Consider the following 56466-nt stretch of genomic DNA (forward strand, 5'->3'; position numbering starts at 1 on the left):
TTTTTCTTTTTTTTCTTTGCGGGGAGGAGGGGGGGGGTTTCTTTTTTTTCTCCTCTTCTGTCTTCCCCCCCCCGCTACTCCCTTCCGCCGGGAGACAGGAGACCTGGGTATGTGCGGACGCTTCGTCATCGCGGGGAACAAGGCCGACCTCATCGACGCGTTCGATGTCGACGAGTCGCTGGAGGACGAGATCGAACCCTCGTGGAACGTCGCACCCACGAACACCGTCCAGCTCGTCGTCGAGCGGCTCGATCCGGACACCGGGGAGCTCACGCGGCGGCTCGAACCCGCGCGCTGGGGCCTGATCCCCTCCTGGGCGAAGTCCGCAGCGGTGGGTGCGCGCATGATCAACGCCCGCAGCGAGACTGTCCTGGAGAAGCCGTCCTTCCGGGCGGCCGCGCTCAAGCGCCGCGGGCTCGTCCCGGCGGACGGGTACTACGAGTGGCGGAAGAACGACGACGGCTCCAAGACCCCCCTCTACCTGCACGACCCCGACGGTGCCGCCCTCGGGTTCGCCGGGCTGTACGAGTTCTGGCGGGATCCCGCGACGGCGTCGGAGGAGCACCCGCAGGGGTCCTGGGTGGTGAGCTGCACCATCATCACCCGCCCGGCGAGCGATGCCCTCGGCGAGATCCACGACCGCACACCGGTGATCGTGCCGCCCGTGCTGCGCGGCGACTGGCTCGACCCGCGCAACGACTCCCGCCCCGCCGTCCAGGAACTGCTCGACGCCATCCCCGATCCGCACCTCGTCCCCCGCCGCGTGGGGCCCCGTGTCGGCTCGGTACGGAACAACGGCCCGGACCTCATCGAGCCCCTCCCGGGCGACGTGACGGCCGACGGCGAGCAGCAGATGCTCCTCTAGCCGCACGTACCGCTCCGTTGCTCGTGTTCACCCATGCCCGTCGTCATCTCCGTGCCTTCCGGGAACGCTCCGGACGCGCGTCCGAAGCGGCACCGCCGTCGTGTCCTGTCCATCCGGCTCCCAAGCTAGCGACGCGCGCGGGATAAGGGAAGTCCACGGGACCGCTCTGGTGCTCCCCTTGTTGCAGCGCGCCACCGCGCCTAGGGTCGGACGCAGGTGACGACGGAAGGAGAGGCATGATCAGGACGGATATCGCCCCGGGGATCCATTACCTCGAGCATGCGCGGACCAACGTCTACCTGGTGGAGGACGACGACGGCGTCCTGCTGGTGGACACCGGCCTGCCCCGCTCGAGGGCCCTGCTGCTGCAGGCACTCTCCCGCATCGGGAGGACCGTCCAGGACATCCGCGCCGTCGTCCTGACCCACGGTCACTTCGACCACGTGGGCACGGCGGAGCACCTCCGGACGAAGTACGGGATCCCGGTGTACTGCCACCCCGACGACGCCTTCCTCGCCGCCCATCCGTACAGCTACGAGCACGAGCGTTCCCCGTTCCTGTATCCGGTGCGGTATCCGCGCGCCATCCCCGGCCTGCTGCGTATGAGCGCCGCGGGAGCCCTTGCCGTCAAGGGAGTTCCGGACACCCTCCCGCTCACTCCCGAGGCCGCCGCAGCCCTGCCCGGTTCGCCACTCCTGGTCCCGACCCCCGGTCACACGAAGGGCCACTGCGCCCTGCACTTCCCCGACCGCGAGTCCGTGATCAGCGGTGACGCACTGGTGACGCTCGACCCCTATACCGGCCATCCCGGCCCGCAGGTCGTCGCGCGCGCGGCGACCGCCGACACCGCGACCGCCCTGCGCTCCCTCGAGGGGCTCCGCTCCACCGGGGCCCGGACCGTCCTGCCGGGCCACGGCTTCCCCTGGAGCGCCGGCGTGGACTCGGCTGTGGCGCAGGCTATCGAAGTCGGCGGCCATTAGGCGCCCTCCTCGTGGCGACACCCGGCGCGGCCCGGGGCGATACGCTGGGCGCATGGGCTGGCTGAGGCATTCCACGGTTATGGGCTTCGCACGGGGCACGGTCAAGCGTGCAGCGATCGCGCTCCTCTCGGCGCAGGCGGTGGTCATCGCAGGACTCGTCGGCGTCGATACGTACCAGAAGCGCCAGCGCACCAGGCGGGACGGCTTCCCCCAGCCGGGGACCTTCAGGACGACGATCGCCGACACGGACACCACGGTCTACACCTACGGGGAGGACCTCTACGACGCCATGATCGCGGCCATCGACAGGGCCGAACACCAGGTCCTGCTCGAGACCTACATCTGGAAGGGCGACGACGTCGGCACCCGGTTCCGGGACGCGGTGAACCGTGCCGCGGAGCGTGGCGTGAAGGTCTTCGTCATCTACGACGGGTTCGCCAACCTCGTGGTCAACCCCTTCTTCTACAGATTCCACCCGCTCGTCAACACCTACCGCTTCCCGGTGGTCCGTCCGTCGATCGTCTTCACGAACATCCGCGGTACGGGCTTCGACCACCGCAAGGTGCTCGTGGTGGATGACGAGGTCGGGTTCGTGGGCGGATACAACATCGGCTCGGACTACGCGACGAAATGGCGCGACACCCACCTCGAGATCCGTGGGCCGTCGGTCTGGGAGCTCCGGGAGGCGTTCGTCAGTTTCTGGAACTTCCGCGCCATGCCGCGCCGGCCCGAACTCCCCGACCTCAGCGCCTCCTTCTGGGAGCCGCGCATCCGTGCGGTGAACAACATCCCGGCCAACCTCGTGTTCCCGATCCGCGGCGTCTACCTCGATGCGATCAACCGCGCCGAGCGGCACATCTTCATCACGATGGCGTACTTCATCCCCGACCGGCAGATCCTCGAAGCCCTGCTGCGGGCGAGCCGCCGGGGCGTCGACGTGCGCGTGATCCTGCCCGAGGACTCGAACCACGTGGTCTCGGACTGGCTGTCCCGCGGCTTCTACTCGGCGATGATCGGCGCCGGGGTCCAGATCCTGCTGTACCAGAACTCGATGATCCACGCGAAGACGGCGACGATCGACGGCGAGTGGAGCACCATCGGTACCGCCAACATCGACCGCCTCAGCCTCACCGGGAACTACGAGATCAACCTGGAGATCTTCGACCGCGCACTTGCGGCGACCATGGAGGAGATCTTCGCGGTGGACTCCTCCAACTGCCGGCTGCTGAGCCGCGAGGAATGGGAGAGCCGGCACGTCGTGGCCCGGGTCAGCGAATTCATCCTCGCTCCGCTGCGCCCGTTCCTGTAGTCCCGGACCCCGTCCGGCCCGGCGCGGAGAACCGCTCCAGGTATCCGTGCTGGGAGGATTCCACGTGCCCGGCCATGAGCCGCTCCGCCTCGGCCTCGTTCCCTGCGTCGATCGCCGCGAGAATTCCCCGGTGCTCGCTCCAGGACTGCTTCCCGCGGTTGTCGACGTCGGCTGCGTAGAGCCACTCGATCTTGCCCGAGATCTGCCGGAGGAGCGCGGCAAGCGATGCGCTGCCGCTCAGTTCGGCGACCCCCAGGTGGAAGCGGATGTTCAGTTCGGGCAGGTCCGCGAGGGCGTCGTCGGCCACGGCCCGGTCGCCGTCGTCGAGGATCTCCGCGAGCGCGCGCCTCGCGGGGAACCATCCGGTGCTCGGCGCATCGGCCACGAACTGCGCTGCCGCCCGACGTGCGGCGCGGCGTGCGATGGTCGCTTCGATGACGCGCCGGACGGCGAACAGGTCCTCGGCGTCGTCGAGCGGGATCTCCGCCACCGTGGAACCGGCGTAGGGTCTCGATTCGACGAAGCCCTCCGCCTCCAGCGCCCGCAGTGCCTCCCGCACGGGTACGCGTGACACGCCGTACTTGGCGGCCAGCGCGGCCTCCGTGACCCGGGCGCCCGGGTGCAGGACGCCGAAGATGATGTCGTGGCGGATGGCGTCGAGGACGCGCTGGGGCGCTGCGGCGTCCTGCTCAGGCCGCATCCGCAGCGCCCGTCCGGTGGTCAGCGTCCTGCGGCATAGCCCTGTGCTCCCCTGGGGTTGGCGGCGGCGGACAGCACGCCGGTCTCGGGGTCCCTGGTGACACAGGACAGCCGGCCGAGGGCCCAGTCCCCCGCCCGTGTGATGACGTGGCCCCGGCGCTCCAGGTCGGCGATCACGTCCTCGCCCAGCCGGTCCTCGACGACGGCACCGCCCGGTTCCCAGGTGCGCGGCCAGAAGGAGCCGGGGATGGACGTGGTGTGGAGGGACGGTGCGTCGATGGCCTGCTGCGGCGTGTACCCTCCGACGATGGTGCGGAGGATGTAGAGCAACTGCCACTGGTCCTGCTGGTCGCCACCGGGTGATCCGAGGGCGACGACGGGCTTGCCGTCCCGCAGGATGAGCGTCGGGGTGAGCGTGGTACGGGGCCGCTTGCCCGGCTGCAGGGTGGACGGCGCCCCGTCCTCCAGCCAGGTCATCTGCAGCCGGGAGCCGAGGCAGAACCCGAGCTCGGGAATGGCGGGTGAGGACTGCAGCCACCCTCCGCTCGGCGTCGCGGAGACCATGTTGCCCTGCGAGTCGACGACATCGATGTGGCACGTGTCGCCGCGCGTCTCCCCGCTGCGCGAGACGGTCGGTTCGCCCACTCCGGCGAACCCGCTGCCGCCGGCGAGGGCGGGCGGGGCGTAGTCGACCCGGAGCGGAGGAGTGAAGGGGTCGACGCCAGGGACCCTTCCTGGCCGGAACTCGAGCGACGCCCTATCCCCGATGAGGGCACGCCGCTCGGCGGCGTACTCCTGGGAGAGCAGGTGGTCCAGCGGGACGTCGGCGTCCCCGTAGTAGGCCTCCCGGTCGGCGATGGCCAGCTTCTGCGCCTCGAGGATGGTGTGCGCGCCGATCCCGGTGGACGGGTCGAGGCGCTCGTCGTCGAACCCGTCGAGGATGGCGAGGGTCTGCAGCAGCGCCGGGCCCTGACCCCAGGGCCCGGTCTTGGCGATGGTGTACCCGCGGAACTCGAGGGTCGTCGCCTCCTCGTACCCGGCTTCGAAGCCGGCGAAGTCCTCGACGGTGAGGACGCCCGCGTGGTCCAGCCCGGAGGAGTGCCGGTGGGGCCTCCGGACGAACTCGGCGGCCGCCTGGGCGACGAGCCCTGTGCGCCACTCGAGACGGGCGGCGTCGATGCGCTCGGCCCGCGTGGCGCCGTCGGCCGCCGCGCCGACCAGGGACCCGAGGACGCGGGCGTATGCCTCGTTCCGGATGACCTCGCCCTCGCGTGGCGGCCTGCCCTCGGGCATCCAGAGGGCCGCCGACGTGGGCCAGTGCTCGGTGAAGAGGTCCGCCACGGCGGCGATGGTCGCTCCGACGCGGCCGAGGACGGGGTGGCCGTCGCGGGCATAGCCGATCGCGAAGGCCAGGACATCCCCGAGCTCCCACGTTCCGTGGTCGCGCAGGAGGACCAGCCAGGCGTCGACGGCGGCAGGGACCGCCGCGGCGAGCGCACCTGCGCCCGGGACGAGCTCGAGCCCCTCGGCAAGGTAGTGCTCGCGGGTCGCGGCGGCCGGTGCCGGGCCCTGACCCATGAGTACGACGGGCCTGCCGGGCTCCTCGGCGGTGGCGAAGACACCGGTCATGTCACCTCCCGGTCCGTTGAGGTGGGGTTCGACCACATGCAGGACGAACGCCCCGGCGACGGCGGCGTCGAACGCGTTGCCGCCGCGTTCCAGCACGGCCTGCGCCGATGCCGTGGCCAGCCAGTGCGTCGATGCGCTCATGCCGAAGGTGCCCTGCAGGGTAGGTCGCGTGGTGAAGGAGGAAGGGGAGGTGTACGTCATCGGCTGCCTTTCGACGGGAGCGCCCGGGGCGATCGTGCGCAGCGGCGGGGGCGTTCTCAGGGGCCGGTGCGGATTGAATACAATCAACGGTACGACGATAGGCGTCGTATACATTCCCGGCAAGACTGCAGACGAGGGACATCATCGTGAAGAAGCGCGTGGCGACGGACCGGCTCCATCTCTGGCTCATGCTCGGCCTGACGTTCTCGACCGGCGTCATCGACGCCGTCGGCTACCTCGGCCTCGACCGCGTGTTCACGGGCAACATGACGGGCAACGTCGTCCTCCTCGGCATGGCCTTCACGGGTGGCACCGGCCTGCCCGTCCTCCGGCCCGCGCTCGCGCTCGCCTTCTTCATGGTCGGCGCGGCGCTCGCCGGCCGTGTCCTGCGGAAGGGGCCGGAGGGGTGGTCGGCCCGCACCTCGAGCACGCTCCTCACGGTGACCCTCGGACTGACCGCCCTCGCGGTGTACGTCGCGCTCGTCGACGTGCAGGCCGAGGAGGTGCTCGGCAGCATCACCACATCGGTGCTCGCAACCATGATGGGCATCCAGGCTGCGACGGCCAAACGACTGAAGGTCGCCGAGATCACCACCGTCGTGGTGACCTCCACCATCACGGGCCTCGCCTCGGACTCCCGGCTCGCCGGCGGGAAGAGTCCCTTCTGGGCGCGCCGTTTCTCCGCCATCGCGCTCATCATGGCCGGGGCCGTCGTCGGCGCCCTCACGCTGAAGGTGGACCTCTGGCTCGGCGTGGCCGTCTCCGCACTGCTCTCCGCCGTCGTCACCCTCCTGGGCCACCTCCGCCACCGTCGGGACCACAGGGAAGCCGTCGCAGGAAGCGCCAAGGAATCCGCACTACGGTAGAAGCATGGAACAGGTCGACCAGCAGTTTGAATTCCACCGTCTGGCCCGCTCGTGGCCGCAGTACCGGTGGTGGAAGCCGCTCCTCACGGCGCTGCTCGGAATCGCTTTCTACGTGGTCTTCACGGTGATCCTGCTGATCGCCGGAGCGGTCGCCGCACTCAGCACGTCGGCGGACGTCTCGCAGTACCTCGACGCAGCGGCGGCGATCGACCTGAGCGACCCGGTGATCTTCGCCTTCACCCTGGTCTCCCTGATCCTCATGATCCCTGCCCTCGCGCTCGCCGTGCTGGTCACCGGACCGCGGCCCCTCGGTCTGCTCTCGTCCGTGGCGGGCCGCATCCGCTGGCGCTGGCTGGGCCTGTGCGCCGCCGCGGCCCTGGCCGTGTTCCTGGTGAGCCTGGGCATCTCCACCGTTCTTAGCTTCCTCTTCCCGGAGGAGGCCGCCGCAGCGCCCGTGCAGCAGGACACGTCCACCCTGGTCGTCCTGCTGGCCCTCTCCCTCCTTGCCGTCCCGTTCCAGGCCGCGGCCGAGGAGTACGTGTTCCGCGGCTTCCTGATGCAGGCCGTCGGCGGCTGGCTCCGCCACCCCGCCTTCGCGATCCTGCTGCCCGTGCCGCTGTTCGTCCTCGGCCACCTCTACGATCCGCTCGGCCAGGCCGACGTCGCGATCTTCGCCGTCGTCGCCGGCTGGATCACCTGGCGCACCGGCGGCCTGGAAGCGGCCATCGCGGTGCATGCGATCAACAACATGACCATCTTCGTGCTCGGCGCCTTCGGCCTGGTCGACGTCAACTCCACCGAGGGATCCGTGAGCGGGCTCCTCGTGTCCGTGGCGACCCTGGCGGTGACCGCCGGTGTCATCGTCCGCCTCGCGAACCGCCGCGGCATCGACCGGACCCGCACGGTCGTTCCGCAGGCCCCGCTCGAGCACGCCTACCTCTCGTACGCCCTTCCGGCAGCGGGCGGGAGCGCGCCGTACGGGTACCAGGTACCGCCGGTTCGCAATCCCTGGGCACAGGAACTGCACCCGGAACAGCCGGGCGGCTACGATCCGGCGCAGTACGACCGCGCGCAGTACGCGCAGCAGCCTGCCGGCGTCGAGCCCTTTCCGGCCCCGACTGCCCCCATGGCCCGGCCCACTACCCCGCCCGCTGCCGCGCCGCGGATGACCCGCCCGTCGCAGGCGATGCCGGACGCCGTCGCCGGCCCGCCGGTCCCCTCGCCCCATGCGCGGGCCGCACCCGTGTCCTCCGATGGGCGCGTGCCATCGGGAGCCCCCGCGCCCCTCGAACCGCAGCGCCCGGCGGCGGGGTCGCATCCGGCCTTCCGGGACGACGGCGCAGACCGCCACCCCACGGGCCCTGCACATCCTCCGGGACCAGGGCATCCCTCCGGGACGTCGCACCCCACCGGCCCGGGGTACCCCGCAGCGGGCTGACCCGCAACGGTACCGGCCGGCCGCGCCGTCCCGCCTGTCAGCCCTCGACGCGCAGGCCTATGCTGTCGGCGAGGAAAGGAGCCAGCAGCTGCAGCTGGTACTCGTCGATCGTGGCGCCGCGCAGGCCGTCGAGGCCGCTGATACCCCGGAAGCTGCTGGTGCGGAGGTCGGCGTCCTTCAGCTGGGCGCCGTCGAGCGTGAGTGTGCCGATCGTGCAGTCCTGCAGGGCCAGCCGGGTTGCCCGCACGCCCGTGAGGTCCAGCTCTCCGATGATGCACCCGCTCACGAGCACATCCGTCAGCTGCGCGCTGCGGAAATTCACATAGTCGAGCTTGCCTCCGTCGAGATGCACACCGTCGAGCCGGCTGTCGTAGAGCTCCGCCGAACCCCACCGCGTGCTCCGCAGCGACGTCTCACGCCAGCTGCTCCGCGGAGCGCGGAAGACCGGGGCGAAGAGGTCGTCGACGGCGCATTCGATGAACCGCGCGCCGCGCAGCTCGGTGTCGTTGAGTGACACTCCCTGCAGGATGCATTCCTGCAGCGTGATCCCGGCGAGCTCCTCACCGTCGAAGGATGCGCGTTCATACAGCTCCCCTTCCCGGTGGTCGCCGTCGAGCAGGTGGGGCTCCTCGACCCGGGTGACGTCCCGCGGTGCCCGCAGGGAGAGTCGCGGGGCGATCGTGGCGCTCGCCCGTGCATTCCTGGCCATGGTCCCTCCGTCGTGACATCACGTCGTCCATCCGTCATCGGTGCGACTGCACCGGCTCGTCAGTCTAGTTGCGCCGTCCGGTGCGGCCGGCGCCGCGGCGCGGCTGCGCTGGGCGCGAACAGGCGTGGCCCGTGCTTTACTGGCATTCGTTCTTCCAGGGGGAAACAGATGGGCAGCGACCGCATGCAGAACACGCACGACCCGCGCTACGACGGGATCTACCAGCGCGGGAATCCTGCGGAGGCCGCGTCCAAAGCGGTGTCTCCCGCGCCGCACGCGCCGGCACTGCCCCGGCCGACAGAAGACACCGCTGCCCCCTCGGTGATCCGCGAGGTCGGATCCGAGGCACCCGGGCAGCCAAGGCTCATCCCGCCCCGCAATCCCTTCGACGTCTGGGCCTGGGTCGTCGCGGCCGTGCTCGTGGCCCTCGGGGTGTACTTCCTCTCGGCCCCGATGATCCACGAGCAGCAGTACATGGAGCAGCTCACCCTGGGGCAGATGGGCACGCCGTACAGCAACCCCTGGTTCAACTACACCGTCACGGCCGCCCCTCCCCTGATCTTCCTCGGCGTCGCGACCGCCGTCGTCCAGCTCTTCGTGCTCTCCATCCGCCACACGCTGCGTACCCGCTGACGGCCGGTGCCGGGGAGGCAGTGCTGCCGTCCCCGTAGGGTGGACAGCATGGAATCGCCGATCGAAAGTTACCTCAGGACCATCCACCGGGAGATCTCCGATCTGCGGGACGGGAAGCCCTACAGCACCATTCCGGCGATGGCGAACGTCGATCCCGACAACTTCGGCATCTGCCTGACCACCGTCGACGGGTACATGTACGAGATCGGTGACACCCGGGAGGAGTTCACCATCCAGTCGATCTCCAAGCCGTTCACCTATGGGCTGGCCCTGTCGGACCTGGGGATGGAGGCGGTCGATGCGAAGGTCGACGTGGAGCCCTCGGGCGACTCCTTCAACGAGATCTCGCTGGCACCGGGCAGCGGACGCCCCTCGAACGCGATGATCAACGCCGGCGCCCTGACGGCGACCTCGCTCGTCCAGTCCCGGGGCGGCAACACGCGCTTCCGGCGCATCGTGAACACCTACTCGCAGTTCGCGGGCCGGCAGCTGGGCGTCAACCAGGAGATCTTCCGCTCCGAGCTCGAGCACGGCCACCGCAACCGTGCCCTGGCCTACCTGCTGCGGTCCTTCGACATCATCGAGGACGATCCCACGCCCGTCATCGAGGACTACTTCCGGCAGTGCTCCGTGATGGTGAACTGCATCGACCTCTCCGTCATGGCGGCGACGCTCGCCAACGCCGGGCGGAACCCGCTGACGGGTGTCGAGGCGATGGACCTGTTGGCCGTCGAGAGGGTCCTGTCCGTGATGACCACCTGCGGCATGTACGACGACGCCGGATCGTGGATCAGCACCGTCGGAATGCCGGCCAAGAGCGGAGTGGGCGGCGGCACCATCGCCGTCCTGCCTGGCCAGGTGGGCCTCGCCGTGTACTCGCCACCGCTGGACGAGCACGGCAGCAGCGTGCGGGGCATGGCCACGAGCCAGCGGCTGTCCCGTGACATGGAACTGCACTTCGTGCGTGCGGCGCGGGCCGGGCGGTCCGCCATCCGGGCCACCTACGACATCACGGCCGCACCCTCGGGCATCCGACGGACCGACGAGGCGATGGAGGTCCTCCGCGACCAGGGGCACCGCGCCATGGTGATCGAACTCAACGGGGACCTCCTGTTCGCCGGCACCGAGTCGATGGTCCGCGCACTCAGCAGCCTGGACGACGGCGTCGACTTCGTCATCCTCGACCTGCGCCGGGTGGACGAGGTGGCCGACGTCTCCCTCCGCCTGCTGGGCCAGTGCCGTGAGAACCTGGCGAAGGTGGACCGCGAGCTGGTCCTGATCGACGGCGAGGGCACCCTGGCGGAGACCTTCCGGGACGTCGATCGCCCCGTGCCCACTTTCGATACGCGCACCGCCGCCGTCGAATGGTGCGAGAACGAACTCATCACGCGGTACGGCGGGGACCTCATCCTCCCGTCGGAGGTGGAGGTGGCACAGTGCCCTGCGCTGAGTCCCCTCAGCGACGAGGACGTCGAGGCGCTCACGCACCGGATGGAGGACCGCACCTACGAGAAGGGCCACGTGGTCCGCCGGGTCGGGCAGTCCTTCGGGGGCGTCTTCTTCATCCTCTCGGGCAAGATCGTGACCTCCGTCCCCGGGCCCTCCGGCGAGCGCCTCAAGCTCACGACCCTGAGTGCCGGGATGACCTTCGGTGAACTGGCGCTGGGCAGCGACAACCGGCAGGAGACCACGGTGAAGGCGCTGGAGACCGTGCACGTGAAGGTGCTGACCGCACAGGCCATCCGGACCGTCGAGAAGGAGGACCCGCGGCTCGCCGTCGAACTCTGGAAAGCCCTGACCCGTGATGCCTATACGCGCGTGGACCTGTACCTGCGGGAGACCGCGGTGCGGATCCGCGACTAGAGCGGACGGCTCCGACCCCGTACGCGACTAAGGGGTCGCAGTGCACGGAAGCCGAACCGGACCACGAGCCCTTGCCTCTCCCCCGAGTGTCAACTAGTGTTGACAAATGGAGGTGAAGGGATTGAAGACACTCGTTGGATCGATGGATGGTAAGGGACCCGCTGAATCCCTGCAGATCGTTGCTGAACTACACCGGGAGGTAGGGCGTGCAGAGGCCGGCCTCGTCCGGAGCGCCCGTCAGGCCGGATTGTCATGGGAGGCCATCGCCCAGTGCCTCGGGGTGAGCAAGCAGGCAGTCCACCGGAAGTACGGCAAGCAGTAGCGCGAGGCCCAGGGCTCCTCGGTCTGCAGGAGATTCACCGTCCCGGGACCTCTTGGCGACCTTTGCCTCCTGCCGCCCTCATGCCGTCGTGATCGCCCGCCGCTTCATGCCGAGGAGGGCCGTGAGAGCGGCAAGGACAGCGATGTCGAGCATCCACCACGCACCGGTCCAGTCCCTCGTCGTACCGTTCGGCACCGGGGTGCGGGAGAACGGGGAGATGTGCCGGACGTCCTGGTCCAGGCCCACCATCCCACCGAAGATGCCGAGGACGACGCCGGCTCCCAGGAGTGCCCAGCCCATCGCGATGGTGGCCGAGGGTCGGAGGACGAACACCAGCGCGGGGACGGCGAGGTAGATGAGTGCTGCGGGAAGCTGGGCCGCGGCCGTCTCCCACACGGTCCACCCCTCCACGGAGGTGCCGTGCGAGACGGTCAGGGAGACCCAGGCGCCGAATGCCGTCAGGACCATGACCAGCACCACCGAGGCCGCTCCCAGCACCAAGGCGATCCTCCGGCTGCGCCAGGAGGAGGCGGGCGGCACCGCGGAACTACTGCTTGCCGCCCCCGTCGGCCGGATGCGATGGCTGGCGAGCTACCTTCGTTTCGCCGCCGGAGAGATTGGGCCACAGCCGCACGTCACCGGGGACGTAAGCCAGGCGGCGGTGCACCTGCACTGACTGCGCCCATGGGCCGAGACCGAAGATGCGGGCCGTCATTCTGGAGCGCCCATTCCGTCCTGGCCACGCCCAGCAGGATTCGGAGCGTACTCGGCATGGACCATCCAAACCGAGCGAACACGGGCATGTCCTCATCAGGTCGGGCTCGACCAACCTGTACGCCGAGATAGCGGTGGATGAGGAGCAGGTGAACAACCTCGAGGTGGATTGGGGTGCGCTGACCGACTTCTTGCGGGTCGTCACCAATAACAGCGAGGACAGCGTGGGCGGAAGCCCGTAGCCCCTCGGCTCGTGATGTACAGCAGGGCGGCCACGCGGACGGGGGCCGCCCTTTCGTTTGTCAAAGGCGGACGCAGTATCTGCACAATATTGGCTCTCCTGGCCGTCTGAGTATCTCTTCACTCCAGGACCACGGGTAACACTGGTCACATCTCAATTACCTAGTTCTGAAAGCCCGGCGCTGCGGTCTCATCCACTCGTGGAACAACGCTCCGGGCCCCTTCATGGTGCTGTGTCGTCTGGGGAGGCGTCAGCTCGGTCGCGTGGCCTTCTCAGCCATGCCCATCAGAAAGTGAACGTCATCAAAAAATCAACAAGCGCTCTACTTGATCGGTCCTCTCCATGAGAAAGTTATTGACCGCGGTCGCCCTGTCTGCGTTGGTTGCCACAGGTTGCTCAGCACCAACATTTGAAGGGACTCGTGCAGCGGTAAGCGCACCAGTCTCCATCGCTCCGGTAGCGGATACATACGTTCAGGCTGATTTCCCGACCACGAACTACGGCAACAGCGTCCGTTGGAGCACAGAGGGCCGCAACTCCATGCGGCGCAACGCCCTCCTCAAGTTCCATGTGGTCGTACCGGCAGGAGAGCGGATCGTATCCGCCAAGCTCCGGTTCTACGCAGAGGCGAGCGCGACAGCCACTGAGTTCGTTAACGTGTACAAGACGACCGGCGACTGGACCGAGACGGGTGTCACGTGGAACAACGCACCCGCCCGTGGGACGTGGCTGGGCAAGACTGGTGGCTTCGCAGGTAGCTCGTGGGTGGAGTGGGACGTGACAGCCGCTACGGTGGCTGGGGCGAACAACTTCACGCTCGAATCGGGTGCCCAGAAGTGGATCGGGTTCAAGTCCGACGAGTCCCCTGACCCCGCTCTCCGCCCGAAGCTCGTCATCACCACAGAGCCGACCGGGACCACCCCGACAACGCCTCCTCCTCCCCTAACGGGTGATGGTACGACAGCTGCTTCCACCCAGAACTGGGGTCCTGTGGTAGCTGGGGACGAGTTCAACTACACAGGAGCGCCTGACGCCGCTAAATGGAGTGTCTACAACTCGGCTGGTCACGCAGGTAAGGGACTCCGCAGCCCAGCGCAGGTCACCGTCGACGGGACGAAGGCAGTCCTGACTGGCACCCCGGATGGTACGACAGCCGGGCTGAGCGCGAAGTTCGCCAACCAGATGTACGGGCGTTGGGAAGTCAGAGCCGCAGGCTCAGGCGACGACGAGTACCACATGGTCAGCATCCTCTGGCCTGACAGTGGGAACTGGCCGTGCGACGGTGAGCTTGATTTCGCTGAGACAACCGGCGACTGGAACGTCATCAAGTTCTTCACCCACTACTCGTGCGACAACCTGCAGACCTCAGGGTCGAAGGCCCTCGATGTCAGCCAGTTCCACAACTACGCGGTCGATTGGTCCCCAGCCGGGATCGTCGGATACGTGGATGGTGTGAAGTGGTTCGAGGACAACACGCCCGGCCATCAGCCTCCCGGCCCGATGCACCAGACTCTGCAGCTTGACTGGTTCCCGAACAGCTCCGCTAACGGTGCAGGTGAAATGCGGGTCGATTGGGTCCGCGTCCACAACCCCGCAACCATCACGCAGCCGACTCCTACGCCTACCCCGACACCGCCTCCTTCGACAGGAGGGTCGTTCGACTTCGCCGCCGTGGGTGACATGAATCCGTCAGGCAACACATCAACGACCTCAGCTTCGGGCAAGAACGCCAGCAGCATCAAGGCGGGACTGGCCGATGGGACGCTCGACAACTTCATCGGTATCGGTGACTTCCAGTACAGCGCCGGCAACTGCACGAACAGCAGCTACACGGGTGACACGTTCGCCAAGTGGGAAGCCGCAGGATGGGGTCCCGTAAAGGCGAAGACCCTGTGGACGGCTGGACCGAACCACGACCACGAGCCCGGACGTAACGCCGAGTTCGACAAGTGGATGGATGGTGCGTGTGGAAGCACCGCCAAGTCGGCCACCAGCACTGACCTGACCCGCACGAACGCTGAAGGCTCAGGCACGGCGGCAGGTTTTCAGGCGGCTCACGAGTGGTACTCCGTAGACAAGGGCAACTGGCACATCCTGTTCGCCCCCACCGGAGCGTGGCGCTACAACGCCATACGTGCTCAGGCGATGACAGCCGAGATTGACGCCAACCTTGCAGCCGCCAAGGCTCGGGGGAAGCACCTGGCAGTCGTCTACCATGACCCGTACTTCACGTCGAACACGTCCTCACACAGCCGCTTCACGGAGGCCAAGCCTTGGATCGACGTGTTCCACAAGAACAGGGTGAAGGTCCTGCTCTCGGGTAGCCAGCACAACTACGAGCGCACGTGCCCGGTCAACAACGCTGACCAGTGCACCACCGATGGGATGCAGCAGTTTCAGGTATCCACGGGCGGTATCGGCCTGAGGGCGTTCACGTCCAGCCCGGCGTACGTCCAGAAGCGTTTCAGCGATACGTGGGGTCACCTGCGTATGAGCCTGAATGATAACGGCTCGTACACATGGCGGTTCGTAGCCGTACATGGTGGCACAGGAACCGATAGCGGTTCCCGCCAGTAGTCCAGCTAACTGTGGGGGCTGCCGTGTGGTGGCCCCCACAATCCCATATCTGAAAGGAGGCGAATCGTGAGCGTCACCATGTTTGCGGCTGGTATCACCGAATCGGCCGCCTCGATGGCGCCGGTCCAGATCCAGTAGCCTTACGGTCGCAGACCCTGTCTTGCCACCCTGTCGCGTAAGCAGAGGCGTCGACTTATGACGAAAGAGTCGGCTTCAAGACACTTCTGGGTGAGGCATCGTGGCGCCATGATCGCATTGGGTACCGCTCCGCCGGTCACGCTACCGCGCATGAGACCCTGAAGGCCGGAGGCCAAGCCGATCAAGGCTAAGGGCTCGAGTGCGACCGGCTCGCCGAACGCAGCAGGGCCGGTAGAACCTGCGCGAGAATCTCCTCGCCTACATCAACGCGTTCTCCGACAACGTCCGCGACATCTTCACCAAGTACAAAATCGAGGACCGCATCGAAGAACTGGAGGAAAGGAATCGCCTCCTGCTTGTCCTTCAACGGTTTGCTGAGGTCGATCTCCACCCCGCACGGCAGGACCACGTAAGGCACCTAGACTGGCGTTTGGCCCGGCTACCAGGACGGGCCGGTGGAGTGAGGACGGACATGCGATGACGGTGCTGATAGCGGGCTGCGGGGACCTGGGCACCGAAGTGGGGCTGCGGCTGGCAGCTCGCGGCGAGCGGGTGATCGGATGGCGCCGCTCACCCAAACGCATCCCCGAAGGCATCGAGGGTAGAGCCGCCGACCTGACGCAGCCGCTGCCACCGATCCCGCAGGACACCGACGTCGTCGTCATCGCCACCGCCGCCGGTGACCGGAGCGAGGCCGCCTACCGCAGTGCGTACGTCGACGCCACCCGCAACGTACTGGATGCCCTCGAGCGCGACGGCGTGACGCCCCGACGCATCCTCTTCGTCTCCTCGACGGCGGTCTACGGGGATTTCGACGGCGACTGGGTCACCGAGGAGTCGCCGGCGGAGAGCCCCGCCCCGACCGCCCGCCTCGTCCGCGAGGCCGAGCAGGTGCTCCTCCGCCGCTCGGACCGCGGCACGGTCCTTCGGCTGTCCGGCATCTACGGCCCGGGCCGCACGCGACTGATCGACCAGGTGAAGGGCGGGACGGCGGTCCTGCCCGCCGGAACCCAGTGGACCAACAGGATCCATCGCGACGACGCGGCGGCGGCGATCGTGCACCTGACCATGGACCTCGACGATCCCGCGCCGATCTACGTCGGCAGCGACGAACAGCCCGTGGACCTCGGCGAGGTACTGCAGTTCCTCGCCGCCGAACTCGGCCTGCCGGAGCCGCCGACCGGCGAGACGTCATCCACCCGGGGTGGGGCCCGCCGCATGGACAGCAGCCGACTGCGGTCCACCGGTTTCTCCTTCGCCTACCCGACGTACCGGGAGGGCTACCGGGCCGTCCTCGCAGGGCAGGGCGTCAGGCACCCCTAGGCAAGCCGGCGGCCGCAGGGACGTCCGCCTTCGCCGTCAGGCGCCCCAGCCGCACCAGGGACCAGAGGAAGATACTGACCACGAGCAGGTTGCGGAGGGTGAGCAGGACGGCGACGGCGGGGTTGAGTTCGTAGCGCAGGGCGTCGTAGAAGACCGGATACACGAGGGTGGTCAGGCCGGCCGTCACCAGCATCGCGATCGCCGGGTAGCGCCACTCGGCCGCGCGGTCGAGCACGAGTCCGGCGGCGATCACGGCGGCGATCCACAGCATGAACTGCGGCGAGCCGACCTTGTTGAAGACCACGAGCGTACTCACGAGGGCCAGTGACCCGGTGGCGAGCAGGGCGCCGGCCTGGGCGCCGCGGTGCAGCGCGATCGCGAGGAACGCGGCGACCAGGACGATGGTCAGGGCGAGCAACGGCGTCATCAGGTCCCCGACCAGTCCGCTCAGCGCACCCCGCACTTCCATGGTGTTGATGACCTCGTCCTCGAAGAAGTAGGCGCCCGACGTCCCGGTGATCGCCTGCCACACCCCGGGCGTGCTGAGCGGAGCCTCGAGCTGCATGCCGCGCGCGCCCTGGGCGCTGAGGAATCCGGTGAGGTTGCGGATGTCCCCGAAGGCCGCGACGACGCCCGCGATGCCCGCGGTGAGCGCGACGCCGGCACCGAGGATGCGGAGCCGCCCGCGCCGGAGAACGACGAGCGACGCGAGCACGACGGCGGCGGGCCACACCTTCATCCACGTCGCCGCGCTGAGCACGAGCGATGCCACGAACGGGCGTGCGGCGACGATGAGCAGTGCGGCCACCACCAGGGGTGCGGTCAGGCCGTCGATCCTGCCGACCGCCACCGGCCCGAGGAGCGCCGTGGCCGCAAGCCACCAGTACGCGGCGGTGAACGACGACGGCGTGCGCTGCCGGACCAGGGCCGCAGTGCCGACGGCGTTGAGGCCGGCGAAGAGCAGGAACCAGGCGAGCTGGTACAGGGAGGAGCCGAAGACCGTCGCCACGACCATCGGCACGAGGGCCCCCACGGGATAGACCCAGGCGGTGTCGATGCCCTGCCAGACGCCGTCGGCCAGGGCCTGGTACGCCCACTCACGGTAGAACCGGAGGTCGCTGAGCACGGCCCCGCCGAGGAGAAAGGGCAGCAGCCCGGCGAGGAACCCCAGATGGACAAGGGCGAAGAACAGCCAGACCGAGCGCACGCTGTTGCGGGTCTCCGGATGGGGCAGGCGGATGCGCACGGGAGCTCCTGGTCGGCGGGGTGGCGGCAGCGGCAAGTCTCTCATTTCCGGCGTCGGCTCCGCTAATTCCCGGGGTGGACACCTCTCAGGGTGCGTCCGCCCGAAGACCCAGCTGGCCGGCAAGGCGCTGGACGGTGTAGTCGAAGAGCACGTCGGGACGCGCGAAGGTGGAAGGCCCGTACTGCCCGAACACCTCGAACGACACGGCGCCGAACAGCGCCGACCAGGCCTGCACGGTCCCCGCGATGAGTGCGTCCGGAGCGGCCAGGGCCAATTCGTCCCGGATGGCCTGGAAGTCGGCAGCGAGCTCCGGGGGCGCTCCGGCCTGGCCGCCGTCGAGGTCGCCTGCACGCCAGGCGTCGTCCAGGATGCGCGCGAGCAGCGTGACGACGCGGGTCCCCTGGGGCGTGGTCCTCTCCGCCGGAGCCGCGTAGCCGGGGACGGGGCTGCCGTAGAGGAGCGCGTAGCGCGACGGTTCGCGAACGGCCCAGCGGCGGACGGCGCCGGCGAGGGCGGTGAAACGGTCGGCGGCGGTGCCGCCCGCTGCCTCGACGGCGGCATCGACCTCGTCGCCGAGTTCGGTGTAGGCATCGACCACCAGGAGCGTCAGCAGTTCGTCGCGGTTGGCGACGTAGCGGTAGACCGCCGAGGACACGACCCCGAGTTCGCGGGCCACGGCGCGGAGGGAGAGCGCCGCAGCTCCGACCTCGCCGAGCTGCCGGCGTCCGATCCGGGTGATGTCCATCAGGGTCTGCTCGCGTGCCCGTTCGCGTGGTGTTCCAGCCATGGAGCCACTCTGGCAGGCGGAAGAGAGCACTGTCAACAAAAGAGAGCAGCGCTCTTGACAGGTCCGTGAACCGGGCACACGCTTGGACCTGAGAGCACTGCTCTCACCCCTCCTCCCGAAAGGCACATCATGTCCCCCTACATCGTCACCGGAGCAGGACCGGTCGGATGGACCGTCGCCGAGCAACTCGCGGCACGCGGTGATGCGGTGCGGATCCTCACGCGGTCGGGCAGCGGCCCCGATCATCCCCTCATCGAGAGGCGTCGTGTGGACGTGTCAGACGCCTCCCTCCTCGCGTCCGCCGTCGCCGGAGCCACCGCCATCTTCCACTGCGTCCACGGCAGCGCCTACAGCGCCGCGACCTGGAAGCGCGAACTCCCCGCGGCGGAGGCCGTGGTGCTCGAGGCGGCAGGCCGTCAGGGCGCCGTCGTCGTATTCCCCGAGAGCCTGTACTCGTACAGCCACCCCGAGAGGGTCATGACGGAGGACAGCGAGCGTTCCGCCGCGGGCGGCAAGCGCGGAGTCCGTACCGCCCTCCTGGCCGCGAGGGCGGCGTCCCCGACGGACACCGTCTCCGTGGTCGCGTCCGACTTCTTCGGTCCCCGGGTCCGGATGGCCCACGCCGGTGAGCGCATGGTGCCCGCGGTACTGGGTGGGAAGCGGATCCAGGTCATCGGCAACCCCGACGCCCCGCACTCGTTCACCTACGTCCCGGATCTTGCGGCCGCCATGATCGCGGCCGCGGACCTGCCGCGGAAGCGGAACCGGGTGCTGCATGCCCCGACCCTTCCCGCGCTCACCCAGCGCGCGCTCGCCGAGGCGGTCGCGGCCACCGCCGGGGTCGGCGCGCCCCGGATGACCGGCACGCCGGGCCGGCTGGTGCGTGCACTCGGCCTCGTGGTGCCGTCCATGCGGGAGCTGGGCGAGCTGTCCTACCAGTTCGACCGGCCGTTCGTCCTGGACTCCTCGGCATCGGAGCGGGTGCTGGGCCTGTCGCCCACTCCGCTGGATACCGCCGTCGCCGAGACGGTGCAGTGGTGGCGCGGTGAACCGGCCGCCGCCTAGGAGTTCCGCCCGGGCGGCCGGGACGGCACATACCCCAGGGCCTTGTCGACGACGCCGGGCAGCGGCCGCCCCTCCACCCAGAGCAGGAAGTTCCGCTCGAACTGCACCGCGAGGTCGTCCAGCCAGGAATCGGCGTTGCTCGCCATGTGCGGGGTGACGAGCACCGACGGCAGTGACCACAGCGGATTATCCGGGGGCAGCGGCTCGACGGCGACGGTGTCGAGGACGGCGCCCGCCAGCGTCCCTGTCCGCAGGCTGTCCACGAGGGCCGCCTCGTCCACGAGCCGGCCGCGGCCCACGTTGATGAGGACGGCGGAGGGCTTCATCGCCCCGATCACGGCGGCGCTCACGAGGTTCTCGGTGGCAGGAGTCAGGGGCGCCACGAGGATGATCCAGTCGAAGCCGCCGACCACGCGGGCCAGGTCGGCGGAGGCGTGCACGGAGCCGAAGTCGTCGTCGTGCTCCGCCGCCGTCCGCCCCGCCCCCTCGACCTGCACCCCCACGGCCTTCAGGAGCCGCGCGGTGTGCCGGCCGATGCTGCCCGTCCCCACGACCAGGGCCCGCGAGCCTGCGATGTTGCGACCCTCGCGCCACACCCATCGGGCGTCCCGCTGCTGGTCGTGCAGCGGACCGAAGCCCTTCGCGGCGTACAGCATGGCACCGAGGACGTACTCCGCCATGGGCTGGTCGAAGATGCCGTGCGCGTTGGTCACCACGACGTCGGACGCCACGAGTTCCGGGAAGAGGAGCTTGTCCACCCCGGCTGCGGCCACGTGCAGCCAGCGCAGGGAACCGGCCGCATGCCACGCAGCGGGCAGGGCCCCGGAGAAGTAGTCCCAGAGGTAGAGCACGTCGGCGCCGTCGAGGGCCCTGTGCAAGGTCGGTGCCTGGGCCACCCGCACGTCGGCGAGCTCGGCGACGCGCTCGAGTCCGCGCACCGGTCGTTCGCCCTCGAGCACCGCCACCACGGGCCGCCTAGTCATCGGGCTGGTCCGATCGGTGCCCCACGGCACCACTGGTCGGCAGGACGGCGTCCGGTATGCGTCCGTCCTCCGCCGGCTTCGCGGGGACCGCATCGGGATTCCCGGAGGCGACGCCGGTCTCCGGCCGGTTCTCGATGGACAGGTCGCGCAGGTACCGGAGCACCACGATGGCCACCGCGGTCGTCGGGACGGCGAGGAACGCCCCGATGATGCCGAACAGCGTGCCGCCCGCCGTGACGGACGCCAGGACGACCGCCGGGTGGATCTCGAGCGTCCGGCCCACGAGCAGGGGCTGGATGAAGTTGCTCTCGAGCTGCTGCACGAGCACCACCAGCCCGAGCACGATCAGGGCCGTGAGCCAGCCGTAGGCGAGGAAGGCCACGAGGGTCGCGACGAGGCCGGAGACGATGGCGCCGACCACCGGGATGAACGCGGAGAAGAACACCAGCACGGCCAGCGGGATGGCGAGCGGGATGTGCAGCAGCACGAGGCCCAGCCCGATGAACACGGCGTCCACCAGCGCGACGGTGGCCTGCGCGAAGATGTAGGAGGACAGCGTCTTCCAGGAGCCGCTCGCGATCATGGAGGCATGCGCGTAGGCCGCGGAGTTGGTCCAGCGGGATGCCCACGGCAGGAAGCGGTCCCCGTCCTTGAGGCAGAAGAACGTGAAGACGAGTGCCAGCAGCACGACGACGGTCCCCGAGGTCAGTTCGCTCAGTCCCGTGGTGATGCCGGTGACGACGTTCCCGACATTCGCCTGCAGCTGCCCCAGGGCGGTGTCGACGATGCCGTCGAGGTTCGCCGCATCCAGGTTCAGCGGCGGACGCGCGATGAAATCGATGAGGTCGGCCACGTTGTCCCGGGCCAGGCCCGAGAGATCGGTGATCCCGCTCGCGATGGCCGGGACGGTCAGCGCGCCGATCCCGACGACGATGCCGATGAACCCGAACAGCGTCACGAGCGCGGCGAGGACCTTCGGGAGGCCCCGGCGGAGGAACCGGTTGACCGGCCAGAGGACCGAGGCCAGCAGCAGCGCGAACAGCGTGGGCAGGATGATCGACCACAGCGCCCGGGTGAGGTACCAGAGGATCACCAGGCCCGCGAGGACGACGATGCTGCGCCCCGTCCACACGGCACTGACCCTGAGCCCGTCCGAGAAGGCATGGGGCCGGAAGCGGCGGGCCACCGAGGAGCCGTGCGAGTCCGCGGAGGCGCCCGGCGCGACGCGCGGCCTCCACCGCCGGGGGCGGACTGCGGCTGGAGACGGATCAGGGGAGTTCGCGCGTGTCACGTAGCCATCCTGCCCTAATCCGGGATGCCCCGCGCCTGCAGGGCGGACGTGGATGGCCCTTGCATGCTCCGCCCCGCGGGAGGGAATGCTCTCCCGCCCTCCGGCGCGCTCCGATCCGACACCGGGACCGTCTGTCGCACAATGGGGGCATGAGGCGAACCCCCCTCCCCGTCCGGCCCTCCCCCGCGCGGGGCACCTTCCCGAACCGGTCCCGCACCTGCGCCAATGAGTGCAGTCCCTGGCGTAGGAGCGCGTAGTGGCACCGCAGGAACGTGCCGTGGCCACACGGTCGGCGATCATCCGTGCCGCTGCCGGGGTGTTCGAGGAGCACGGCTACGGCGGCACTTCCATCGCCGCCGTGGCCACGCGCGCGGGCGTCACCAAGGGGGCGCTGTACTTTCACTTCGCGGCGAAGGAGGACCTCGCCGTCGCCGTGATCGCGGAGCAGAACGCCATCGCCTCGGCGGAGGGCGCCCGGGTGCACGCCCTGGGACGCCCCGCCCTGGAGACGATGATCCTGATCGGCCGCGTTTTCGCGGTGCAGCTCGTCGAGCATTCGGTCATGCGCGCAGGGGTCCGGCTGACGTTCGAGGCATCGGCCTTCGGGCACGATGTCCATCAGCCGTACCGCGACTGGACCTCCTGGTTCAGTGAGTTCGCGCGCACGGCCATCCAGGACGGCGACCTGCGTCCCGACCTCGACGCCGAGGCATTCGCCCGCCTGCTCGTCGGTGCCTACACCGGGGTGCAGATGGTCTCGAACATTCTGACCGGCAGGGCGGACGTCCTCGACCGGCTCGGCGACCTGTGGGAAATGTTGCTGCCGGGAGTCGTGGCCCCCGATCTGCAGGACGATGTACCGCGATACGTCGCCCTCTTCCGCAAGGGCCTCGAATAAACCGGCCATACGGTTTTTTTCGGCGACCGTCAGGACTAGGCTTGGAAGTGGCAGCGCAGGGGCTCCGTGGGGGAGGTCCCTGCCGGACCCGAAGGGTCCTGCCTGCGGGCTCCCCGCGGGTGCGAACGGCATCCCCGGGGCGCCCGCCTTTCCCGCTGCAGTTCCCGGAGCGACGGAAACCGCCACGGTCCCCCTCCACGGAGGGTCCCGCACTAGGGTGGAGGAAAACCTCCGACCCCAGCAAAGGGAATCCATGCGCTACGTGAAACTCGGCTCCACTGGCCTCGACATCTCACCGCTCGCCCTCGGCTGCATGAGCTACGGCACCCCCGACCGCGGGAACCACGCATGGACCCTGCCCGAGGAGGAGAGCCGCCCCCTCATCCGGGCCGCCGTCGACGCCGGTATCAACTTCTTCGACACCGCGAACGTCTACTCGGACGGATCCAGCGAGGAGATCGTCGGACGCGCGCTGGCCGAGTTCACGCGGCGCGAGGAGATCGTGATCGCCACGAAGGTCCACGGCCGCATGCACGAGGGGCCGAACGGCGCCGGACTGTCCCGGAAGGCGATCCTGGCGGAGCTGGACAACAGCCTCCGGCGCCTCGGGACGGACTACGTGGACCTGTACCAGATCCACCGCTTCGACCCGCACACTCCCCTGGAGGAGACCCTCGAAGCACTGCACGACGTCGTGAAGGCGGGCAAGGTACGCCATATCGGGGCGTCGTCGATGTATGCCTGGCAGTTCTCCAAGGCGCTCTACCTCCAGCGCATCAACGGCTGGACCCGCTTCGTCACCATGCAGGACCACTACAACCTCATCAACCGCGAGGAGGAGCGCGAGATGTACGGGCTGTGCGCGGACCAGGGCATCGGCGTGCTGCCATGGAGCCCGCTCGCGCGCGGCAAGCTCGCCCGGCCGTGGGACGAGACGACGTCGCGCTCCGAGTCGGACTCCTTCGGCAAGACCCTCTACGGCACGCTGGATGCCGACCGGCGCGTCTCGGACGCGGTCGGCGCCGTCGCGGAAGCACGCGGTGTGACCCGCGCCCAGGTGGCCCTCGCCTGGGTCTCGCGCAATCCCGTGGTGTCGGCGCCGATCGTCGGCGTCGGCAAGCAGCGCCACCTCGAGGACGCCCTCGCGTCGCTGGAGCTCGAGCTGACCGAGGACGAGGTCCGCGCCCTGGAGGAGCACTACGTCCCCCATGCCCTCGTCGGCTTCTGATCCCCCTGCGGACCCATATGCGGGTTGACCTCGTCTTCTTCAGCGGGCGCGCGGTCTTCGGGCGGTGAGCGCTCCCGCTGCGAGCTCCTGCAGGCCTTATAGCGCGAGGTCCTCCGGACATCAACAGTCTGTGCAGCGTCGAAGCTGTGCTGTAAGTTGTGTGCACCCTGACCCGGAAGGTACACCATGACCATTTCCAGACGGCAGATTCTCGGCGGAGCAGGATTCCTGGCTGCAGCCGCAGCCCTCAACGGCTGTTCCGGGTTCTCGGGCGGAGGAAACAGCGATAACGGGGAGGGCGGGGAGAATACCCTCACCTTCACGACCTGGGGTAGTCCTGCCGAGGAGGAGGGCTTCCGGCGCGGCATCGCGGCCTTCGAAGGCGCCAATTCCGGCGTGAAGGTCGAACTCAACCTCGTGCCCTACGAACAGATCTTCCAGAACATCGACGCGCAATTGCAGGCCGGCACCGCACCCGATCTGTTCCGCGTGGACTACGGCACCATCGGCGCCTACAGCAGCCAGGACCAGCTCCTGGACCTCACCAGTTACTTCGACACCGCGGCCAGCGAGGAGTTCCTGCCCGCGATGTGGCAGGCCGTACAGTTCGACGGCAAGCCCTACGGCGTGCCCCACCAGACGGACACCTCGGCCCTGGTCTACCGCACGGACCTCTTCGAGCAGGCGGGCATCACGAGCGTCCCCGACAGCCTCGATTCCGCCTGGACGTGGGACGAGTTCCGGCAGGTGGCCGAGCAGCTCCGCGGTTCCCTTCCCGACGACCTCTACCCCTTCGTGTACAACTGGCAGCTCGGCGGTTCCACCCGGTGGCTCAGCTGGTTGTTCCAGGCGGGCGGGCGGCTGTTCAATGACGACCTCACCGGGTCGGCCATCGAGTCCGAGGCCGGGACGAAGGCCCTCTCCTTCACTCAGGGGTTCTTCGCCGACGGCCTGGTTCCTCCGAGCAGTTCGGTGAAGTCCTCCACCTACGCTGACGGCGCGTTCTCCGCAGGGACCACCGCCATGGCCTTCGTCGGGAACTTCGTCCTCCCGAGCCTCGATGAGGCCGTCACCGATTTCGAGTGGAGCGCCACCTATCTGCCGCGCGACGAGCGCGGAGCGTGTGATCTTGGCGGCAACGCCCTCGTGGCGACGAAGAACGCCCGTAATCCGGACCTCGCGGCCGACTTCCTGAAATTCATGACCCAACCGGAGCAGATGTCCGACTTCTGTGCGCGTGCCATGGAGCTGCCGACCCTGAACAGCCTGGTGGGGACGGAACTGGACTACCAGACGAGGCCGGACATCGCGGGCATCTTCGTGGAGCAGGCGACCACGCTCGAGCCGGGTGACGTACAGCAGCTCACCGCTCCCGCCATGGCGACGATCAATCCGAAGCTCCGGGACGAGCTGGAGGCCGCGTTCACGCAGGGGCAGCCGGTCGAGAAGACGCTGGCGAACATTGCTGCCGCCGTCGATGAAGCAGTCGGCTGATGTCCGCCGACACCTCGTCCCGCGAGGAGTCGACCGACGATACCGGGCCGCCGTCGTCCCCGGCGGCCACCTACGCAGCGGCGTCAGGGAGGGCATCCCGGCGGCAGCGTGCCACCCTCGCCTCCTACGGCTTCCTGGGGCCCAACCTCGTCCTTCTCGGGGTCTTCCTGTTCCTGCCGCTGGTCTGGGCCTTCCTCATCAGCTTCCAGGAATCCAACGGGTTCGGCGCCAGTGGCTGGGTAGGGCTCGATAACTACCGGCGCCTCGTCACGGATCCCACGTTCTGGCGGTCGGCGCTCAACACGGCGGCCTTCACGCTGATCACCGTGCCGCTGAGCCTGGCCCTCGGACTCGGACTCGCCGTCCTCATGAACTCCGTGCTTCCCGGGCGGAGACTGTTCCGCACCCTCATCTACCTGCCGATGGTCATCTCCGGAGTCGCCACCGCCCTCATGGGCGTCCTCCTGTTCGACGAGGCGACCGGCATCATCAACAAGCTCCTGCGCGGGGGCGGTCTCGCGGCCATCCCCTGGCAGTCGCAGGGATCCGCGGCCTTCGCCTCGATCATCCTGGTGACGCTGTGGATCCGCGTGGGGTTCAACATGGTCATCTACCTGGCCGGGCTGCAGGGCATCTCGCCCGAGCTGTACGAGGCGGCCCGCCTCGAGGGCGCGAATTCCTGGCAGCAGTTCCGCCACCTCACCGTGCCGCTCGTGGGCCCCTCCACCTTCTTCCTGCTGATCATGGACGTCATCTACTCCTTCCAGGTCTTCGACACCATCTTCGTGATGACCGGCGGAGGGCCGGGGCGCTCGACGTCGGTGCTGGTCACCTATGCCTACGAGAACGGGTTCGTCACCCGGAACCAGAGCTACGCAGCAGCCATCGGCATCGTGATCTTCCTTCTCACCCTCGTCTTCACGGCGATCCAGTGGCGCGGCAACCGCTCGCGCGACACCGCCGGATAACGACACCCCCATCCCGGATCACCAGGACAGGATTCCCATGGCCCATCCACTCCCCCTGCGGGGCGACGGCGCGTCGACCGGTGCTGCCGGGCATGACGCCGGTCCCGGCGGCTTCGTTCCGCGCGTCAAACGCGTCCCGCGGGCTCAGCGGGCGGCGGCCATCGCTCGCCTGGTGACCGCCGTCGTCGTCGGCCTCGTGATGATGTTCCCGCTGTACTGGATGGTCACGCTCGCCTTCTCCCCGAACGCGGACGTCTTCAGCCGGGAGCTGCGCATCTGGCCGTCCTCGTGGACGCTCGACAATTTCCGCACCGTCTTCGGCAGCTTTCCCACCGCCACGTGGTTCGGCAACTCGGTGGTCATCACTGCGATCGTCACGATCCTCACGGTCACGGGAAACCTGTTGGCAGGCTACGCCTTCGCGAAGCTCGACTTCCGCGGCAAGGGCGCCATCTTCCTGCTGGTGCTGAGCACCATGATGATCCCCGTGCAGGTCCTGATGGTGGCGCAGTTCCGGCTCGTCACCCAACTCGGCATCTACGGCACGTTCTGGGCCGTCATCTTCCCGTCAGCGGCCTCGGCCTTCGGGATCTTCCTTGCGCGGCAGTTCATCATCGCGATCCCGGACGAGCTCATCGAGGCGGCGAAGGTCGACGGCGCTGGGACCGTCCGGATCTTCCTGCAGATCGTCCTGCCGCTGTGCAAGCCGCTCATCGCCGTCCTCGTGCTGCTCACCGTGATGTACCAGTGGAATGACTTCGCGTGGCCGCTGATCGCTCTCAAGGACAGCCAGCTCTTCACGCTTCCCATCGGCCTGCTCTATCTCCGCGGTCAGTACGGGGCGGATTACGGCGCCATCATGGCGCTGGCGCTCATCTCCATCACGCCGATCATCATCATGTTCCTCGCGTTCCAGAAATACTTTGTCCAGGGACTCGCGCGGAGCGGTATCCGCTGAACCGCACCGTGGAGGAGCCGATGGCCCTGCGTGGGTCCGCACCTTCGCTAGGCTGGGAGGGACGTTCCCCAGCCGAGCCGAGGAGATCCATGCCCCGCCTGCCCCGTTCCCATGCCCGGGCTGCCGGGCTGTGCGCGGCGGTCCTCGCGCTGGCCGGCTGCACCGGCGGCCCGGCGCTCGGTCTCCTCGAGAAGGAACAGACCGAGCAGGACATCCTGACCATCCAGACGGACCTCGACGGCATCGACCTCGCAAGCACCCGCTTCCTGGTCGAACGCGACGGCGTCGAGTACTTCGCAGCCAAGCCGGTGGAGGGGATCGGGACCGGGGACACGGTCTGCCTGCTCGCCGAGGAGGGGCTCGGTGTAGGCCTCGAGTGCGCCCCGCTCGAACGCGGAGCTGCCGGGGCCACGATCCGTGACAGCAGGGTCACGGCCGTGCTGCTCCCGGACGACGTGGACCGCGATGCGCTGACCGATGAGGGCTTCGAACTGCTGCACCCGAACCTCGCAGTCCGCCCGGCAGGCGCCGGCTAGGGCCACCCCGGCGCACCCATCATCGGTCGCCGCCCGAACGGCGCCTGCAGCCACTGCGATCCGGAGAAAGAGTGGACACTGCAGTCCCGGCCGCGCCTAGCATGGGAGGAACAGACCCACGGAGGAGGAACCATGGCAGTAGCAGGGGATGACGGCGGCGAGATGATCGTCGGCGACGTGACGCACACGGGCGGCCGCGCGGTGGCGGTCGGGCTGTCCTCCTCGGCGGACGGCCAGGGCCGGCCACTGATCAGCATCGGGTGGGTCGAGCAGGGCGAGCGCCTCGAGCTCAGCGTGGAGGAGGCCGTGGCACTGAGGGATGAACTGACGCGCATCATCGACGACGCGGACGACCGGGAGGCCTGAACCGGGATCTCCCGACGCTCCGCCCGGTTCTCGCCCGACGCTCCGGCTGGATTCCCGTCTGCCCGGCTAGGCCTGGATCTGGGTCTGCCCCACGGTGATCCTGTGGTTCTGCTCGCACTGGAAGACGGCGAGGGTTCCGGCAGGGACCGGCCCCTCGGCGGGCCATTGGTCCTCGCCCAGTTCGATCAGGGCAGAACCGCAACTCGGGCATCGTGCTTCCATCGCGTGCGTCCTTTCAGATCCCCGGGTCCGTCGACGGACCCGGCCACTGGACCAGTACACACGGCCCGCCGCGCGAACGCCACTGGAGCGGAGCGCCTCCGCGCTCTGGACGGCGTGCCCGCCGGGGGCTAGGCCGACCGGTGGAGCGCCCGCCAGGCCGCAGCGACGGCCAGGCCGGCCCCCGCCGCGGACACGACGGCGGTCCCCCAGGGGAACGGGGGCTTGCGGGCGATGTACCGCGTGGAGGGGTCCTCCCCGGACCGCATGACCGGCAGCAGCTCGACGGCGTGCGACGCCCGGGCAAGCACCGAGCTGACCCGGTGGAGCGCGGGGACGAGCCGGTCCGGGGCGCCGAGGAATGCGGAGTCCACGACGTCGCGTCCCCGGTCGAGGATCGACAGCGGCAACGACGACGTTCCCGGGCGGGCGGCGCGCCACGACGGGGTGGGCGCGGGTCGGGGCAACGCGCCGTACCAGCTCCCAGAGGACGCCCAGCACCTGCAGTTCCCGGCGCGAGACCCGGGACTGGAGCCGGGGGAACAGGGCGTCTTCCTCGTCCCGCACGTCGTCGTCGAGCACCTCCATGAGCCGCCCGAGGACGTCCGCCCGTTCCGGAGAGCCGTCCTCGAGCCCTTCGAGCTTCTTCACCAGTTCGTTCACTTCCTGGTGCTCACGCTCGACCTCCAGGGTGAGTTCACCGCCGTCGGGCAGTACCCTGCGCAGCACGGGCCACAGGACGGATTCCTCCGCGAAGGCGTGCGGGAACACAGGCGGTAGACGTCGAGCAGTACGCCGGCCTGGTCCTCGCCGGATGTACCGCGCAGCCTCTCGAGCAGCGCATCGAGCTTTCCATGGTCCCGCTTCTGCCGCACGAGGACGCTGAGCGGTCCGCCGAGCTGGTCGGTGGTCTGGTCTGCAACCGAGGTGTGCACGGGTTCTCCTAGGGCTGGGTGCGGTGGGGCGGCAGGCTTCCCCTCCATCTGTACGCCCGTGCGGCCACCGGATACAGGCGGGCCCTCCCCTGTCGCCGCTCCCTGCCGGTGCCTATAATCGGGCGAGCCCCGCGGAAGGACGCAGACGACATGGACCTGGTGGAACAGGCGGCCGCCCTCTATGCGCTGCCGCTCGATCGGTTCACGGAGGAGCGGAACGCCGCCGCGAAGAAGGCGACGCAGGAGGGCGACAGGGAACTCGCCGCAACACTGCGCAGACTGCCCAAGCCTGCCTCGGCCGCATGGCTCGTCAACGTGCTCGTCGACCGCCGCCGTGAGGAGGTGGAGCAGGTGCTCGAACTCGGTGCCTCGCTCAAGGAAGCGCAGGCCAGCCTCGACCGGGCGCAACTGCATGCGCTCGGCCAGCAGCGCCAGCGCCTCCTCGCCGCCGTCGCCCGTCAGTCCCTCGATGCCGCCGCGGACCTGGGGCACGACGTCGGGCCCGCCGCCCTGCCGGGCGTGGAGCAGACCCTGCGGGCTGCCCTGGCCGACCCGGCAGCTGCCGCAGCGGTGCTCACCGGGAGGCTCGTGCGGACGCTCGAGGCCACCGGCTGGGATCCCGTGGACCTCGAAGGCGCCGTTGCCGGCCCCTTCACTCCCCCTGTCCAGGGCGGAGATCCGACCGGGACGGAGGACGGCCTGCCAGCCCGCGCGGGGCACCCGAAGACCGCCCGTCAGCGCAGGGACGCCGAAGCACGGCTTTCCGCGGCGCGTGAGGCACGCGCCGCCGCCGAGGACGCGGCGGCGGACCTGCTACGGAAGTCGCAGCGCCTCACCGTCCGGAGGGACGGGCTGACCGCTTCTCTGGAGGACCTCGAGGAGCGCCTGGACGCGCTCCGGCGGGAGCTCGCCGACCTCGACGCCGAGGCTGCAGCCCTCGACCGGAAGGTGTCCGACGCGACCCGCTCGGTCGCTGAGGCGAAGGACGAGGAGGACTCCGCGGAATCCGACGCCGCAAGCCTGGACGGCTGAACGGATCCGGCGCCGTGAGCGTACCTGCGGCGCCGGAAAGGACAAGCGGTGCCGGCGTGGAGGCAGGCCATCGACGCGCGTCAGTCGAAGTGCGTGGTCACCGGTGCATCCACGGTGCTGGTCAGGACGTTCCGGGCGAGGTCCCGGAGCTTCATGTTGCGGGCGGTCGATGCCGCCCGAAGGATCCTGATCGCCTCATCCTGGCTGCACCGGTTCTGGGACATGATCACGCCCGCGGCCAGATCGATAGTGGTGCGCGACTCCATCGCCGCGGCAAGGTGCTCCGCCCTGTCCGTCAACCGGGCGAGGCGGATCGCAAGCTGCAGCGAGGTGGATGCCCCGCCGGCGAAGCGTTCCGCACGTGCGACCCTCTCCTCGGAGAAAGCGCCCGGCCGGCGCGAGAAATAGGCGACGACGGCCTTCTCCGGCCCATGCAGGCGGACCGGGACGCCGAGGGCCGAGTGGATCCCCTTCTGGAGTGCTGCCGGACCGTAGAGAGGAGATGTGGCGTCGACGGCCGAATCCTCCATCAGGACGGTCCTTCCCGTGGACACGGTCTTCACGCAGGGTCCGTCGTCGAACCGGCACTGGAGCTCTGCGAGGTGGCGTGCGGTCGGGCTCGTGCCCGCAATCGTGGCCTTGGTCCGGGGCCGCAGGAGGATCAGGCCGGCGAGGATCTCGCTGCGGCCGTCGGGCAGCGCCGCCGCTGCAGCTTCCACGAACTTCTCGAGGAATTCGTCGAGACCGGCGCTGGCGGCCAGCATCTGCTCGAGTACATTCCCCGCATCCACCTCGGGTCGCACGCTGAGACCATCATCCATGGCACATTCCCCTTGAACTGCGTGCACGCAGAGCAGGCACTGCGACCAGGAAAGCTGCGCCCTGCTGAACAACTCGACTCAATGCTAGCCAGCACTGTGCCCCGGCGACAGGGTGCGCCCACCGACAGCGGGAAGCGAGTAGTCGGGGTGATCGACGCCCGCAACGGGCGATTTGCCTCGTTCCGCCGAGTTGACTGTCTTGAACGGGTCTAGAAGTAGGCGCTGATTACCGTCGGCATGACCGGCACCAGGACATCTCGAGGCTACTTGAATTCTGAGCCCCACCTCAACGAACTCGCGGTAGTGTTCGGTCGGGTTCGCGGACTCCTGCTCACCCAAGAAACCGTGCAGCACGCCGTGGACCTCCTCGCCGAGGCGGCTCGGGACCTGATCCACGGCGCTGTCGGAGCAGGCGTCTCCCTGATCCACCATGGACAGCGCACGAGTACCGGCGCGACCGACACCCTGGTTCGGCGCCCGGACGAACTGCAGTACGAACTGCAGTACGAACTGTCCGAAGGCCCCTGCCTCAGCGCCTGGTCGACCGGAGCGCCGGTGCGGGCGGACGACACCACCGCGCCGGACCAGCGCTGGCCCCGGTGGGCTGCCGCCGCGGCCAAGATGTCCGTACGGTCCTGCCAGAGCGTGCCGTTGATTCAGGGCCGCACCACCATCGGTGCCATGAAGGTGTACTCCACCGAGGCCGGCGCTTTCGACGAGACCACCGAGCGCGCCCTCACCCGCTTCTCGGTTCCCGCCGCCGCGCTGCTGAGCCACGTGCAGACCACGGACACGCCCCGGCAGATCCGCTCCGAACTGGCGGCCGCCCTGCAGATGCGCGACCGCGTGGGCATGGCGAAGGGCATGCTCATGGCGCAGCTCGGTGTCGACGACCGCGGAGCTTTCCGCGAACTGATGGCACGCGCCGAACGGGCCCGGCGCTCGGTCGCGGACGTCGCGTTGGAGCTGACCGGAGGGTCGACGGCTCCCTGAGGTCGGTCTCCCGTCCCGGCGTCGCTGTCTCCCGGTCCCGCCCGGCTTCACCGTCCCTCGGCGGGTGCCGGAACCGCCCGGTTCCGGCTCCCGCCGTCGTCAGCGCAGTCCCGCCGCGGGGCCGACGAGCGAGACGATGTTCCCGAGGAGCGACGCGTTGAAACCGACGCCGAGCTGGTTCGGGATGGTCACCAGGAGCGTATCGGCGGCCTGCACGGCAGCATCGGCCGCGAGCTGCTCCGCGATGACATCCGGAGGTCCGATGTAGCTGCGGCCGAACCGGGACCGGGCACCGTCCAAAATCCCGACCTGGTCCGTCGACTCGCGCTGTGCCCGGAGGCCGAAATAGTACTCGTCGGTCTCGCTCACGATGGGCAGGATGCTGCGGCTCACCGAGACCCTCGGCGACCAGGCGTGTCCGGCCCCGGCCCACGCCTTGCGGAAGATCTCGATCTGCTCGGCCTGGAGCTCGTCGAACGGTACTCCCGTGTCCTCCGTCAGGAGCGTGGAGCTCATCAGGTTCATGCCCTGCTCCCCGGCCCACTGCGCGGTGGCCCTCGTGCCGGAGCCCCACCAGATACGCTCGGGCAGCCCCGGCGAGAGCGGGTCGATCGCCAGCTTCCCGGTGCTGCCGGTCATGCGTGGGTTGGCGTCGGCGATGCCGGAGCCCGCGATCGCCCGTCGGAACAGTGCGGCCTTGTCGCGTGCCAGGTCGGCGTCGGTGGAGCCCTCCTCCGGGAGGTAACCGAACGTGCGCGAACCGTCGAGCGCGGTCTCCGGTGATCCCCGGCTGATGCCGAGCTGCAGGCGCCCATTGCTGATGAGGTCGGTGACGGCGGCTTCCTCCGCCATGTAGAGCGGGTTCTCGTAACGCATGTCGATCACGCCGGTACCCAGCTCGATGGAAGTGGTCCGCGCGGCCATCGCGGCCAGCAGCGGGAAGGGCGCCGAGTACTGCGGCGCGAAGTGGTGGACGCGCATGTACGCGCCGTCGACACCGAGCTCCTCCGCGGCGACCGCGAGCTCGACGGCCTGCACCAGGGACTCGCGTGCGTTCGGCACCGACGAACCACGGACGTCCTGGTAGTGACCGAATGACAGGAAACCGATCTTCTTCATGTCCGGTGAAGCGCTGGACAGCGCCCCGGCATTCCCGCGTCGGACGTCCGGCCCCGCCTAGTCCAGCGGGGCGGGCCGGACGCGCACAGGGGCGAGCCCGCGCACCAGCACGACGGCGGTCAACGCACCGGCGGCCATGATCGACGCGAGGACGACGATCTGGAAGCGACCGGCCTCGAGCGGGGAGATCCCGCCGAAGATGGCGCCGACGAAGGCACCCGGGAGCGTGACGAGACCGGTGGTCCTCGTCTGGTCGGTGGACGGGATGAGCGCCGAATGGACAGCGGCCCGCGCCATGTCCAGGGTGGCCTGCCGGGGCCGGGCTCCCAGCGCCAGCCAGCCCTCCACCTCGTCCCAGCGTTCCAGCGTCGATTCCCGAAGGCGGCGTCCGGCGAGCGTCGCGATGGACATCGTGTTGCCGATGACGATGCCACCGAGGGCGAGCAGGTAGCGCGGTTCCGCGAGGATCGCTCCCGTGGCGAACACGACGACGAGGGCAACGACCACACCCAGCCCCATGCCGAGGACCACCAGCGCGGCGTGGGGACCCGTGAACCCGATGCGCCGGGTAGCCGTCAGTGCGGCGACGATGAACATCACGAGGAGCGCGCAGGCCACCCAGAGCGGACTCGTGATGACTCCTCCCAGGATGAGGCTGATCAGCCCGAGTTGCACCGCCCCGCGCAGGACGGCGAGCGCGGGAGCGAACCGGTGGGGTGACCGCGACCAGGTGAGGACGCCGACGGTGACCACCATCAGGAGCACGACGGCGCCCGCCGTCGGGGCGAGGCCGGCGAGGGTGTCCCGGAAGGCAGTCATCCGGCCAGCCTAGCGAGGACCGGGCATGCCGACGGCACGGGTGCAGGTCGCGCCGGAGGGCGGGACCACGGACCGCCAGGTTGTGCGAGACTTCGGCCATGACGATCCCCATCAAGGCCTACGCCCACGTCCGACTGACGGTCACCGACATCGACGCCTCCCGCGCGTTCTACGACGCGCTGTTCGGCCTCCCGGTCGCCTTCGAGGTGCCGGACGGGGCTGACGAGGCCACCCGTGAGCAGCTCGGCTTCCTGTACGACGGCGTCATCTACCAGCTCGGAGACAGCCTGCTCGGCCTCCGTCCCGTGGCCGACGACACCTTCAGCGAGGACCGCGTGGGCCTCGACCACCTCTCCTTCCGCGTCGACGGCCGGCAGGTACTCGACGACGCCGCAGCCCTGCTGGACGGCAAGGGCATCGGACATGGCGGCGTGAAGGACATCGGCGCCGGGTACATCCTGGAGTTCCGGGATCCGGACAACATCGCACTCGAACTCTTCGCGGCGAAGGGCTAGCCGCCGGTCCCGAGGCGCCGCGAGCGTTCCCTGGGAAAGCTTCAGTGCCGGGGTAGCCAGCACCACTGACCGCGCGGTGCTGGCCTTGCAGAGACGGCAGTTTGCTTTCGTTGGCGGGTACTCGGAATGGCGCGTTTCTGCCCTTATTCTGTCGGTGGCACGCGGGATGATGAGTCATGGAAGCGGTAGCGCAGCTGACGGATGAGCTCGATGAAGCTCTTGCCGAGCTCGCCTCCCTCGAGGCGGAGAAGGCGCGATTGCAGGCGTGCGTCGTCGTGGCCGTGGACCGGGTCCGATCCCTCATCGATCGCAGGGCCAGTGCACGTTCCCTGCAGCCGGTGCGGAGCCGCGGCAACCTGGGTGACACGCTGGCCGCGGCCGAGGTGGCCTGCCTCCTCCGCACGTCGGAGCGAAGCGCCTTCCTGTTGATCCAGCAGGCCCGGGTGCTCTGCACCTACCATCCCGCCACCCTCGCGGCCCTGCGCGACGGCAGCATCTCCTGGAGCCACGCCACAACCCTGATCCACGAATACTCCGGAGTGCCTGTCGCGACTGCCCTGGCCGCGGAAGCCGCCCTGCTGCCTGTTGCGATCCGCACGACGACGACGAAGCTGGCCTACCAGGCGCGACGCCTCCGGACCCAGTACCACCCGGACTGCATCGACCAGCGTGCCCGGTCTGCCGAGGCACGGCGCCGCGTGGAGCTGGAACCGGACGACGACGCCATGGCCTGGCTCAGCGTCTACCTGCCCGTTACCTCGGCAGCAGCGATCGACGCCCACCTGACCGGCGCAGCCCGGCAGTTGCAGGGGCCTGCCGAGCGCCGCACTCTGGCCCAGCTGCGCACCGACATCCTCGTCGACCTTCTGCTCCCCGTTCCTGCATCCGGCCCCCGGCTGGTGCAGCCCGGTCCGGATGCAGAACTCCGGGGAGCATTCGGGGGTCACCGTGCCCGTGCTCCCCGGGCATCCGGTGAGGGACACCCGCATGGCGAGGATGCCGGCGGGAGTACCCGCGGCGCCGAGCCCTTGACCGCGACCCCTCTCCCTGACGGCCTGCGGGCGCACATCAACGTCACCGTCCCGGTCCTGTCACTGCTCGGCGTCGATGATGCACCCGCCCAGTTGGAGGGCTACGGGCCGATTCCGGCCGAACTCGCCAGGCGCATCGCAGCTCATGCCCCCTCCTTCACGAGGCTCCTGACGCACCCCGAAACCGGCGCCGTCCTCAGCGTCGGCCGCACCTCCTACGCCGTGCCCTCCGACCTCAAGAACTGGCTGCGCGTCCGTGACCGTACCTGTCGACACCCCGGCTGCAACATCCCCGCCTCGCGCAGCGAGCTCGATCACACCACGCCGTGGGCGCGCGGAGGCGGGACGAACCACGACAACCTGGCACACCTGTGCCGCAGGCACCACATGTTCAAGAGTGAAGGGCTGTGGCACTACGAACAGGCACGCCCCGGAGTGCTCACCGCGACGTCCATCGCGGGCCGGACGTACACCGCCCCAGCGGACGACCCGCCGTTCTAGCAACGGATCAATCGATGCGAGCGGTGCCTGATGGGCGCGATACCTGCGCGACGGCCACGTAAGACCGCCACGCAGAACGACGGCGGGCCCCCCTTCCGGAGGGCCCGCCGTCGTGTTGTCTGCAGTGCAGGGAACCGTCAGGGCAGCTTGACCGCCAGGACGTTGCAGCGGGCGGACAGCAGGATGTTCTGCGCCGTCGAGCCCATGATCAGCTTGCCCACCGGCGTGCGGTGCCGCAGGCCGATCACGATCAGGTCGGCGTCCAGTTCCTCCGCCGTGTCCACGACCTCCTCGGCCGCGGTCGCCTCCGAGATGCTGTGCCGCACGGAGTAGCGTACGCCGGTGGCGTCGAGCATCTGCTCGAGTTTCGAGACGTCCGCCGAGTCCGCGTAGGCCGGGTTGACCAGCCGGTCGGCGCGCGTGGTGTTGATGACCACCAGCTCCGCGTTCCGCCGTCGGGCCTCCTCCACCGCTTCGGTGACGGCGGCGTCGCCCAGGACGTTGGGCACGTAGCCCACGACGATGGTGCTCATCGGTCGGTGTCCTCTCGGGTGGGTGCGGTCGCGGCGGGTGCCACAGCGGCCTCGGGTGCTGCCACGGACCCGCGGACGACCTCGGGTGCGTCGGCGTTCTCCGCGACCATCGCCTCGAACTGGCGCTGGCGCCGCTTGAGCAGGAAGGACAGCGCGAAGATGATGATCAGCGCGACGTAGATGGTCGCGGCCACCGGCGACTGCACGAGGGCCACGGGATCGCCCTGCGAGATCGCGAGCGACCTGCGGAGCTGGCTCTCGAAGATGGGACCGAGGATCAGGCCCACCACCATCGGGGCGATCGGGTACCCGAAGCGACGCATGAAGAAGCCGAGGATGCCGACGACCAGCAGGATGATCACGTCGATCGGCGTGAAGTTCACCGAGAAGGCGCCCAGCACGGCGAACACCAGGATGCCCGCGTACAGGTACGGCCGGGGGATCTGGAGGATCTTGACCCAGATGCCCACGAGCGGCAGGTTCAGCACGAGCAGCATCAGGTTGCCCACGTAGAGGCTCGCGATGAGCGCCCAGACGAGCGAGCTGTTGGATTCGAAGAGCTGGGGTCCGACGGGGATCTGGTACCGCTGGAAGGCCACGAGCATCATGGCGGCCGTGGCCGTCGTCGGGATGCCGAGCGTCAGCAGGGGCACCAGGACACCGGCGGCGGCGGCGTTGTTCGCGGCTTCCGGGCCGGCCACGCCTTCGATGGCGCCCTTGCCGAACTGCTTCTTGTTCTCGCCCTTCGCGAGCTTGCGCTCGGAGGCGTAGGACAGGAAGGTCGCGACGTCGGCACCACCGGCGGGGATGGTGCCCACAGGGAAGCCGATCAGGGTGCCGCGCAGCCAGGGCTTCCAGGAACGGCGGAGGTCGTCCTTGCGGAGCCAGCTCGTCCAGCCACCGGTCACCGGGATGACCTTGATGGGTCCGTGCCGGAGGCGGGATGCGACGTACAGTGCCTCGCCGACGGCGAAGAGACCCACCGCCACGAGGACGACGTCGATCCCGTCCGCCAGGAAGGGGCTGCCGAACGTGTACCGCTGCTGGGCGGTGAGCGAGTCGAAGCCGACCAGCGCGATGAACAGGCCGAGGCCCAGCGAGGCGAGGCCGCGCAGCACGGACGAGCCGAGGAGCGCGCCGACCGTCAGGAAGGCCACGACCATCAGGGCCACGTACTCGACGGGACCGATCTGCACCGCGAACGCCGCGACATAGGGGGCGAGGAAGCTGAGCAGGACCGTGGCGATGGTGCCTGCGACGAAGGATCCGACAGCCGCCGTCGCCAGCGCTGCCGCTCCCCTGCCGGCCTTGGCCATCTTGTTGCCCTCGAGCGCCGTGACGATGGAGGACGATTCTCCGGGGGTGTTGAGCAGGATCGAGGTGGTCGACCCGCCGTACATGCCGCCGTAGTAGATGCCGGCGAAGACGATGATCGCGGCCGTCGGCTCGAGGCTGTACGTGATGGGCATGAGCAGCGCGACGGTCATGGCCGGACCGATGCCCGGCAGGACGCCGACCGCGGTTCCGACGAGCACGCCGCCGAGTGCGAACAGGAGGTACATGGGCTGCATCGCCGTGGCGAAGCCCTGCATCAGCATGAGGAAGTTATCCACCGAAGACACCGAACCCTTCGAGGAAGCCGGGGGGCAGCGAGACACCGAGGAGCCCGCCGAAGACGAATTGCAGCACCAGCGCCAACAGGATCGCGGTGATGAGGTTACGCCACCACGGGCGGGCGCCGAGCGACCAGGCTGCTCCGAAGAACAGGATCGCGGCGGCGACGGGCCACCCGAGGGGAACGATCAGGAACGCGTGCAGCAGGACCAGCCCGGCGAGCTTGCCGACCGTCAGCCAGTCGGTGCTCGCCTCGAGGTCCACGTCCTCGCCCTCGTCGGCCGAGCCGCGGTGGCCCCGCAGGACCTGCAGCACCAGGCCGGCGCCGACGACGACGAGCAGGCCCGACACGGCGAACGGGAAGGCCCGCGGCCCGATGTCGCTGGCCGACGGCGGGGTCTGGATCCCGGCGCCGGACACGAACCCGAGCACACCCAGGCTGACGATGATCAGCGCGAAGACCAGCTCGCCGACCGGCAGGCCGGGAGCGGCCGCGGTGCCGCTCCCGGGTGCGTTCTGTACTGAGCTACTCATCGGCTACAGCAGTCCGATGTCGGTGAGGGTGGTCTTGACGCTGGCGATGTCCTCGTCGAGGAAGCTCTGGAACTCCTCGCCGGCCAGGAATGCGTCCGACCAGTTGTTCTCCTCGAGGGTCGCCTTCCAGGTGTCCGTCTCGTGGAGGTCGGTGACGAGCTCGGTGAGCTTCTCGGCCTGCGCCTCGTCGATGCTGCCGGGGGCGACGACGCCGCGCCAGTTGGTCAGCACGAGGTCGATACCCTCGTCCGTGAGGGTCGGGGTGTCGGGCAGCTGCGGGGCCGCCTCCTCGCCGGAGACCGCGAGGGCGCGCAGCTTGCCGGACTCGACCTGCTCCGCGTACTCGCCGACGCCGGAGATGCCCGCGTTGACCTTGTTGCCCAGGAGGGCCGCCAGTGACTCGCCGCCACCCGAGTAGGGGATGTAGTTGAGGTTGTCGGGCGCGATGCCGGCTTCCTTGAGGATGGAGCCGGCGAGGATGTGGTCGGCGCCGCCGGCGGAACCGCCGGTGATGGAGACGCCCTGGCCCTTCGCCTCGATGTCGGACAGCAGGTCGTCGATGGTCTGGTACGGCGAGTCGGCGGGGACCACGACCACGAGGGGCTCCTCGGTCAGGCGGGCGATCGGCGTCGTGTCCTCGATGCGGTTGGCCGCGTTGTTGGTCTCGACGGCGCCGACCATCACGTACCCCATGACCATCAGGGTGTTGGGATCGGTCTCGGTGGCGAGCTTCGCCAGGCCGTTGGTGCCGCCGGCTCCGCCGACGTTGACCACGGAGGCGCTGCCCACGAGCTCGTTCTCCTTCAGGTCGGACTCGATGGCGCGGCCGGTCTGGTCCCAGCCTCCACCGGGATCGGCGGGGACCACGATGTTGAGCTTCTCGATGGTGCCTTCCGCGTCATCGGCGGTGGTGCTCTGCGTCATCGAGCTGCAGGCCGAGAGGGCGAGGGCCGAGACGAGGGCGAGGGTTGTGAGGGTCGAACGGCGCGCCGTTGTGCGATCGATCGTCATGATGTTCTCTTCCTTGAGATGTGTTGTGAGGTGTGATGCGGGTCACCACTGCTGTCTTCAGGGTAGGAAGGCCCCGATCCGCCGGTAAAGCATGCGGTCGTAGTGCTCGTATTGGTCTTTGTGGTCACAGGATCCCTGGCGTCCACATGTGACGCGACACGCCGTGTCACACTAAGACGATGATCCGGACGATGTCGCTTCGATCGCAGCTGTTCCTGCTGCAACTGGCCATCGTGCTCGTCATCGTCGCCGTGGCCGGTTCCACCGCCGTCACCATGCAGCGCCTGCAGATCCGGGAGCAGTACGAGGACCGCATGGTCGGTGTGGCCCAGTCGGTGGCGCAGCTGCCGTCGGTGGTCGAGGCTTTCGACCAGGCCGACCCCAGCGCCACCATCCAGCCCATCGCCGACCTCATCCGCCAGTCCACGGGCGTGACCTACGTCGTGGTCACGGACCGCGAGGGCATCCGCTACTCCCACCCGAATCCGGAGCTCATCGGCGAGCGGGTCTCGACCGACCCGTCGATCCCGCTCTCGGGCGAGACCTTCGTGGGCACGCAGACCGGAACCCTTGGCAAATCCTGGCGCGTGAAGGTGCCGATCTACGGCACCGACGGCGGCATCATCGGCACCGCGTCGGTGGGCACCCTCGAATCGGAACTCGACGCGGACCTCTACGAGGACCTCCCCCGCCTGCTGGCCTGGCTGATCGTGGCGGCGCTCGTCGGATCCGCAGGGGCCATCTGGATCTCCCGGCTCGTGTGGCGGCGCATCTACCGCCTCGAGCCCGAGCAGATCGCCTCGCTCCTCGAGACCCGCGACGCCATGATCCACGGCATCAGCGAGGGCATGGTCGCCGTCGATGCGAACAACCGCATCGCGCTCCTCAACGACGAGGCGAAGAGGCTGCTGGAGCTCGACGACGCCGCCACCGGTCGGCTCGTGGACGACGTCATGGAGCCGGCCCTCGCACGTCTCCTGACTGATCCCGCCGACACGGACGAGACCGTGCTGTCCGGCGAGCGCGTGCTCCTCGCCCGGACCTCCGATGCCCTGGTGGACGGCACACGCGTGGGCCGCGTCATGATCCTCCGCGACCGCACGGAGCTCTACCAGCTGCTCACGGACCTCGACGGTGAACGCGACGTCACCCAGGCGCTGCGGGCCCAGGCGCACGAGTTCGCGAACCGTATGCACACCATCTCCGGACTGCTCGAGCTGGGCCGCACCGAGCAGGCCGTCGACTTCATCTCCCGTTCGGGACACGGAGGCTCGCTCGTCTCGGGGTCCATCGCCCCCGGCATCCAGGATCCCGACGCCGCCAGCCTGCTCATGACCAAGAGCACCATCGCCGCCGAGAAGGGCATCACCCTGTCCATCGATGACACCTCGGTGCTCGAGCCGGACGGGACCACCGACGTCGTCACCGTCCTCGGTATCCTCATCGACAACGCGATCGAAGCGGTGACGGGCATCGGGCGCCCCGACGGGCAGGTCGCCGTCCACCTCGACTCCGCCGAGGACGCCACCCGCATCACCGTCTCCGACAACGGTCCCGGCGTCGCCGCCGAGGACGTCGACGGCATCTTCTCCTCCGGCTACTCCACCAAGGACGGCGGCCATCCCGGCACGCGCGGTTTCGGGCTGGCGCTCGTGGACCGCATCGCGCGCCGCCGCTCGGGCCAGGTGGTTGTCGACGACTCCGAGCTCGGCGGTGCCGAGTTCACGGTCTGGCTCGCGCCGTCGCTCATCGACGCTCCCCGCCCCCTGCAGGTGCCATGAGCGACGCGACATCCCGAGGAACCGTCCCGTGAATCCTGCCGCTCCTCCCCCGGCGACTCCTCCGCCGATCCCGACCCTGGTCGTGGACGACGATCACCAGGTCGCCGGCATCCATACCGGCTTCCTGCTCGCCCATGGTGCCTTCGACGTCGTCGGAGCCGCCCACACCGGCGCGCGGGCGCTCGAACTCGCGGACGAGCTCCGGCCGAGGCTCGTCCTGCTGGACATCCACCTCCCGGACATGACGGGCATCGAGGTGCTCCGCGCACTGCGGAACCGCCCGGGCGAGCCGTTCGACGTCATCGCCATCACCGCAGCACGCGAACTCGACACCGTGCGTGCGGCGGTGGCGGGCGGGGTGCTGCACTACCTCGTGAAGCCGTTCAACGCTGCGGTGTTGAACCAGCGGCTCGACTCCTATGTGGCGTACCGGCGGAACCTCGACTCGCACGCGGCCGACGGTTCCGCATCCCTCGACCAGGGCAGGATCGACGAACTGCTGCGGACGACGGCGGGGGCCGGGGCCGTCAGCACCGACGCGTCGTCGCCCGGCGCAGCGACCATCGCGACACCGAAGGGCCTGTCAGCCCCCACGCTCGACGCCGTGATGCTCGACCTCCGGAGCCACGGCCGGGGCACCTCGGCGTCGGATGTCGCCGACCGCCTCGGCATGGCACGCGTCAGCGCCCGGCGGTACCTCGAATTCCTGGTCTCGCGGGGGCAGGCGCGCATCGTCCCTCAGTACGGGTCTGCGGGACGCCCGGAGAAGTTCTACGTGTGGACGGACGAAGCCTGGCGGGCCTGAGGAATAACCGCCGCGACCGGAGGTTGTGCTGGGCATGAGGAACAACACAGCAGGCCGGACAGGCGCGTCGCGCAGCACCATCGGTTTCATCGGGAGCGGCCATATCGGCTCGCAGCTCGCACGTCTCGCCGTTGCGAACGGCTACCACGTCGTTCTGAGCAACTCCCGCGGCCCGGAGACGCTGCAGGACCTGATCGGCGAGCTGGGCGACTCCGCGCGCGCCGGGTCCGTCGAGGACGCGGCGAGGGAGGGCGACGTCGTCGTCGTCACCATCCCGCTGAAGGACATCGGCTCGGTTCCCGTGGAGCCGCTCGCCGGCAAGCTCGTCATGGACACCTGCAACTACTACCCCCAGCGCGACGGGCAGATCGCCGAGCTCGACGACGAGAGCACGACGACGAGCGAACTCCTGCAGCGCCACCTCCCGGGTTCCTCGGTGGTGAAGGTCTTCAACAACATTCTCGCCGCGCAGCTGACCACCGACGGGACTCCCGCCGGCACACCGAACCGCCGAGCGCTGGCCATCGCCGGGAACGATGCGGACGCCAAGCAGGCCGTGGTGGAGTTTCTCGACGAGTTCGGCTTCGACGCCGTGGACGCGGGGCCTCTTGCGGAGGGCTGGCGCTTCCAGCGGGACACCCCGGCCTACGTCGCAGCGCACGACGCCGACGGCGTGCGCGAGGCGCTCGGGCAGGCTAGGCGTTACGCCGACATGGGCTGACCTGCCCCGCCCGGCCATTCATCGGGCTCACCCGCCCGGCCATTCATCGGGCTCACCCGCCCGGCCATTCATCGGGCTCACCCTCCCGGCCATTCATCGGGCTCACCCTCCCGGCCATCCAGCGGGGTCACCCTCCCGGCCATCCAGCGGGCTCCCCCTCCCGGCCGCGCACCTGCCGCTCCTCGGCTGTAGCACGGAAATCACCCGGCATCACCGCAGCCCGCATCGTCGCACGTGCGGTCCGCAGGACCGGGTACCTTAGTTCAAGTGCTTGATGGCCACTCAGGGGCCAGTGGGCGTCTCAGTGCTGCCATTGCGGCGCACACAAGTCACCGGAGCAGTGCCTCGCGCACACCGAGCAGGAAGTGGAGTGCTAAAGCATGAGGCCGTCGTCACCGAGCGATTCTTTCCAGAATGACCAGGAGGGCGGCGACCAGAATGCCACCTCGGGCGGGCGGACCCTGCTGATCCGGGCGATCGTCCTCGTCACGGCAGTCCTGGGGTTGAACTACATCGTCTGGCGGTGGCTGTTCTCCATCAACTGGGACGCCTGGTGGATCGCCATCCCGCTGGTGCTCGCCGAGACGTACTCGCTCATCGATTCCCTCCTGTTCGGCTTCACGGTCTGGAAGCTGAAGAAGCGCGTGCCGCCGAAGGCTCCCGAGGGCCTCACCGTCGATGTCTTCATCACCACCTACAACGAGCCGCTGGACCTCGTCCTCACCACGGCCCGTGCCGCGAAGGCCATCCGCTATCCGCACAAGACGTGGATCCTCGATGACGGCAATCGGGCAGAGGTGCGCGAGGCCGCCGAGGCCGAGGGCATCGGCTGGATCACCCGGTCCGCCGACTGGAAGGACATGCCGCGCCACGCGAAGGCGGGCAACCTCAACAACGCCCTGATGTCCACGGACGGCGAGTTCCTGGTCATCCTCGACGCCGACCAGATCCCCGATCCGCTCCTGCTGGACAGGACCCTCGGGTACTTCACCAACGAGAAGATGGCGCTGGTGCAGACCCCGCAGGTGTTCATCAACGTGCCGGACTCCGATCCGCTGGGCAGCCAGGCGCCGCTCTTCTACGGGCCCATCCAGCAGGGCAAGGACGGCTGGAACGCCGCCTTCTTCTGCGGATCGAACGCGATCATCCGCCGTGAGGCCCTCATGCAGCTCGGCGTCACCCGTTATGTCACGGAGATAGAACTCGCGCTCTACAGGGCGCTGAAGACCTCGAACAAGGTGATCGCGAAAGCCAAGAAAAGCCTGGGCCCGGGGAACGAACGCGTGGACGAGGCACTGGACCTGGTGGCCAAGGACCTCCGCAGGGTGCGGCGCCGGCTGCAGAAGGGCCACGGCATCTCCGAGGTCACCTACGAGTTCCAGCAGCGCGTCGCCGCCGTCACCCGCAATCTGGTCGCCGCGGACATCGCCGCCTTCCGGGAGGACCTCGCTTCCCTCTCGGACCTCGACATCGAAGGCTTCGAGTCGGGATCGCAGGACGCGTCCGGGACCACCCCCGGCCTCGCCCTCGTCGACGACGCCGCGCTGGACCAGCTCGCGCAGCGTGCCTGGTCGCCCCTCGCGGCGATCGACACCGTCCGTGTCCTGATCGACTCGGTCAACGCCGACCGCACCGGGGAGGCCCAGGCCGTCATGCCGATGGCCACCATCTCTGTCACCGAGGACATGGCCACCTGCATGCGCCTCCACGGACTCGGCTGGGAATCGGCCTACCACCACGAGAAACTGGCCGACGGCCTCGCCCCCGAGGACTTGAACTCCATGCTCACGCAGCGCCTCCGCTGGGCGCAGGGCACCGCGCAGGTGATGTTCCGTGAGAACCCGTTCGCTCAGAAGGGGCTCTCCTTCGCACAGCGCCTCATGTACGCGTCGACCATGTGGAGCTACCTCTCCGGGTTCGCGGCCGTCGTCTACATCGGCGCGCCCATCATCTACCTGATCTTCGGGATCCTCCCAGTCAACTCGATCAGCACGGAGTTCTTCGTCCGGCTGATCCCGTTCCTGCTGGTCAACCAGCTGCTCTTCGCCGTCGTCGGCAAGGGCGTCAAGACCTGGCGCGGCCAGCAGTACTCGCTGGCCCTGTTCCCCGTCTGGATCCGGTCGATCACCTCCGCGTTCGGCAACGTCTACCTCGGGCGGAGCCTCGACTTCGCGGTGACGCCGAAAACGCTGCAGCAGGACGCCCAGCTGCGGTGGGACCTCGTCAAGCCCCAGCTGTGGGCCATCGGACTGCTCGTGGCGGCGGTGATCATCGGGATCATCCGGATGGCCGTGGGCCAGGCCGACCTCCTGGGGACGTCGGTGAACATTGTCTGGGTGATCTTCGACCTCGTCATCTTCAGCGTCATCATCGAGGCTGTCCGCTACCGCGGATACGAGCACTACCAGTCCGACATCGCGAAAGCGAAGGCACAGCGGGAATCGACCCGATGACGGCGACCACGTCGCGGACTCGGGCAGGAATGGCTGCGTGGGTCCTGGTGGCATCGATGATCGGGCTCCTCATCGGGGGTGTCCCGGCGCAGGCGACCGGGCTGCCCGCAACCACGACCACGTCCGACCAGCCGCCCGTCGAGGACCCGACCGCCCTGCCCGACGGCCGCTACTTCGGCCCCGAACTCGACTGGTCCGCAGACAACGCCCGCGCCTACGCGGACCGCACGGGGATCACGCCGTCGTTCTTCAGCCGGCCGATCCCCTACCCACTGGACGACGCAGCCGAGCGCGACCTCTTCGACCTCGCACGCCAGGAGGCACCGCTGGGGTCCCTCGCGGTCGTCACCCTCGAACCGTCGAAGCCGCTGGAGGACCTGACCGACGACGACGCCGAGCACCTCGCCGACACGCTCGGGCGCATCAGCGACGAGTTCCGCACGGCATTCTTCCTCCGTTTCGCGCCCGAGATGAACGGCACCTGGTTCAGCTGGGGGCAGCAGCCCGACGAGTACATCGGCGCGTTTCGGACCGTCGCGGATGCCGTACACGCCGGGGCCCCCGGCGTGGCTCTGGTCTGGTCGCCGTCGTACGCGGCCGGCTACCCGTTCACCGAGGCGTACGGCGCGGTGGAGGGTCGTCAGTCCGGGGCCGTGACGCGCCTGGACACGAACGGCAACGGCCTGATCGACACCGGCGACGACCCCTACGAGCCCTACTACCCCGGCGACGACGCCGTGGACTGGGTGGGCCTGACGATGTACCACTACGGCAGCTACGAGCAGAGGCCCACGAGGAACGCGGACGGGACACGGGAGTACTCCGGCGCGATCAGCACGTCCGTGCTGCCCGAGCCGGACAAGTTCGCCGACCAGCTCGCGGGCTCCTACGGTGCGGCTCCCGGCGCACCGCGCATCGACTTCGCAAAGCAGTACGCAGCGGGGAAGGGCAAGCGGTTCCTCGTGCAGACGGCCGCGCTGTACGACCCGGAGGACGCCGACAGCGCACCCGAGGCGGACATCAAGCGTGCCTGGCTCGACCAGCTGTTCGACCCGGCGATCACCGAGGAGTACCCGGAGATCGGGATGGTGGCCTGGCTCGAGGCGGAGCGCCCGGAACCCGAGGCCCAGGGCCACACGGTGGACTGGAGGCTCGGCGCGGACGACGCGACGAAAGCGGTACTGACGGATACTCTCGACGCGGTGCCGGACGTCCGGCTCGGGCCCGTGACGGAGGTCGTCCCCCAGGAGGACGCCAACGCATCGACGAAGCAGGTGTGGCAGGCGGCCGCCCCGGTCAGCGCCGTGATGGGTTATCTGGTCGCGTGCATCGTCGGGCTCTTCGCCCTGATCCTCCTGGCCGGACTCGCCCGGCGCGTGGTCCCGCAGTGGCGGTATCCGGACGAGCAGGCTCCCCGCGACGGCCGCATCGACCTGCTGCGCGGCTGGATCATCACCTCCGTGGTCGTCACCCACATCGAGGTCGCCGGTCCGTGGTCCTTCATCTCACGCAACCTCATCGGGACCATCACGGGCGCCGAGCTGTTCGTGATGCTGTCCGGCGTCGTGCTCGGCATGGTGCACCCTCTGGCCGTTCAGCGCCGCGGAGCCGGAGAGGCGGCAAAGGGAACCACCCGGCGGGCGGTGAAGCTCTACCTCACGTCCCTGGCCGTGGTCCTCACCGTCTACCTGCTGTCGCTGGTGCCCTTTCTCGACGCATCCGTCCTCACCACCTTCACGGACCGCGGGACCGGCGCGGCAGGCATCGGCGCCACCGGCCGCGTGTACGACCTGTACCCCAATGTCCAGCGGCTGTTCGACTACCCGCCGCCCGGATACGCGGTGCGGGACCTGCTGCTCCTCAACATGGGACCGTGGGCCTTCAACATCATGGGCCTCTACGTGGTGCTGACGCTGACGGTCCCGCTGCTCGTCCTGCTGCTGAGGAAGAAGCTGTGGTGGCTTCTCCTCGCCATCAGCTGGGCGCTCTACGCCCTCGACGCGGTCTTCTCCCTGCGGGTCTTCGACTCACAGTTCCAGGACGTCTTCCCGCTGCTCACCTGGCAACTGATCTTCGTCCACGGCGTCACGATCGGCTACCACCGCCGGGCGATCATCAACGCGCTCAGCACCCCGCGGGGGAAGATCCTGGTCGGCGTCGCCACCGGCGCATATGCGCTCGTCCTGGGAGTGCTCTGGCTGAACTACGCCCTGGGACTCGGCCTGCCCTTCATCCCGGCCGGCTTCTACGAGACCCTGTACGAATCCGCGTACGTGCGCGTGTTCCTGCAACCCGGACGGCTCCTGAACCTGGCCTTCTTCATCGTCGCGGCGCACGTGATCCTGACGTCGTTCTGGAAGCCCATCAACAGGCTGACCGGCTGGCTGTACATCCCGCTGGGGCGCGCGAGCCTGTACGTCTTCATCGTCCACGTGTACTTCGTGCTGGCGGTCGCGAACATCCCCGGGCTCGACCGCGCGAGCGCCTGGCAGGGTCTTGTCATCCACGCCGTCGTGACCCTCGCCATCTGGCTGATGGTCAAGAGGAAGGTCCTGTTCGGGATCATCCCGAACTGATGGGTCCGACCGGGATCGCGAGCGTAACTGCTGGATGCGCAACGTTCCAATCCGCCGTGTGCCCACGAAGAGGTGTTATGGCGGTAGACTTTAACGTGTCCGGCAGCGGTGCTGCAGGATTCGGGCCGCCCAGGCCCGCCCGTCCCAGTTCTGGTCTCGCCGTTGACGACCCCGTCCGGCCGGCTTCCTCGGACACGCTCTCCCCGGTGCAGGATCAGTGCTGACCAACGCCGCCGCTGTCGATCCGCACCGTGATGACCATTCACGGCTCCCGCCACCCCTGAAGGCGATCAGCACCATGACCTCCCTCCCCGCCCACGCGCGCCTCTCGTCCCTGAGCGCACTCCTCTTCGACCTCGACGGCGTCCTCACGCCCACGGCCGAGGTGCACATGCACGCCTGGGCGCGGCTGTTCACCGCCTACCTCGAGGCCCAGGGGATCGAGCAGGCCTACACCGACGCGGACTACTTCACCTACATCGACGGACGCCCCCGCTACGACGGCGTCCGCGCGTTCCTCGCCTCCCGCGGCATCACGCTGCCCGAGGGCCTGCCCGATGATCCGCCCGAGGCCGAGACCGTCTGCGGGCTCGGTAATCGCAAGAACAAGGCCTTCAACGAGACCCTCCAGGTGGAGGGAGTGAAGCCCTATCCCGGCTCCCTCGCATTCCTCGACGCCGCCGTCGCCGCCGGAATCCAGGTCGCAGTCGTCACCAGTTCCCGCAACGGTGTCCCCGTCCTGGCAGCGGCCGGGCTGAGTGATCGCTTCGAAGTCGTCGTCGACGGCGTCCTCGCCGCCGGCCGGGGCATCGCAGGCAAACCTGCTCCCGACACCTACCTCTACGCCGCCGAACTGCTCGGCCTCCCCGCCTCTGCATGTGCCGTCGTCGAGGACGCCCACTCCGGCGTCGCCGCCGGGCGTGCCGGCGCCTTCGGTCTCGTGATCGGCGTCGACCGGGGTGTCGGCGCCGATACCCTCCTCGCCCATGGGGCGGACACCGTCGTCGACGACCTCGCCGAACTCATCCCCTTCCTCCCTGCCCGACCGGCCGTCGCCGGTCCGGGCGCGCACCTCGTACCCCAGGAACTCCCCTCATGAACCTCATCTCCTCCGACCCCCTGGACCGCAACCATTTCCCCGTCGATGAGTGGGCGCTCGTCGAGACGGAATTCGACGTCTCCCTCCAGGGGCGCACCGAGACCCTCTTCACCGTCGGCAACGGCTACCTCGGCCTCCGCGGCAACGTGGACGAAGGCCGGGACGGGCACCACTACGGCACCTTCATCAACGGCTTCCACGAGACCTGGCCCATCCAGCACGCCGAAGAAGCCTTCGGCTTCGCCAGGGTCGGGCAGACGATCGTCAACGTGCCCGACGCGAGGATCATCCGCCTGTACGTCGACGACGAACCGTTCGTCCTGACGGAGGCGGACATCCTGCGCTACTCGCGGCGCCTCGATTTCGCCGACGGCGTCCTGGTGCGGGAGCTCGAGTGGCGCACGCCCTCCGGCAAGCGCGTCCTCGTGCGGACGCGCCGTCTCGTCTCGTTCTCGGACCGTCACCTGGCCGTCGTCGACTACGAGGTGGAGATGCTCGACGCCGAAGCGTCCATCCTCCTCTCCAGCCAGATCCTCAACCGCCAGGACGGCGTCGACGAGGATCAGGTGCTCCCTGCAGCCGACAGCGCGACGTTCGATCCGCGCAAGGCGGACTCGTTCAAGGAACGGGTACTCCAGCCGCGCCTCAAGCGCGTCGACGGCTCGCGCTACCTGCTCGGCTACCGCACCACCAATTCGTCGATGACCGTAGCGTGCGGCGTCGAGCACGACCTGGTCACCGACAACGAGTGGGACCAGCGGTCCCATCTCGAGGACGACCTCGCCAAGCACGTCTACCGCGTGAAGGCGAAGCCCGGCCGGCCCATCCGGCTCGTGAAGACCATCACCTACCACACCTCCCGTGGCGTGCCCGTCCGCGAGCTCGCCGACCGCTGCGGCCGCACGCTGGACCGCGCCCTCGAGGTCCCCGTCGAGGAGCAGTACCAGAAGCAGCGGGAATGGCTGGCCGATTTCTGGTCGCGCTCCGACGTCGAGGTGGAGGGGCAGCCCGTCACCCAGCAGGCCGTGCGCTGGAACATCTTCCAGCTCGCCCAGTCCACGGCCCGCACCGACGGCGGCGGCATCGCGGCGAAGGGCGTGTCCGGCTCCGGGTACGGGGGCCACTACTTCTGGGACAGCGAGGTCTATGTCCTCCCCTTCCTCAGCTACACCGCTCCCCTCGTGGCACGGAATGCCCTTCGCTTCCGCCAGACCATGCTCGAACCGGCGCGCGCCCGCGCCGTCGAACTGAACCAGCGCGGGGCGCTGTTCCCCTGGCGCACGATCAACGGGCAGGAGTCGTCGGCCTACTACGCCGCCAGCACCGCCCAGTACCACATCGACGCTGACATCTCCTATGCGCTCATGCAGTACGTCGCGGCGACCGGGGACAAGGACTTCCTCGTCCGCGGGGCGATCGACATCCTCGTCGAGACGGCGCGGATGTGGGCCGACCTGGGCTTCTGGCGCAGCAACGGCGACGACTACTTCCACATCCACGGGGTCACGGGGCCCGACGAGTACACGACCGTCGTCAACGACAACCTGTATACGAACGTCATGGCGCGGGCCAACCTGAAGTCGGCGACGCGTGCCGTCGAGTCGCTGCGGACAGCTGATCCCGTCTCCTACGAGCGGATGGTCTCGCGCCTGAAGCTCAACGAGGACGAGATCTACGAATGGGCGCTCGCCGCCGAGAAGATGTACATCCCCTTCGACAAGCGGGCGGGCATCCACCCGCAGGACGAGGCGTTCCTGGAGAAGGAACTGTGGGACCTCGAGCACACCCCCGCGAGCAAGCGTCCCCTGCTGCTGCACTACCACCCGCTGGTGATCTACCGCTTCCAGGTCCTCAAGCAGGCCGACGTCGTCCTCGCCCTCCTCCTGCAGGGCCATGAGTTCACCCCGGAGCAGAAGCGAGCAAACTTCGAGTACTACGAAGCCCTGACGACCGGGGACTCCACCCTGTCCGCGGTGGTCCAGTCGATCATCGCGGCGGAGGTCGGGTACCAGGACCTGGCGATGAAGTACTTCCTGTCCGCACTGTTCGTGGACCTCGCCGACCTCCACCACAACACGTCGGACGGCATCCACGTCGCCTCGACCGGTGGGGTGTGGAGCGCCCTCACCTACGGGTTCGCCGGCATGCGCGACCATGGTGGGAGCATCACCTTCGACCCGCGCCTTCCCGAGGCCTGGACGCGCATGAGTTTCCGGGTGACGTTGCACGGTACGCGGGTGCGTGCCGACGTGACCCAGCATGCGATGACCCTGACGGTCGAAGCAGGCGTGAGTGCGACGGTCACCGTCCGCGGCGAGCGGGTGTACGTGGGGACGGACCATCCCGTCACGGTCCTGCTCGACCACCAGGGCCCGCGCCTGACCGGCACTCCGAGCACACGCGACATCGAAGGAACCCGCCGGGCGGACGGCACGCTGGTGACGGCGTCGATGCCCACCATTTCGCTGCGCGCCTAGCGGGACACCCGGGCGGAAGCGGTTCCGCTGCAGCCGTCGCTCAGGTGCCGCCGCGCCAGATGCGCCGCCAGAAGGATGCCTTCGGTGGTGCGGGCGGCGCGGCGGCCTCCGCCGCACGCCGGGCAGCAGCCCGGCGCTCACGCCACCGCTCCACCTCCGCGTCGACATCGCGCAGCTTGGTGATGACCGGAGGGCCGCCGAGGAGCTGGCGCCTCGCGTCGATCACGCGGTAGTTGAAGTCCTCGAGGATCTCGCGGACCTGTTTCTCGGTGTACTGGCGGTCGAGGCGGTCGTCGAGCTCCGCGTCCTCCGTGCGCAGCAGGATGGCCCGCGGGCCGAGTCCGGTGATGTTCTCGCGCTGGATGAGGCCCTTGACCCACCAGTCGGGATCGTGGCTCTCCCCCAGTCCCGGGATGGGCTTGCCCGCGAGCGCGAGGTTGTCGAAGTCGCCACGTGCCACGGCCCGGTCCACGATCAGCCGTGCGCGTTTGACCTCGTCCTCGCCCTCGCGCAGCGGGGCCATCTCGCCGGAGCCGGGGTCGCCGTCGTCGTTCTGCCGTTCCAGCTCGGCCATCGCGTCACCGGCGTCCCCTCGGGCAGCGCGGAACTGGGCCGCCTTCCGCAGCCGCTCCTCGTGCTCCTGGGATCTGCTGATGTCGCTGCCCTCCGGGTCGGTCGTGCCGGTCTCTCCAGTATTCCGACGTCCTACCGGCCCTCGCAACCGATTCTCCGGCGGATGAACGGGCTCGCGTTCCGTCGTCGTGCGTACCGCGGGACTACCTCTGCCCTGGGTCTGCACACCCGGCGCGGCGGCCCGGATCCGGGGGTACACGCGCCACGGCTCTGGGCACCCGCGCCGCGAGCGCCCCGAGCCGGAAGAAGCTGCCGCAAAAGAGCTGCCGGCCTGAAGGCGCTAGGCGATCCAGGCCGTCGTGTCCGCCGGGAGCTTGCCGTCCACGAGCGGCGAGCTGCTCAGCAGCACCGTACCTGCGGGCAGGTCAGCGGGCTCCGATCCGAAGTTGGTGACGCAGTGCCAGCCGCCCGGACGCGTGAAGTGCAGGACCTCGGGCGACGGCTCCTCGATCCACTCGAAGTCCTCCTCGCCCTGCAGTTCGCGGCGCAGCTCGAGCGCCCGACGGTAGAAGCTGAGGGTGGAGCCGGGATCGCCCTCCTGCACCTCGACGGCGTACTCGCCGAACCACTCGGGCTGCGGCAGGTGCGCGCCGGCGAAGCCGAAGCCGAAGGACTCGCCGTCCCTGGTCCAGGGCAGCGGCACACGACAGCCGTCACGGCCCACGTCCACACCGGTGTTGCGGAAGAACGTCGGGTCCTGACGGTCCTCGTCGGCGATGTCGGCGACCTCGTGCAGGCCGAGCTCCTCCCCCTGGTACAGGTAGGCGGAGCCGGGCAGCGCCAGCATGAGCTGCGTGACGGCGCGGGCGCGGCGCTCCCCCAGCTCGCGGTCCAGCTCGGGTTCGGTGCCGCCGCTCAGCAGCCAGGCCGAGCCGTCCTGGCTGTCCGTGCCGCCCTGGCCGGGCTTGCTCACGCTGTCCGGCCCGGCGGGCGGCAGGCCGTAGCGCGTGGCGTGCCGGACGACGTCGTGGTTGGAGAAGACCCAGGTCGACGACGCACCGGAGGTCTTCGCCTCGACGAGGTTCTTGGTGATGGTGTCGCGGAACTGGTGGGGGTCCCAGTCCGCCTTCAGCAGGTCGAAGTTGAACGCCTGACCGAGTCCCTCGGGGCTGGCGTAGCGGGCGCGGCGGTCGGCATGCACCCAGGCCTCGGCGACGGCGGTGCGCGGCGGGGTGTACTCGTTGAACACCCTGCGCCACTCGGCGAAGACCTCGTGCACCTCGTCCCGGTCCCAGAAGGGGTGCTTTCCGTTGTGGTTCCCACCCTCGGGGCCGAGGTCCGCCTTGGACGGCAGCGGCTCGCTCATGTCCTTGGTCAGGGCGTGCGCCACGTCCACGCGGAAGCCGTCGACGCCGCGATCGGACCAGAAGCGAAGCGTCGCCAGGAAGTCGTCGCGGACCTCGCGGTTGTCCCAGTTCAGGTCGGGCTGCTCCCGGGCGAAGATGTGCATGTACCACTGGCCGTCCTCGACCCGCTCCCACGCGGGTCCGCCGAACACGGAGTCCCAGTCCGACGGCGGCTCGTCGCCATCAGGGCCCTTGCCGTCGCGGAAGATGTAGCGGTCGCGGGCTGCGGATCCCTTCGGAGATGCCAGCGCCTCCTGGAACCAGGCGTGCCGGTTGGAGGTGTGGTTGGGCACGATGTCGGCGATGAGCTTGATGCCGGCCCGGTGCAGTGCGGCGATCATCTCGTCGAAGTCCTCGAGGGTGCCGAGCTTGGGATCGACATCGCGGTAGTCGTCGACGTCGTACCCGCCGTCCGCGAGCGCGGAGGGATAGAAGGGGCTCAGCCAGACCGCGTCGACGCCGAGGGATGTGAGGTACGGGATCCGGGAGGTGATGCCCTTGAGGTCACCGATGCCGTCGCCGTTGGAGTCGGCGAAGCTGCGCGGATAGACCTGGTAGACGGTGGCCTGGCGCCACCAGTCGGGGTCCTGCATACGCTCGGCGAGCGCCTCGGCAGACAGCTCCGTAGCGGTATCGACGGCGGATTCAACGTCGGGATTAACGGTGGATGTCACGGGTGTCGTCCCTCTGTGATGTGGAAGTGTGGGCACTGGGGTTGCCGGCGCGGCCCTGCTGAAAGAGTCACCCGGCAATTCACCCAGACATTATTTTTACGATAGAAATAAGAGGCGTGTCAATGGCCGGAACAGCTGAAGGAGGACTTGCGATGGAGGCGGTTCGGTCGCTAGCGCTTCACAGCCCCGCCCGCGCCCTGGCGCGGGAAGTCCTCGTCCGCGGCCCCATCTCCCGCGCCGACCTCGCCGCCCGCCTCGGCCTGTCGATCGCGAGCCTGACACGCCTGAGCAAGCCGCTCCTGGACGCCGGCGTGCTCCGCGAATCGGAGGAGCACGTCGCCGCACCGATCGGCCGGCCGACGCGTCCCCTGGAGATCAGCCCGGACGCGCACCGGTTCGTCGGCATCAAGCTCACCGGCCATAGCGCGGCGGCAGTGGCGACGAACCTCAAGTCCGACGTCGTCGACACGAGTGAGCGTGTCCTGCCCGGCCAGGACGTGGACGACGTCGTGTGCACGATCGTCGAGGCCATCACCGACCTCGGCCCCCTCGACGCATTCAGCGGCGTGGGCATCAGCATCGGCGGCAAGGTCGGTTCCAGTGCCCGGGTGGTACGCGCCCCCTTCCTCGGCTGGCGCGACGTACCCCTCGCCGACCTCCTGCATCAGCGGACCGGCCTGCCGGTCGTGGTCGAGAACGACGTCGTCGCCCTCACCATCGCGGAACAGTGGTTCGGCGCCGGGCGGGGCGAGAAGGACTTCGCCGTCCTGACGATCGGTGTCGGCGTCGGATACGGCCTCGTCATCAACGACTCCGTCATCGCACCCCCGGACGCCGGACTCGGCCTCGTGGGCCACTACCCGCTGGAGGCCTCGGGGCCGGAATGCCCCGATGGCCACGAAGGCTGCGCCTCGGCGGTCCTGACCATCCCGGCCATCTGCTCGCAGTTCACCGCGGCGACGGGCGAGCAACGATCCTACGAGGACATCCTCGGACTCGCAGCGGAGGGACACCCCGCTGCGAGCGGGATCGTCGAGGCGGCCGGCTGGAGGCTCGGCCTGCTGGTGTCCGCCGTCGCGAACCTGACCATGGTGGACCTCGTCATCCTGTCGGGCGAGGGCATGGACCTCGCGGAGGTCGCCGCCGTTCCCCTGCAGGATTCGGTCGCCTATCACCGCGACCCGGAGGCAGCGCCCCTCCGGTTGAGGCGGCAACCCACGGACTTCGCGCAGTGGGCCCGTGGCGCCGCCGCCGTCGCCATCCAGCGCACCATCCTCGGGACACTCGGGTGAGGACCCGCGGTCACGGAATCATTCAGCCAGCTGATCGATTGCACCGGGTATGACTACTCTCGCAATCATCGGGGCAGGACGCGGTCTCGGAGCCGCAGTGGCACGGCGTTTCGGGGCGGAGGGGTTCTCCGTAGCCCTCATCTCCCGGAGCCAGGGCAAGGTGGACGCACTCGCGGAGGATCTCGGCAAGGAAGGCATCCATGCCCGGGGCTTCGCCGCGGACGTCCGGAATCCGGAATCCATCGCAGCCGCCCTCGAAGCCGCGACCGAGACGCTCGGACCGATCGAGGTGCTGCAGTACAGCCCTCTCCCCCAGAAGGACTTCATGCGGCCCGTCCTCGAGACGACGCCGGCGGACCTCAAGGGTCCGGTGGAGTTCTCGATCTACGGATCCGTGGCCGCAGTGCACCAGGTGCTGCCCGGCATGCGGTTCCTCGGTCAGAATCGCGGCACCATCCTCTTCGTCAACGGCGGCTCCGCGGTCAAACCCGGGCGCGCTGTGACCGGTACCTCGGTAGCGTTCGCAGGCCAGGCCGCCTACGCCCAGCTGCTGCACGAGGTGCTCGCCGAGGAGGGCATCCACGTATCGCAGCTGATCATCGGCG

Annotated in this window: 52 protein-coding genes and 1 pseudogene (1 of these 53 only partly in view); 32 read left to right on the top strand and 21 right to left on the bottom strand. The window is 68.9% G+C overall.

Annotated features, from left to right (window positions below; all coding sequences use genetic code 11):
• The first annotated feature begins 109 nt into the window (after positions 1 to 109).
• The 3 genes from ACX80J_RS16425 (at position 110) to ACX80J_RS16435 (ending at position 3154) form a co-directional block, all read left to right on the top strand.
• Complete coding sequence (locus tag ACX80J_RS16425; RefSeq protein ID WP_459345050.1) at positions 110 to 865, top strand: SOS response-associated peptidase; 756 nt, start codon at positions 110 to 112, stop codon at positions 863 to 865.
• 236 nt (positions 866 to 1101) lie between these two features.
• Positions 1102 to 1845: an MBL fold metallo-hydrolase gene (locus tag ACX80J_RS16430; RefSeq protein ID WP_459348522.1), complete on the top strand. Its 744-nt coding sequence runs from the start codon at positions 1102 to 1104 to the stop codon at positions 1843 to 1845.
• Positions 1846 to 1897: 52 nt separating this feature from the next.
• On the top strand, positions 1898 to 3154 hold the full coding sequence (locus ACX80J_RS16435) for a phospholipase D-like domain-containing protein (RefSeq protein WP_459345048.1): 1257 nt from the start codon (positions 1898 to 1900) through the stop codon (positions 3152 to 3154).
• On the opposite strand, the gene ACX80J_RS16440 is transcribed toward ACX80J_RS16435, so the two are convergent.
• Together ACX80J_RS16440 and ACX80J_RS16445 are read right to left on the bottom strand one after the other, a co-directional pair.
• Complete coding sequence (locus ACX80J_RS16440) at positions 3123 to 3854, bottom strand: GntR family transcriptional regulator (protein ID WP_459345047.1); 732 nt, start codon at positions 3852 to 3854, stop codon at positions 3123 to 3125. The two genes, ACX80J_RS16435 and ACX80J_RS16440, sit on opposite strands and share 32 nt — an antisense overlap.
• Positions 3855 to 3874: 20 nt before the next feature.
• Complete coding sequence (locus ACX80J_RS16445) at positions 3875 to 5683, bottom strand: gamma-glutamyltransferase family protein (RefSeq protein WP_459348523.1); 1809 nt, start codon at positions 5681 to 5683, stop codon at positions 3875 to 3877.
• A gap of 146 nt (positions 5684 to 5829) precedes the next feature.
• On the opposite strand from ACX80J_RS16445, the gene ACX80J_RS16450 reads away from it, so the two are divergent.
• Positions 5830 to 6549, top strand: a complete 720-nt coding sequence (locus ACX80J_RS16450; protein WP_459348524.1) for a YoaK family protein — start codon at positions 5830 to 5832, stop codon at positions 6547 to 6549.
• 4 nt (positions 6550 to 6553) lie between these two features.
• Entirely contained in the window at positions 6554 to 7987 is a 1434-nt protein-coding gene (locus tag ACX80J_RS16455) for a CPBP family intramembrane glutamic endopeptidase (protein WP_459348525.1), read from the top strand.
• Between the two features lie 37 nt (positions 7988 to 8024).
• Here the strand turns inward: ACX80J_RS16455 and ACX80J_RS16460 are convergent, their stop codons facing one another.
• On the bottom strand, positions 8025 to 8696 hold the full coding sequence (locus ACX80J_RS16460; protein WP_459348526.1) for a pentapeptide repeat-containing protein: 672 nt from the start codon (positions 8694 to 8696) through the stop codon (positions 8025 to 8027).
• Positions 8697 to 8864: 168 nt separating this feature from the next.
• On the opposite strand from ACX80J_RS16460, the gene ACX80J_RS16465 reads away from it, so the two are divergent.
• From ACX80J_RS16465 to ACX80J_RS16475, 3 genes are all read left to right on the top strand, one after another.
• Positions 8865 to 9329, top strand: coding sequence for a hypothetical protein (locus ACX80J_RS16465; protein WP_459345042.1), 465 nt, complete (start codon positions 8865 to 8867; stop codon positions 9327 to 9329).
• Positions 9330 to 9377: 48 nt separating this feature from the next.
• Complete coding sequence (gene glsA, locus ACX80J_RS16470) at positions 9378 to 11192, top strand: glutaminase A (protein ID WP_459348527.1); 1815 nt, start codon at positions 9378 to 9380, stop codon at positions 11190 to 11192.
• A gap of 106 nt (positions 11193 to 11298) precedes the next feature.
• Positions 11299 to 11514, top strand: coding sequence for an AsnC family protein (locus tag ACX80J_RS16475; protein ID WP_459345040.1), 216 nt, complete (start codon positions 11299 to 11301; stop codon positions 11512 to 11514).
• Positions 11515 to 11592: 78 nt separating this feature from the next.
• Here the strand turns inward: ACX80J_RS16475 and ACX80J_RS16480 are convergent, their stop codons facing one another.
• Entirely contained in the window at positions 11593 to 11982 is a 390-nt protein-coding gene (locus ACX80J_RS16480; protein ID WP_459345039.1) for a hypothetical protein, read from the bottom strand.
• Between ACX80J_RS16480 and ACX80J_RS16485 the strand changes: the two genes are divergently transcribed.
• Both ACX80J_RS16485 and ACX80J_RS16490 read left to right on the top strand, forming a co-directional pair.
• Entirely contained in the window at positions 11981 to 12190 is a 210-nt protein-coding gene (locus ACX80J_RS16485; RefSeq protein WP_459348528.1) for a hypothetical protein, read from the top strand. The two genes, ACX80J_RS16480 and ACX80J_RS16485, sit on opposite strands and share 2 nt — an antisense overlap.
• Positions 12191 to 12811: 621 nt before the next feature.
• Positions 12812 to 15046 carry a CBM96 family carbohydrate-binding protein gene (locus ACX80J_RS16490; RefSeq protein WP_459348529.1) on the top strand — a complete coding sequence of 745 codons (2235 nt, stop codon included), beginning with the start codon at positions 12812 to 12814 and terminating at the stop codon, positions 15044 to 15046.
• 325 nt (positions 15047 to 15371) lie between these two features.
• On the opposite strand, the gene ACX80J_RS16495 is transcribed toward ACX80J_RS16490, so the two are convergent.
• Positions 15372 to 15602 (bottom strand): hypothetical protein, encoded by a 231-nt coding sequence (locus tag ACX80J_RS16495; protein ID WP_459348530.1) that lies wholly within the window; start codon positions 15600 to 15602, stop codon positions 15372 to 15374.
• A 59-nt stretch (positions 15603 to 15661) separates the two neighbouring features.
• Between ACX80J_RS16495 and ACX80J_RS16500 the strand changes: the two genes are divergently transcribed.
• A complete protein-coding gene (locus ACX80J_RS16500; protein ID WP_459348531.1) occupies positions 15662 to 16507 on the top strand; it encodes an SDR family oxidoreductase in 846 nt (281 codons plus the stop codon).
• On the opposite strand, the gene ACX80J_RS16505 is transcribed toward ACX80J_RS16500, so the two are convergent.
• Together ACX80J_RS16505 and ACX80J_RS16510 are read right to left on the bottom strand one after the other, a co-directional pair.
• Entirely contained in the window at positions 16494 to 17753 is a 1260-nt protein-coding gene (locus ACX80J_RS16505; protein WP_459348532.1) for a glycosyltransferase 87 family protein, read from the bottom strand. The genes ACX80J_RS16500 and ACX80J_RS16505 overlap by 14 nt on opposite strands.
• 85 nt (positions 17754 to 17838) lie before the next feature.
• Positions 17839 to 18540 carry a TetR/AcrR family transcriptional regulator gene (locus ACX80J_RS16510; RefSeq protein WP_459345034.1) on the bottom strand — a complete coding sequence of 234 codons (702 nt, stop codon included), beginning with the start codon at positions 18538 to 18540 and terminating at the stop codon, positions 17839 to 17841.
• 129 nt (positions 18541 to 18669) lie between these two features.
• Between ACX80J_RS16510 and ACX80J_RS16515 the strand changes: the two genes are divergently transcribed.
• On the top strand, positions 18670 to 19605 hold the full coding sequence (locus ACX80J_RS16515) for an NAD-dependent epimerase/dehydratase family protein (protein WP_459345033.1): 936 nt from the start codon (positions 18670 to 18672) through the stop codon (positions 19603 to 19605).
• Here ACX80J_RS16515 and ACX80J_RS16520 read toward each other — a convergent pair.
• Both ACX80J_RS16520 and ACX80J_RS16525 read right to left on the bottom strand, forming a co-directional pair.
• The gene (locus ACX80J_RS16520) at positions 19602 to 20588 is read right to left on the bottom strand and encodes a D-2-hydroxyacid dehydrogenase (protein WP_459345032.1); all 987 of its coding nucleotides are present in this window, start codon (positions 20586 to 20588) and stop codon (positions 19602 to 19604) included. The genes ACX80J_RS16515 and ACX80J_RS16520 overlap by 4 nt on opposite strands.
• Positions 20581 to 21879 carry an AI-2E family transporter gene (locus tag ACX80J_RS16525; RefSeq protein WP_459348533.1) on the bottom strand — a complete coding sequence of 433 codons (1299 nt, stop codon included), beginning with the start codon at positions 21877 to 21879 and terminating at the stop codon, positions 20581 to 20583. Before ACX80J_RS16525 ends, ACX80J_RS16520 begins: the two co-directional genes overlap by 8 nt.
• Positions 21880 to 22135: 256 nt before the next feature.
• On the opposite strand from ACX80J_RS16525, the gene ACX80J_RS16530 reads away from it, so the two are divergent.
• From ACX80J_RS16530 to ACX80J_RS16560, 7 genes are all read left to right on the top strand, one after another.
• Positions 22136 to 22777: a ScbR family autoregulator-binding transcription factor gene (locus ACX80J_RS16530; protein WP_459345030.1), complete on the top strand. Its 642-nt coding sequence runs from the start codon at positions 22136 to 22138 to the stop codon at positions 22775 to 22777.
• A gap of 253 nt (positions 22778 to 23030) precedes the next feature.
• On the top strand, positions 23031 to 24005 hold the full coding sequence (locus ACX80J_RS16535) for an aldo/keto reductase (RefSeq protein WP_459345029.1): 975 nt from the start codon (positions 23031 to 23033) through the stop codon (positions 24003 to 24005).
• 186 nt (positions 24006 to 24191) lie between these two features.
• Entirely contained in the window at positions 24192 to 25499 is a 1308-nt protein-coding gene (locus tag ACX80J_RS16540) for an ABC transporter substrate-binding protein (RefSeq protein ID WP_459348534.1), read from the top strand.
• Positions 25499 to 26467, top strand: coding sequence for a carbohydrate ABC transporter permease (locus tag ACX80J_RS16545; RefSeq protein WP_459348535.1), 969 nt, complete (start codon positions 25499 to 25501; stop codon positions 26465 to 26467). Before ACX80J_RS16540 ends, ACX80J_RS16545 begins: the two co-directional genes overlap by 1 nt.
• Positions 26468 to 26504: 37 nt before the next feature.
• Positions 26505 to 27425 carry a carbohydrate ABC transporter permease gene (locus tag ACX80J_RS16550; protein WP_459348536.1) on the top strand — a complete coding sequence of 307 codons (921 nt, stop codon included), beginning with the start codon at positions 26505 to 26507 and terminating at the stop codon, positions 27423 to 27425.
• Between the two features lie 89 nt (positions 27426 to 27514).
• Complete coding sequence (locus tag ACX80J_RS16555; protein WP_459345025.1) at positions 27515 to 27961, top strand: hypothetical protein; 447 nt, start codon at positions 27515 to 27517, stop codon at positions 27959 to 27961.
• A gap of 132 nt (positions 27962 to 28093) precedes the next feature.
• Positions 28094 to 28327, top strand: a complete 234-nt coding sequence (locus tag ACX80J_RS16560) for a hypothetical protein (RefSeq protein ID WP_459345024.1) — start codon at positions 28094 to 28096, stop codon at positions 28325 to 28327.
• A 66-nt stretch (positions 28328 to 28393) separates the two neighbouring features.
• On the opposite strand, the gene ACX80J_RS16565 is transcribed toward ACX80J_RS16560, so the two are convergent.
• From ACX80J_RS16565 to ACX80J_RS16575, 3 genes and pseudogenes are all read right to left on the bottom strand, one after another.
• Positions 28394 to 28549, bottom strand: coding sequence for a hypothetical protein (locus ACX80J_RS16565; protein ID WP_459313567.1), 156 nt, complete (start codon positions 28547 to 28549; stop codon positions 28394 to 28396).
• 128 nt (positions 28550 to 28677) lie between these two features.
• Positions 28678 to 28956 carry a hypothetical protein gene (locus tag ACX80J_RS16570; protein ID WP_459348555.1) on the bottom strand — a complete coding sequence of 93 codons (279 nt, stop codon included), beginning with the start codon at positions 28954 to 28956 and terminating at the stop codon, positions 28678 to 28680.
• Between the two features lie 181 nt (positions 28957 to 29137).
• Positions 29138 to 29317 (bottom strand): annotated as a pseudogene (locus ACX80J_RS16575) (hemerythrin domain-containing protein); the annotation flags it as partial.
• A 314-nt stretch (positions 29318 to 29631) separates the two neighbouring features.
• Here ACX80J_RS16575 and ACX80J_RS16580 point away from each other — a divergent pair.
• Entirely contained in the window at positions 29632 to 30513 is an 882-nt protein-coding gene (locus ACX80J_RS16580; protein WP_459345023.1) for a transposase, read from the top strand.
• An 80-nt stretch (positions 30514 to 30593) separates the two neighbouring features.
• Here ACX80J_RS16580 and ACX80J_RS16585 read toward each other — a convergent pair whose 3' ends face one another.
• Positions 30594 to 31334 (bottom strand): GAF and ANTAR domain-containing protein, encoded by a 741-nt coding sequence (locus ACX80J_RS16585; protein ID WP_459348537.1) that lies wholly within the window; start codon positions 31332 to 31334, stop codon positions 30594 to 30596.
• A 267-nt stretch (positions 31335 to 31601) separates the two neighbouring features.
• On the opposite strand from ACX80J_RS16585, the gene ACX80J_RS16590 reads away from it, so the two are divergent.
• Entirely contained in the window at positions 31602 to 32327 is a 726-nt protein-coding gene (locus tag ACX80J_RS16590) for a GAF and ANTAR domain-containing protein (RefSeq protein WP_459348538.1), read from the top strand.
• A 99-nt stretch (positions 32328 to 32426) separates the two neighbouring features.
• On the opposite strand, the gene ACX80J_RS16595 is transcribed toward ACX80J_RS16590, so the two are convergent.
• Together ACX80J_RS16595 and ACX80J_RS16600 are read right to left on the bottom strand one after the other, a co-directional pair.
• A complete protein-coding gene (locus ACX80J_RS16595) occupies positions 32427 to 33446 on the bottom strand; it encodes an LLM class flavin-dependent oxidoreductase (protein WP_459348539.1) in 1020 nt (339 codons plus the stop codon).
• A gap of 57 nt (positions 33447 to 33503) precedes the next feature.
• A complete protein-coding gene (locus tag ACX80J_RS16600) occupies positions 33504 to 34265 on the bottom strand; it encodes an ABC transporter permease (RefSeq protein ID WP_459348540.1) in 762 nt (253 codons plus the stop codon).
• A gap of 98 nt (positions 34266 to 34363) precedes the next feature.
• Between ACX80J_RS16600 and ACX80J_RS16605 the strand changes: the two genes are divergently transcribed.
• Both ACX80J_RS16605 and ACX80J_RS16610 read left to right on the top strand, forming a co-directional pair.
• Complete coding sequence (locus ACX80J_RS16605; RefSeq protein WP_459348541.1) at positions 34364 to 34780, top strand: VOC family protein; 417 nt, start codon at positions 34364 to 34366, stop codon at positions 34778 to 34780.
• A 176-nt stretch (positions 34781 to 34956) separates the two neighbouring features.
• The gene (locus ACX80J_RS16610) at positions 34957 to 36312 is read left to right on the top strand and encodes an HNH endonuclease (protein ID WP_459348542.1); all 1356 of its coding nucleotides are present in this window, start codon (positions 34957 to 34959) and stop codon (positions 36310 to 36312) included.
• Between the two features lie 137 nt (positions 36313 to 36449).
• Here the strand turns inward: ACX80J_RS16610 and ACX80J_RS16615 are convergent, their stop codons facing one another.
• From ACX80J_RS16615 to ACX80J_RS16630, 4 genes are read right to left on the bottom strand one after another with little or no spacing between them, the layout of a single operon-like run.
• Entirely contained in the window at positions 36450 to 36845 is a 396-nt protein-coding gene (locus ACX80J_RS16615) for a universal stress protein (RefSeq protein ID WP_459348543.1), read from the bottom strand.
• Positions 36842 to 38458, bottom strand: coding sequence for a tripartite tricarboxylate transporter permease (locus ACX80J_RS16620; protein ID WP_459345014.1), 1617 nt, complete (start codon positions 38456 to 38458; stop codon positions 36842 to 36844). The genes ACX80J_RS16615 and ACX80J_RS16620 overlap by 4 nt, the downstream gene beginning before the upstream one ends.
• Positions 38451 to 38993, bottom strand: a complete 543-nt coding sequence (locus ACX80J_RS16625) for a tripartite tricarboxylate transporter TctB family protein (RefSeq protein ID WP_459345013.1) — start codon at positions 38991 to 38993, stop codon at positions 38451 to 38453. Before ACX80J_RS16625 ends, ACX80J_RS16620 begins: the two co-directional genes overlap by 8 nt.
• A 3-nt stretch (positions 38994 to 38996) precedes the next feature.
• Complete coding sequence (locus ACX80J_RS16630; protein ID WP_459348544.1) at positions 38997 to 40004, bottom strand: Bug family tripartite tricarboxylate transporter substrate binding protein; 1008 nt, start codon at positions 40002 to 40004, stop codon at positions 38997 to 38999.
• A 191-nt stretch (positions 40005 to 40195) separates the two neighbouring features.
• On the opposite strand from ACX80J_RS16630, the gene ACX80J_RS16635 reads away from it, so the two are divergent.
• From ACX80J_RS16635 to ACX80J_RS16665, 7 genes are all read left to right on the top strand, one after another.
• Complete coding sequence (locus tag ACX80J_RS16635; RefSeq protein WP_459345011.1) at positions 40196 to 41785, top strand: ATP-binding protein; 1590 nt, start codon at positions 40196 to 40198, stop codon at positions 41783 to 41785.
• A gap of 28 nt (positions 41786 to 41813) precedes the next feature.
• A complete protein-coding gene (locus ACX80J_RS16640; protein ID WP_459348545.1) occupies positions 41814 to 42590 on the top strand; it encodes a response regulator in 777 nt (258 codons plus the stop codon).
• A 34-nt stretch (positions 42591 to 42624) separates the two neighbouring features.
• On the top strand, positions 42625 to 43311 hold the full coding sequence (locus ACX80J_RS16645) for an NADPH-dependent F420 reductase (RefSeq protein ID WP_459348546.1): 687 nt from the start codon (positions 42625 to 42627) through the stop codon (positions 43309 to 43311).
• Positions 43312 to 43691: 380 nt separating this feature from the next.
• Entirely contained in the window at positions 43692 to 45764 is a 2073-nt protein-coding gene (locus ACX80J_RS16650; protein ID WP_459348547.1) for a glycosyltransferase, read from the top strand.
• A complete protein-coding gene (gene opgC, locus ACX80J_RS16655; RefSeq protein WP_459348548.1) occupies positions 45761 to 48340 on the top strand; it encodes an OpgC domain-containing protein in 2580 nt (859 codons plus the stop codon). The genes ACX80J_RS16650 and opgC overlap by 4 nt, the downstream gene beginning before the upstream one ends.
• Before the next feature lie 298 nt (positions 48341 to 48638).
• On the top strand, positions 48639 to 49439 hold the full coding sequence (locus ACX80J_RS16660) for an HAD family hydrolase (RefSeq protein WP_459348553.1): 801 nt from the start codon (positions 48639 to 48641) through the stop codon (positions 49437 to 49439).
• The gene (locus ACX80J_RS16665) at positions 49436 to 51916 is read left to right on the top strand and encodes a glycoside hydrolase family 65 protein (protein WP_459348549.1); all 2481 of its coding nucleotides are present in this window, start codon (positions 49436 to 49438) and stop codon (positions 51914 to 51916) included. The genes ACX80J_RS16660 and ACX80J_RS16665 overlap by 4 nt, the downstream gene beginning before the upstream one ends.
• 40 nt (positions 51917 to 51956) lie before the next feature.
• On the opposite strand, the gene ACX80J_RS16670 is transcribed toward ACX80J_RS16665, so the two are convergent.
• Both ACX80J_RS16670 and ACX80J_RS16675 read right to left on the bottom strand, forming a co-directional pair.
• Positions 51957 to 52490, bottom strand: coding sequence for a DnaJ family domain-containing protein (locus tag ACX80J_RS16670; protein WP_459348550.1), 534 nt, complete (start codon positions 52488 to 52490; stop codon positions 51957 to 51959).
• Positions 52491 to 52829: 339 nt separating this feature from the next.
• On the bottom strand, positions 52830 to 54488 hold the full coding sequence (locus tag ACX80J_RS16675; RefSeq protein ID WP_459348554.1) for a glycoside hydrolase family 13 protein: 1659 nt from the start codon (positions 54486 to 54488) through the stop codon (positions 52830 to 52832).
• 233 nt (positions 54489 to 54721) lie between these two features.
• Here ACX80J_RS16675 and ACX80J_RS16680 point away from each other — a divergent pair, with 233 nt between their 5' ends.
• Both ACX80J_RS16680 and ACX80J_RS16685 read left to right on the top strand, forming a co-directional pair.
• Positions 54722 to 55861, top strand: coding sequence for an ROK family protein (locus ACX80J_RS16680; RefSeq protein WP_459348551.1), 1140 nt, complete (start codon positions 54722 to 54724; stop codon positions 55859 to 55861).
• 49 nt (positions 55862 to 55910) lie between these two features.
• Positions 55911 to 56466: the 5' portion of an SDR family NAD(P)-dependent oxidoreductase gene (locus ACX80J_RS16685; protein WP_459348552.1), read on the top strand. It continues 110 nt past the right edge of the window; the window shows 556 of its 666 coding nt (coding positions 1-556); it begins with the start codon at positions 55911 to 55913; its stop codon lies beyond the right edge, outside the window.

The organism is Arthrobacter rhamnosi (assembly GCF_054510975.1).

Bases quoted from the DNA above. Each gene is read 5' to 3' on its own strand.
- ACX80J_RS16485 (WP_459348528.1), top strand. From the start codon at position 11,981: ATGACCAGCACCACCGAGGCCGCTCCCAGCACCAAGGCGATCCTCCGG.
- ACX80J_RS16475 (WP_459345040.1), top strand. From the start codon at position 11,299: ATGGAGGTGAAGGGATTGAAGACACTCGTTGGATCGATGGATGGTAAG.
- glsA (WP_459348527.1), top strand. From the start codon at position 9,378: ATGGAATCGCCGATCGAAAGTTACCTCAGGACCATCCACCGGGAGATC.
- ACX80J_RS16560 (WP_459345024.1), top strand. From the start codon at position 28,094: ATGGCAGTAGCAGGGGATGACGGCGGCGAGATGATCGTCGGCGACGTG.
- ACX80J_RS16580 (WP_459345023.1), top strand. From the start codon at position 29,632: ATGGACCTGGTGGAACAGGCGGCCGCCCTCTATGCGCTGCCGCTCGAT.
- ACX80J_RS16440 (WP_459345047.1), bottom strand. From the start codon at position 3,854: ATGCGGCCTGAGCAGGACGCCGCAGCGCCCCAGCGCGTCCTCGACGCC.
- ACX80J_RS16600 (WP_459348540.1), bottom strand. From the start codon at position 34,265: ATGACTGCCTTCCGGGACACCCTCGCCGGCCTCGCCCCGACGGCGGGC.
- ACX80J_RS16445 (WP_459348523.1), bottom strand. From the start codon at position 5,683: ATGACGTACACCTCCCCTTCCTCCTTCACCACGCGACCTACCCTGCAG.
- ACX80J_RS16490 (WP_459348529.1), top strand. From the start codon at position 12,812: ATGAGAAAGTTATTGACCGCGGTCGCCCTGTCTGCGTTGGTTGCCACA.
- ACX80J_RS16460 (WP_459348526.1), bottom strand. From the start codon at position 8,696: ATGGCCAGGAATGCACGGGCGAGCGCCACGATCGCCCCGCGACTCTCC.
- ACX80J_RS16430 (WP_459348522.1), top strand. From the start codon at position 1,102: ATGATCAGGACGGATATCGCCCCGGGGATCCATTACCTCGAGCATGCG.
- opgC (WP_459348548.1), top strand. From the start codon at position 45,761: ATGACGGCGACCACGTCGCGGACTCGGGCAGGAATGGCTGCGTGGGTC.
- ACX80J_RS16665 (WP_459348549.1), top strand. From the start codon at position 49,436: ATGAACCTCATCTCCTCCGACCCCCTGGACCGCAACCATTTCCCCGTC.
- ACX80J_RS16680 (WP_459348551.1), top strand. From the start codon at position 54,722: ATGGAGGCGGTTCGGTCGCTAGCGCTTCACAGCCCCGCCCGCGCCCTG.
- ACX80J_RS16625 (WP_459345013.1), bottom strand. From the start codon at position 38,993: ATGAGTAGCTCAGTACAGAACGCACCCGGGAGCGGCACCGCGGCCGCT.
- ACX80J_RS16435 (WP_459345048.1), top strand. From the start codon at position 1,898: ATGGGCTGGCTGAGGCATTCCACGGTTATGGGCTTCGCACGGGGCACG.
- ACX80J_RS16500 (WP_459348531.1), top strand. From the start codon at position 15,662: ATGACGGTGCTGATAGCGGGCTGCGGGGACCTGGGCACCGAAGTGGGG.
- ACX80J_RS16545 (WP_459348535.1), top strand. From the start codon at position 25,499: ATGTCCGCCGACACCTCGTCCCGCGAGGAGTCGACCGACGATACCGGG.
- ACX80J_RS16550 (WP_459348536.1), top strand. From the start codon at position 26,505: ATGGCCCATCCACTCCCCCTGCGGGGCGACGGCGCGTCGACCGGTGCT.
- ACX80J_RS16630 (WP_459348544.1), bottom strand. From the start codon at position 40,004: ATGACGATCGATCGCACAACGGCGCGCCGTTCGACCCTCACAACCCTC.
- ACX80J_RS16635 (WP_459345011.1), top strand. From the start codon at position 40,196: ATGTCGCTTCGATCGCAGCTGTTCCTGCTGCAACTGGCCATCGTGCTC.
- ACX80J_RS16645 (WP_459348546.1), top strand. From the start codon at position 42,625: ATGAGGAACAACACAGCAGGCCGGACAGGCGCGTCGCGCAGCACCATC.
- ACX80J_RS16465 (WP_459345042.1), top strand. From the start codon at position 8,865: ATGGGCAGCGACCGCATGCAGAACACGCACGACCCGCGCTACGACGGG.
- ACX80J_RS16565 (WP_459313567.1), bottom strand. From the start codon at position 28,549: ATGGAAGCACGATGCCCGAGTTGCGGTTCTGCCCTGATCGAACTGGGC.
- ACX80J_RS16670 (WP_459348550.1), bottom strand. From the start codon at position 52,490: ATGGCCGAGCTGGAACGGCAGAACGACGACGGCGACCCCGGCTCCGGC.
- ACX80J_RS16425 (WP_459345050.1), top strand. From the start codon at position 110: ATGTGCGGACGCTTCGTCATCGCGGGGAACAAGGCCGACCTCATCGAC.
- ACX80J_RS16510 (WP_459345034.1), bottom strand. From the start codon at position 18,540: ATGGCTGGAACACCACGCGAACGGGCACGCGAGCAGACCCTGATGGAC.
- ACX80J_RS16615 (WP_459348543.1), bottom strand. From the start codon at position 36,845: ATGAGCACCATCGTCGTGGGCTACGTGCCCAACGTCCTGGGCGACGCC.
- ACX80J_RS16660 (WP_459348553.1), top strand. From the start codon at position 48,639: ATGACCTCCCTCCCCGCCCACGCGCGCCTCTCGTCCCTGAGCGCACTC.
- ACX80J_RS16520 (WP_459345032.1), bottom strand. From the start codon at position 20,588: ATGACTAGGCGGCCCGTGGTGGCGGTGCTCGAGGGCGAACGACCGGTG.
- ACX80J_RS16610 (WP_459348542.1), top strand. From the start codon at position 34,957: ATGGAAGCGGTAGCGCAGCTGACGGATGAGCTCGATGAAGCTCTTGCC.
- ACX80J_RS16675 (WP_459348554.1), bottom strand. From the start codon at position 54,488: ATGCAGGACCCCGACTGGTGGCGCCAGGCCACCGTCTACCAGGTCTAT.
- ACX80J_RS16540 (WP_459348534.1), top strand. From the start codon at position 24,192: ATGACCATTTCCAGACGGCAGATTCTCGGCGGAGCAGGATTCCTGGCT.
- ACX80J_RS16455 (WP_459348525.1), top strand. From the start codon at position 6,554: ATGGAACAGGTCGACCAGCAGTTTGAATTCCACCGTCTGGCCCGCTCG.
- ACX80J_RS16480 (WP_459345039.1), bottom strand. From the start codon at position 11,982: ATGGTCCTGACGGCATTCGGCGCCTGGGTCTCCCTGACCGTCTCGCAC.
- ACX80J_RS16605 (WP_459348541.1), top strand. From the start codon at position 34,364: ATGACGATCCCCATCAAGGCCTACGCCCACGTCCGACTGACGGTCACC.
- ACX80J_RS16595 (WP_459348539.1), bottom strand. From the start codon at position 33,446: ATGAAGAAGATCGGTTTCCTGTCATTCGGTCACTACCAGGACGTCCGT.
- ACX80J_RS16535 (WP_459345029.1), top strand. From the start codon at position 23,031: ATGCGCTACGTGAAACTCGGCTCCACTGGCCTCGACATCTCACCGCTC.
- ACX80J_RS16585 (WP_459348537.1), bottom strand. From the start codon at position 31,334: ATGGATGATGGTCTCAGCGTGCGACCCGAGGTGGATGCGGGGAATGTA.
- ACX80J_RS16650 (WP_459348547.1), top strand. From the start codon at position 43,692: ATGAGGCCGTCGTCACCGAGCGATTCTTTCCAGAATGACCAGGAGGGC.
- ACX80J_RS16515 (WP_459345033.1), top strand. From the start codon at position 18,670: ATGTCCCCCTACATCGTCACCGGAGCAGGACCGGTCGGATGGACCGTC.
- ACX80J_RS16555 (WP_459345025.1), top strand. From the start codon at position 27,515: ATGCCCCGCCTGCCCCGTTCCCATGCCCGGGCTGCCGGGCTGTGCGCG.